This is a genomic window from Sediminicola sp. 1XM1-17, from assembly GCF_037203765.1.
Classification (GTDB): domain Bacteria; phylum Bacteroidota; class Bacteroidia; order Flavobacteriales; family Flavobacteriaceae; genus Sediminicola.
Genome location: NZ_JBBCAS010000013.1, coordinates 1 through 48,494, shown reverse-complemented (window position 1 = coordinate 48,494; position 48,494 = coordinate 1). Strand labels below are relative to the sequence as shown.

Annotated in this window: 46 protein-coding genes and 1 pseudogene; 14 read left to right on the top strand and 33 right to left on the bottom strand. The window is 40.2% G+C overall.

Annotated features, from left to right (window positions below; translation table 11 throughout):
• Positions 1–139: 139 nt before the first annotated feature.
• From WAA86_RS15040 to WAA86_RS15030, 3 genes are all read right to left on the bottom strand, one after another.
• On the bottom strand, positions 140–568 hold the full coding sequence (locus WAA86_RS15040; protein WP_337301846.1) for a hypothetical protein: 429 nt from the start codon (positions 566–568) through the stop codon (positions 140–142).
• 167 nt (positions 569–735) lie between these two features.
• Positions 736–1,299 carry a hypothetical protein gene (locus WAA86_RS15035; RefSeq protein ID WP_337301845.1) on the bottom strand — a complete coding sequence of 188 codons (564 nt, stop codon included), beginning with the start codon at positions 1,297–1,299 and terminating at the stop codon, positions 736–738.
• Between the two features lie 160 nt (positions 1,300–1,459).
• Positions 1,460–2,050: a TlpA family protein disulfide reductase gene (locus WAA86_RS15030; RefSeq protein WP_337301844.1), complete on the bottom strand. Its 591-nt coding sequence runs from the start codon at positions 2,048–2,050 to the stop codon at positions 1,460–1,462.
• A 662-nt stretch (positions 2,051–2,712) separates the two neighbouring features.
• Here WAA86_RS15030 and WAA86_RS15025 point away from each other — a divergent pair.
• Positions 2,713–2,922 carry a hypothetical protein gene (locus WAA86_RS15025; RefSeq protein WP_337301843.1) on the top strand — a complete coding sequence of 70 codons (210 nt, stop codon included), beginning with the start codon at positions 2,713–2,715 and terminating at the stop codon, positions 2,920–2,922.
• Between the two features lie 194 nt (positions 2,923–3,116).
• On the opposite strand, the gene WAA86_RS15020 is transcribed toward WAA86_RS15025, so the two are convergent.
• From WAA86_RS15020 to rpsO, 10 genes are all read right to left on the bottom strand, one after another.
• The gene (locus WAA86_RS15020) at positions 3,117–3,707 is read right to left on the bottom strand and encodes a TlpA family protein disulfide reductase (protein ID WP_337301842.1); all 591 of its coding nucleotides are present in this window, start codon (positions 3,705–3,707) and stop codon (positions 3,117–3,119) included.
• Between the two features lie 179 nt (positions 3,708–3,886).
• A complete protein-coding gene (locus WAA86_RS15015) occupies positions 3,887–4,648 on the bottom strand; it encodes a DUF6090 family protein (protein WP_337301841.1) in 762 nt (253 codons plus the stop codon).
• Positions 4,649–5,236: 588 nt separating this feature from the next.
• Entirely contained in the window at positions 5,237–5,749 is a 513-nt protein-coding gene (locus tag WAA86_RS15010; protein WP_337301840.1) for a hypothetical protein, read from the bottom strand.
• A 176-nt stretch (positions 5,750–5,925) separates the two neighbouring features.
• A complete protein-coding gene (locus tag WAA86_RS15005; RefSeq protein WP_337301839.1) occupies positions 5,926–6,498 on the bottom strand; it encodes an RDD family protein in 573 nt (190 codons plus the stop codon).
• 183 nt (positions 6,499–6,681) lie between these two features.
• Positions 6,682–7,266 carry a hypothetical protein gene (locus WAA86_RS15000; protein WP_337301838.1) on the bottom strand — a complete coding sequence of 195 codons (585 nt, stop codon included), beginning with the start codon at positions 7,264–7,266 and terminating at the stop codon, positions 6,682–6,684.
• A 210-nt stretch (positions 7,267–7,476) separates the two neighbouring features.
• Positions 7,477–8,040: a hypothetical protein gene (locus WAA86_RS14995; protein WP_337301837.1), complete on the bottom strand. Its 564-nt coding sequence runs from the start codon at positions 8,038–8,040 to the stop codon at positions 7,477–7,479.
• Between the two features lie 167 nt (positions 8,041–8,207).
• Positions 8,208–8,756: a hypothetical protein gene (locus WAA86_RS14990; RefSeq protein WP_337301836.1), complete on the bottom strand. Its 549-nt coding sequence runs from the start codon at positions 8,754–8,756 to the stop codon at positions 8,208–8,210.
• 744 nt (positions 8,757–9,500) lie between these two features.
• Positions 9,501–10,364 carry a sigma-70 family RNA polymerase sigma factor gene (locus WAA86_RS14985; RefSeq protein WP_337301835.1) on the bottom strand — a complete coding sequence of 288 codons (864 nt, stop codon included), beginning with the start codon at positions 10,362–10,364 and terminating at the stop codon, positions 9,501–9,503.
• A 185-nt stretch (positions 10,365–10,549) separates the two neighbouring features.
• Positions 10,550–12,772 (bottom strand): polyribonucleotide nucleotidyltransferase, encoded by a 2,223-nt coding sequence (locus WAA86_RS14980; protein WP_337301834.1) that lies wholly within the window; start codon positions 12,770–12,772, stop codon positions 10,550–10,552.
• Between the two features lie 227 nt (positions 12,773–12,999).
• On the bottom strand, positions 13,000–13,269 hold the full coding sequence (rpsO, locus tag WAA86_RS14975) for a 30S ribosomal protein S15 (protein ID WP_337301833.1): 270 nt from the start codon (positions 13,267–13,269) through the stop codon (positions 13,000–13,002).
• A 254-nt stretch (positions 13,270–13,523) separates the two neighbouring features.
• Between rpsO and WAA86_RS14970 the strand changes: the two genes are divergently transcribed.
• The gene (locus tag WAA86_RS14970) at positions 13,524–14,384 is read left to right on the top strand and encodes a hypothetical protein (RefSeq protein WP_337301832.1); all 861 of its coding nucleotides are present in this window, start codon (positions 13,524–13,526) and stop codon (positions 14,382–14,384) included.
• A 44-nt stretch (positions 14,385–14,428) separates the two neighbouring features.
• Here WAA86_RS14970 and accD read toward each other — a convergent pair whose 3' ends face one another.
• The 3 genes from accD to tamL are packed head-to-tail and all read right to left on the bottom strand — an operon-like array spanning position 14,429 to position 19,041.
• The gene (gene accD, locus WAA86_RS14965) at positions 14,429–15,289 is read right to left on the bottom strand and encodes an acetyl-CoA carboxylase, carboxyltransferase subunit beta (RefSeq protein ID WP_337301831.1); all 861 of its coding nucleotides are present in this window, start codon (positions 15,287–15,289) and stop codon (positions 14,429–14,431) included.
• A 34-nt stretch (positions 15,290–15,323) separates the two neighbouring features.
• Positions 15,324–16,391: a class II fructose-bisphosphate aldolase gene (gene fbaA / locus WAA86_RS14960; protein ID WP_337301830.1), complete on the bottom strand. Its 1,068-nt coding sequence runs from the start codon at positions 16,389–16,391 to the stop codon at positions 15,324–15,326.
• Positions 16,392–16,449: 58 nt separating this feature from the next.
• Positions 16,450–19,041 (bottom strand): translocation and assembly module lipoprotein TamL, encoded by a 2,592-nt coding sequence (gene tamL / locus WAA86_RS14955; RefSeq protein WP_337301829.1) that lies wholly within the window; start codon positions 19,039–19,041, stop codon positions 16,450–16,452.
• A 24-nt stretch (positions 19,042–19,065) separates the two neighbouring features.
• On the opposite strand from tamL, the gene WAA86_RS14950 reads away from it, so the two are divergent.
• Positions 19,066–19,785 carry a TrmH family RNA methyltransferase gene (locus WAA86_RS14950; protein ID WP_337301828.1) on the top strand — a complete coding sequence of 240 codons (720 nt, stop codon included), beginning with the start codon at positions 19,066–19,068 and terminating at the stop codon, positions 19,783–19,785.
• Between the two features lie 8 nt (positions 19,786–19,793).
• On the opposite strand, the gene porT is transcribed toward WAA86_RS14950, so the two are convergent.
• Together porT and ubiE are read right to left on the bottom strand one after the other, a co-directional pair.
• Positions 19,794–20,489, bottom strand: coding sequence for a type IX secretion/gliding motility protein PorT/SprT (gene porT, locus WAA86_RS14945; RefSeq protein WP_337301827.1), 696 nt, complete (start codon positions 20,487–20,489; stop codon positions 19,794–19,796).
• A 4-nt stretch (positions 20,490–20,493) separates the two neighbouring features.
• The gene (gene ubiE, locus WAA86_RS14940) at positions 20,494–21,222 is read right to left on the bottom strand and encodes a bifunctional demethylmenaquinone methyltransferase/2-methoxy-6-polyprenyl-1,4-benzoquinol methylase UbiE (protein WP_337301826.1); all 729 of its coding nucleotides are present in this window, start codon (positions 21,220–21,222) and stop codon (positions 20,494–20,496) included.
• 269 nt (positions 21,223–21,491) lie between these two features.
• Between ubiE and trkA the strand changes: the two genes are divergently transcribed.
• Together trkA and WAA86_RS14930 are read left to right on the top strand one after the other, a co-directional pair.
• The gene (trkA, locus tag WAA86_RS14935) at positions 21,492–22,841 is read left to right on the top strand and encodes a Trk system potassium transporter TrkA (RefSeq protein ID WP_337301825.1); all 1,350 of its coding nucleotides are present in this window, start codon (positions 21,492–21,494) and stop codon (positions 22,839–22,841) included.
• 1 nt (position 22,842) lies between these two features.
• A complete protein-coding gene (locus WAA86_RS14930) occupies positions 22,843–24,333 on the top strand; it encodes a TrkH family potassium uptake protein (protein ID WP_337301824.1) in 1,491 nt (496 codons plus the stop codon).
• Positions 24,334–24,391: 58 nt separating this feature from the next.
• On the opposite strand, the gene WAA86_RS14925 is transcribed toward WAA86_RS14930, so the two are convergent.
• On the bottom strand, positions 24,392–25,576 hold the full coding sequence (locus tag WAA86_RS14925; protein WP_337301823.1) for a pyridoxal phosphate-dependent aminotransferase: 1,185 nt from the start codon (positions 25,574–25,576) through the stop codon (positions 24,392–24,394).
• A 13-nt stretch (positions 25,577–25,589) separates the two neighbouring features.
• Entirely contained in the window at positions 25,590–26,693 is a 1,104-nt protein-coding gene (locus WAA86_RS14920; RefSeq protein ID WP_337301822.1) for a fatty acid desaturase family protein, read from the bottom strand.
• 108 nt (positions 26,694–26,801) lie between these two features.
• Between WAA86_RS14920 and rsmG the strand changes: the two genes are divergently transcribed.
• On the top strand, positions 26,802–27,437 hold the full coding sequence (gene rsmG, locus WAA86_RS14915; protein WP_337301821.1) for a 16S rRNA (guanine(527)-N(7))-methyltransferase RsmG: 636 nt from the start codon (positions 26,802–26,804) through the stop codon (positions 27,435–27,437).
• On the opposite strand, the gene WAA86_RS14910 is transcribed toward rsmG, so the two are convergent.
• The 5 genes from WAA86_RS14910 to WAA86_RS14890 all read right to left on the bottom strand — a co-directional run bounded on the left by WAA86_RS14910 (position 27,434) and on the right by WAA86_RS14890 (position 32,405).
• A complete protein-coding gene (locus WAA86_RS14910; protein ID WP_337301820.1) occupies positions 27,434–27,559 on the bottom strand; it encodes a hypothetical protein in 126 nt (41 codons plus the stop codon). The genes rsmG and WAA86_RS14910 overlap by 4 nt on opposite strands.
• A 361-nt stretch (positions 27,560–27,920) precedes the next feature.
• Positions 27,921–29,549: an L-glutamate gamma-semialdehyde dehydrogenase gene (gene pruA, locus WAA86_RS14905; RefSeq protein ID WP_337301819.1), complete on the bottom strand. Its 1,629-nt coding sequence runs from the start codon at positions 29,547–29,549 to the stop codon at positions 27,921–27,923.
• A gap of 83 nt (positions 29,550–29,632) precedes the next feature.
• A complete protein-coding gene (apaG, locus tag WAA86_RS14900) occupies positions 29,633–30,019 on the bottom strand; it encodes a Co2+/Mg2+ efflux protein ApaG (RefSeq protein WP_337301818.1) in 387 nt (128 codons plus the stop codon).
• A 6-nt stretch (positions 30,020–30,025) separates the two neighbouring features.
• Positions 30,026–31,132 carry a DUF3667 domain-containing protein gene (locus WAA86_RS14895; protein ID WP_337301817.1) on the bottom strand — a complete coding sequence of 369 codons (1,107 nt, stop codon included), beginning with the start codon at positions 31,130–31,132 and terminating at the stop codon, positions 30,026–30,028.
• Positions 31,133–31,160: 28 nt separating this feature from the next.
• Positions 31,161–32,405 carry a type IX secretion system plug protein gene (locus WAA86_RS14890; protein ID WP_337301816.1) on the bottom strand — a complete coding sequence of 415 codons (1,245 nt, stop codon included), beginning with the start codon at positions 32,403–32,405 and terminating at the stop codon, positions 31,161–31,163.
• Positions 32,406–32,557: 152 nt separating this feature from the next.
• On the opposite strand from WAA86_RS14890, the gene WAA86_RS14885 reads away from it, so the two are divergent.
• From WAA86_RS14885 to WAA86_RS14850, 8 genes are all read left to right on the top strand, one after another.
• The gene (locus WAA86_RS14885; RefSeq protein WP_337301815.1) at positions 32,558–33,910 is read left to right on the top strand and encodes a Na(+)-translocating NADH-quinone reductase subunit A; all 1,353 of its coding nucleotides are present in this window, start codon (positions 32,558–32,560) and stop codon (positions 33,908–33,910) included.
• A 3-nt stretch (positions 33,911–33,913) separates the two neighbouring features.
• On the top strand, positions 33,914–35,182 hold the full coding sequence (locus tag WAA86_RS14880) for an NADH:ubiquinone reductase (Na(+)-transporting) subunit B (RefSeq protein ID WP_337301814.1): 1,269 nt from the start codon (positions 33,914–33,916) through the stop codon (positions 35,180–35,182).
• A gap of 2 nt (positions 35,183–35,184) precedes the next feature.
• Positions 35,185–35,937 (top strand): Na(+)-translocating NADH-quinone reductase subunit C, encoded by a 753-nt coding sequence (locus WAA86_RS14875; RefSeq protein ID WP_337301813.1) that lies wholly within the window; start codon positions 35,185–35,187, stop codon positions 35,935–35,937.
• A gap of 3 nt (positions 35,938–35,940) precedes the next feature.
• Complete coding sequence (locus WAA86_RS14870) at positions 35,941–36,588, top strand: NADH:ubiquinone reductase (Na(+)-transporting) subunit D (protein WP_337301812.1); 648 nt, start codon at positions 35,941–35,943, stop codon at positions 36,586–36,588.
• Positions 36,589–36,612: 24 nt separating this feature from the next.
• Positions 36,613–37,347, top strand: coding sequence for an NADH:ubiquinone reductase (Na(+)-transporting) subunit E (gene nqrE, locus WAA86_RS14865; RefSeq protein ID WP_337301811.1), 735 nt, complete (start codon positions 36,613–36,615; stop codon positions 37,345–37,347).
• A gap of 2 nt (positions 37,348–37,349) precedes the next feature.
• On the top strand, positions 37,350–38,657 hold the full coding sequence (gene nqrF / locus WAA86_RS14860) for an NADH:ubiquinone reductase (Na(+)-transporting) subunit F (protein ID WP_337301810.1): 1,308 nt from the start codon (positions 37,350–37,352) through the stop codon (positions 38,655–38,657).
• 75 nt (positions 38,658–38,732) lie between these two features.
• Positions 38,733–39,092, top strand: a complete 360-nt coding sequence (locus WAA86_RS14855) for a Na(+)-translocating NADH-quinone reductase subunit F (RefSeq protein WP_337301809.1) — start codon at positions 38,733–38,735, stop codon at positions 39,090–39,092.
• Positions 39,092–40,093, top strand: coding sequence for an FAD:protein FMN transferase (locus tag WAA86_RS14850; protein WP_337301808.1), 1,002 nt, complete (start codon positions 39,092–39,094; stop codon positions 40,091–40,093). The genes WAA86_RS14855 and WAA86_RS14850 overlap by 1 nt, the downstream gene beginning before the upstream one ends.
• Here the strand turns inward: WAA86_RS14850 and WAA86_RS14845 are convergent.
• The 8 genes and pseudogenes from WAA86_RS14845 to WAA86_RS14810 form a co-directional block, all read right to left on the bottom strand.
• On the bottom strand, positions 40,071–40,856 hold the full coding sequence (locus tag WAA86_RS14845; protein ID WP_337301807.1) for a class I SAM-dependent methyltransferase: 786 nt from the start codon (positions 40,854–40,856) through the stop codon (positions 40,071–40,073). The two genes, WAA86_RS14850 and WAA86_RS14845, sit on opposite strands and share 23 nt — an antisense overlap.
• A 31-nt stretch (positions 40,857–40,887) precedes the next feature.
• Positions 40,888–41,706: a type I methionyl aminopeptidase gene (map, locus tag WAA86_RS14840; RefSeq protein ID WP_337301806.1), complete on the bottom strand. Its 819-nt coding sequence runs from the start codon at positions 41,704–41,706 to the stop codon at positions 40,888–40,890.
• A 144-nt stretch (positions 41,707–41,850) separates the two neighbouring features.
• A complete protein-coding gene (gpmI, locus tag WAA86_RS14835; protein WP_337301805.1) occupies positions 41,851–43,368 on the bottom strand; it encodes a 2,3-bisphosphoglycerate-independent phosphoglycerate mutase in 1,518 nt (505 codons plus the stop codon).
• 589 nt (positions 43,369–43,957) lie between these two features.
• Positions 43,958–44,125 (bottom strand): DUF6747 family protein, encoded by a 168-nt coding sequence (locus WAA86_RS14830; protein ID WP_337301804.1) that lies wholly within the window; start codon positions 44,123–44,125, stop codon positions 43,958–43,960.
• A gap of 127 nt (positions 44,126–44,252) precedes the next feature.
• Positions 44,253–45,020, bottom strand: a complete 768-nt coding sequence (locus tag WAA86_RS14825) for a M48 family metalloprotease (RefSeq protein WP_337301803.1) — start codon at positions 45,018–45,020, stop codon at positions 44,253–44,255.
• 39 nt (positions 45,021–45,059) lie between these two features.
• A complete protein-coding gene (locus WAA86_RS14820) occupies positions 45,060–45,794 on the bottom strand; it encodes a M15 family metallopeptidase (protein ID WP_337301802.1) in 735 nt (244 codons plus the stop codon).
• A gap of 247 nt (positions 45,795–46,041) precedes the next feature.
• Positions 46,042–47,166, bottom strand: a complete 1,125-nt coding sequence (locus tag WAA86_RS14815) for a gliding motility-associated C-terminal domain-containing protein (RefSeq protein ID WP_337301801.1) — start codon at positions 47,164–47,166, stop codon at positions 46,042–46,044.
• Between the two features lie 65 nt (positions 47,167–47,231).
• Positions 47,232–48,494 (bottom strand): annotated as a pseudogene (locus WAA86_RS14810) (hypothetical protein); the annotation flags it as partial.

The window sequence follows — 48,494 nt, the reverse complement described above, 5'->3', positions numbered from 1 at the left end:
TTAGGCTATGATTCCGTTGTTGAGATTTGATGTTAATCAAATCGAGCTTGGGATCATGCCGGTCTAAAGTACGAAAACTTTTGAATTGTAGTAAATATGCTAAACAATGGATTATAGCCAGTGTTGTACGCAGGCTTTTTTATTCAGTTGATAATCTTGCTTTATTCATTAGGTATATCACTCTTCCTAAATACATCATAAATGGAATTCCGCTACCAAGTGTTACAGCAAATAGAAAACTGTCATAGTACCAAGCACCATAACAAACAAAAAGAAACGAAATCAGCATTAAAGTCAGTCCGATGTAAATCCAGTTATTTTTTTGTAAAATATCTTTTGAAAACAATAATACAATTGAAATCAGTTTTCCAATTAAGGAAACAAGAGCTGTAAAAATCAGACTGCTCTCAAAAGGATACTCTTTCTGAAAGTCAAATCCTTTTTTGATTAAACTCGGAATACTTATAAATTCAAACATTATCATTATTCCATATCCGTGTCCAGCAGGAACTCCAATTAGAATTATCGAGTTCAGAATTAAGGTTATTATTATTCCTCTTTTTAACAAATTTTGGTTAGTTTTTTAGCTTGCGTACAACGCCTAGGCTATGATTCCGTTGTTGAGATTTGATGTTAATCAAATCGAGCTTGGGATCATGCCGGATTAAATGTACGAAAACTTTTGATTTGTAGTAAATACGCTAAACAATGGATTATAGCCCTTGTTGTAGCACGTTATTTTTCCTTGTTGTATAATTCAATTGCTTTCAAGTATTTCATTCCACCAGACTTTGTTTGGTCGAATATGAACCCGTTCAATTCAGGATGATGTTCATCAATCCAGCTTAGAAGTTGAGTTTTATTGCTATCCCAAGTCGGATAATCAAAATTCACGTAATCTGTTTCTATGCTGATTATTTTATCTTTTTGAAACCTAATAATTTGATTTGTTATAAATGGTTTTTCTTGAAGAAAAAAGATTCTTTTGTCCATTTTTGAAATTTTTGCTTTGACAATTCCGTCCTTTTGTTCAATTTCAAGTATTTCATAGTTAGGTTCAAAAACGGAATCCCATTTTAAAATCTCTAAATATTCGCTTTTAGAATATGTATTTTTATGTTCTCCTTCTATTGTTTTTAGGCTATCCGCAAACCAGTCCGATATTTTAGAGTAGTCCGAATTGTCAAGAACCTTAAAGTATTGTTTAGCAATTTCAACTCTGTTAATTTCCTTTTCAGAGTTTTTACAGGATATAAATCCGATTGTCAATAGTAGTAATAGTACTATAGTTTTGTTCATTCGTTTTTGGTTTGGTCTAATGTGCTACAACGCCTAGGCTATGATTTCGTTGTTGAGATTTGATGTTAATCAAATCGAGCTTGGGATCATGCCGGTCTAAAGTACGAAAACTTTTGAATTGTAGTAAATATGCTAAACAATGGATTATAGGCATTGTTAGCTAACGTTTTTTTAATTCGGTCAGTTGAGCTATTATTCGATTTTTAAATTCAGCTTTATTTCTCGCTTCATTCTCAATATCTTTTGGAATAAACTTTTCAATTTCAGTTAATACCAGATCTTTATCTAAAATTAGCGTTTTGGGGTATCCAAAAAAACCAAAGGATTTTAAGTATTCTTTTGCATCGATGATATGTGTGAAATTAAAATCTACTCGATTTAGAAACTCAGTTACCTCTTTATGGTCTTGAAAAGTAATTGAAATGAAATTTACATCTCTGTAAAATTGAGATTTAATATCATTTAATATGGGCATTTCATCTATGCAAGGTTGACAATTGCTAAACCAAAAATTGATTAAAGTCGGTTTACCTTTGAGGGATTCTGAATTCAGTTTTTTCCCATCAAGTAAAGTCAATTCAAATTCGGGGAGTTCCTTGCCTTTAAATCCACTTAATTCTTTGTTAAGTCCCTTCATTATGGATTTTATATTTTCCCCCATTGCGTTTTCTAGGGAATCGTTTACTTGGCTTAAACATAGGTTTGAAGTCAAGATTAATATAAGAATCAAAGTTGCCTTTATTTTGCGCATGTATTAAAATGTTAGCTAACGGTTAGGCTAAGAATCCGTTGTTGAGATTTGATGTTAATCAAATCGAGCTATGGATTCAGGCCGGATTAAATGTACGAAAACTTTTGAATTGTAGTAAATATGCTAAACAATGGATTTTAGGCCATGTTGGCGTGTGTGGTGAAGCTTAAGCCAAGTGGAAGGCCAACTGACTCCTAAATATCCCAAACGCTTTTTAAAATTGTCTATATAGGTAATCTAAGCGGAGCATTGCGTATTGCTTGCGTTCTGATTGGTAGGCAATTTTAGAAAGAGGAATTGGCGCAGACCTTGATCCATTTATTTATTTAAACAGCACCCCTCCGAACTGTTTTGCATTATTGCACCATACACGCCAACGGTCTCGTATAACCGTCAGTTACGGGTTAATATGCGTTAATTTTCGGTTTGGCACAGACTTTAGCAATTCCGAGTGGATTCGGATGCAGTCGAATCCGCCGTAATTGCGGTTATACATTGTTGTGCAACGTATTTTTTTTATTCCAACATTTTTTGAATTATTAGATTGTCGATAAAAAACGGTAAAACCATTGTTCCGGTCAATACGATTAATGTCGGAATAATGTCAATTTTCTTTTCTGGTACTCTCGATATTTCGGGTTCTCTTTTGTAAATCAGATAGTATGGAAGTCGGATTAATTTATACAGAATTAGAAAAATTAATGTCATTTGAGAACCAAAATACACAAGGGATTTATTGTCTTTTGCCAAATAATGGTCATATAATATTCCGAAAACTAATACTCCAATTGAAATCAGTAGATATTTCAGAAAAACAGTCCTATTCTTCAGTTTCTGCTGGTCAAAAATCAGAAGCCAAAGAAAAGGAATGAAGAGTAGAAAATAAATTATTTTGTCAATGTCCATTTATTATTAAAAGTCTGTTTTTACATATGAAGCACAACGCCTAGGCTATGATTTCGTTGTGGTGAACGTCGAAGACTTCTCCACTTATGAAATCAGGCCGTTTGCTGGTTTCTATTTTTGTTTTTTGCATACTGCCACAATGAATTATAGCCCTTGTTAGCTAACGTTTTTTTAATTCGGTCAGTTGATGTATTATTCGATTTTTAAATTCAGCTTTATTTTTCACTTCATTCTCAATATCTTTTGGAATAAATTTTTCAATTTCTGTTATAACCAGATCTTTATCTAAGATTAGCGTTTTGGGATATCCAAAAAAACCAAAGGATTTCAAGTATTCTTTTGCATCTATGATATGCGTAAAATTATAATCTACTCGATTTAAAAACTCAGTTACCGCTTTATGGTCCTGGAAAGTAATGGAAATGAAATTTACTTCTCCATAAAGTTGAGATTTAATATCATTTAATATGGGCATTTCGTCTATGCAAGGTTGACAATTGCTAAACCAAAGATTTATTAAAGTCGGTTTTCCTTTGAGAGATTCCGAACTCAGTTTTTTTCCATCAAGTAAAGTCAATTCAAATTCGGGAAGGTGCTTTCCTTTAAATTCACTTAATTCTTTATTAAGTCCGGTCATTACGGATTTAAAACGTTCCCCGATTGCATTTTCTAAGGAATCGGTTACTTGACTTAAACATGGGTTAGAAGTCAAGATTAATATAAGAATCAAAGTTACCTTTAGTTTGCGCATGTATTAAAATGTTAGCTAACGCTCTCGGCTATGAGTAGTTGTGTAGTGCCTCCGACGAGCAAAGCGAGAGGAAGGCAAAGTAACTCAACTTTACAATTACACACCAAGCTGAAAATCCTCGCAGATTTTTAGAAGTAGGCGAGAAAGAGCAATTACTTATAGCCATTGTTGTGCTTTCGTTATTTAAATAATTTTTTTTCAAGAATTGATAATATTTTATCTGACGATATTATTAATTCTCCATAAAAATTTTCTAAAGCAACACTCTGGTAATATCTCGAAACCAAAAGTGACTCCAAGGTTTTATCCTTTAAAAGTTTAACATCATCAATCGAAGATGTCGGTCTTGGGTCATCCTCATAAAATGACGCTATAAATTCCCATTCATTATCCTTCTGAAAAATATCAGGATATTCTGTATTTATATAAGGTTCATATTTGGTTTGGATTTGCGTATTTGCAATATGTTCTCTTTCTTCAGTCCTTTCTATTAAAGCGTAATAATTTAGAACAGCCGTTCTTAATTCGGTATTTAGTGAAGGTATTTCATTGGATTGGGTGATAGTTTCAATTCCATTAGTATTTGGGCTAAATTGAAATTCTCGAACTAACAATACCAAATATTTCTTCATCGAATTATTGACAGGTATTATAGTTTTTATCTGTGCCATTGAAGAGTCAGCACATTTTATGTTTTCAGTCATATTTTCTTTTAAATTTTGAAGTTGGGCTTGGTCTTCAATTAAATTCTGCTTGAGTATTTCAAGATGACTGTTTATTGATTTATCTATTTTATTTCGTTCATTCCAATTATTGATTTGAAGCGCTATTAAAATTCCGATTACGACGAGGACAATTTCTCCGAATGCATATTTAAAATACTTTCCAGTTTTTCCTTCTGAAAGCAAGTTTTGCCTAATTTTTCTAAAGAATTTTATCATTGGTCATTGATTGGTTATAATGAAGCACAACGGTTAGGCTAAGAATCCGTTGTTGAGATTTGATGTTAATCAAATCGAGCTGTGGATTCGGGCCGGATTAAATGTACGAAAAGTTTTGAAATGTAGTAAATATGCTAAACAATGGATTTTAGGCCATGTTGGCGTGTGTGGTGACGCCCAAGCCAAGCGGAAGGCCAAACTGGCTCCTGAATATCCCAAAAGCTTTTTAAAATTGGCTTTATAGGTAAGCTAAGCGGAGCATTGCGTATTGCTTACGAACAGATTGGTAGGCAATTTTAGAAAGTGAAATTGGCGCCGACCTGGATCCAATTATTTATTTAAACAGCAACCCTTCGTACTGTTTTGCATTATTGCACCATGCACGCCAACGCTTGAGCTATGCGTAGTGCGGAAATAAGGAAACCTTTTTGTTTCCGTCTTCGCACGTAGCAAAAGCTTTTTGTTTTGATTTATATTTTTTGTCCAAAGCAAAATCCAAAAGATTTTGCGGTCAGAGTAAATATACGCTTACTTAATATTAAACACCAAATTCCGCATTACTTATAGGTATTGTTGTGCGCAGGTATTTTAATTCTTTTTTATCAGATAACGATGTCGAGAATACAATCCAATTCCAAAAAAACCCACTCCCATGGCTATTAAAAATCCAAATTTTGAGTGAGCTTTAGCGTCAGGTATATCGTATAATACATCTCCATTTCCATCTGCTATTTTAAAAACATGAGGTTTGAAGTCCCTCTTTTGACTTTTTTTTACCCAAACAGTTAATTCTCCGTATTGATTTAATCTTTTTTTTATTTGTTCAAAGAGGTAATTATATCTTTTATTACCGATATTTTCCGTTAGAACGAAAACACTTTCATAATCTACAAGAGTAAATTTCAATTCCGATTTAACACTTTTACCACCCCGACTTGAATTTACTTGATTATAAAAAACTTTCACCATGTCTATATGCCCAGTAATTTCACTCAATGAACTTCTTGGTGTGAAGAGTGTCGAAGCAAAAAAAGTAAAAGCCATCAAAATGGATCCTATTCCTACAATCAGCCCTTTTTCCGCGTAATAGTCTTTATTCATTCAAGTACAAATTCAATTTGCAGGCTTGCGCACAACGCCTAGGCTATGATTTCGTTGTGGGGAACGTCGTAGACTTTCCCACTTATGAAATCAGGCCGTTTGGTGGTTTCTATTATTGTTTTTTGCATGAAGCCACAATGAATTATAGCCGATGTTAGCATTAGTATTTCAATTATTTAATCACGAATTACTTTTGTTTTTGATAGATAATCATGAATTCCATTTTTTACAAATAGAAAAGAAAGGCGATCAAAAGGAATCAGTCGGCAAAATGTTCTTGTAACTATGTCCGAAGAATCAGGTGTCGTTCCGTCTGATTTTACAACATGTGTTTTAGTGATAAATTTCCCTAAAGTTTTTTGATATTTTAATTCCATTATCGAATAGTATCCTATAAATGCAGCTAGAAATGTAAAATAAACGATAATCTGAATTGACTCCAAGCTACTTGGATTAAATACAAGTCCTATCATAAAACTCAAGATGAAGGATATTATAATCCAAGTAGTCCAGTCTATTATAAAATGAATAAACCTTATTCCAGAGCCTACAACATTCGAGTTTACGTTATGTTTTTGAGATTTTTCCAAATCTATTTTTTTCTTAAGCTCTTGAAAGGTTGTAGTATCAATTTGTCGTTTTTCAATTTCTCTTTCAGCAGCTTTTAAAGCAAGAGAATTATACTTATCCCGATCAATTGTGACTATTTTTATTAATTCTTTATCTGTCCTTTCAGACATTACTTTCATGAATTCGTTTTCCATTGGTCTTGCTTGGTCAATATTAATGCTAACGCTTAGGCTATGATTCCGTTGTTGAGATTTGATGTCAATCAAATCGAGCTTGGGATCATGCCGGTCTAAAGTACGAAAAGTTTTGAATTGTAGTAAATATGCTAAACAATGGATTATAGGCCATGTTAGGCAACGTATTTATTCTGGATATGGTCGACCAGCATAGATATACATAATACTGTCCGAATTTGGGTCCAGAAATCGAAGAATTTTCAACTTTATCAAGGGTAATTGAAAATCATCCTCGCCATATGTGTCCAGTATTAATTCAGAAAAAATAGAGCGATTTAATTCCTTTCCGTTTTGGAAGAGTTCCGATACCTTATTATTGAAAAGGGAGCCCTTCGAATTTTCAATATTCAAGTATTTTTGTGAAATCAAAGAAGTTTCGATAGAAGGGATGATTTTAGTAATCCCTTCGCCAAGTCCTTCAAGTGCTTGTTTTAGGTCATATTCTATTTCAAACTCCATTTTATCGTCCTTGCTAATTTGTTTTAATAAGCTAACATAGCTTTGATAAGTCCCGTCGACAATGATACCTTTTGAAATTAAACCTTTTTCAAACTCAGAAAGGACTCTTGCAAGTCCATCATAATAATTAGGATTTTTTTTCGCAAGTAGTTTGTCAATTTCTACTTCATATATATTGCTAGTCACTTGGCAATTGATTTTTGTAGTAAACAAGAAACAACATATTCCTATAATGATAAGTGTTCTTTTCATATGTTGCCTAACGCATAAGCTATGAGTAGTGCGGAGGCAAGGAAACTTTTTGTTTCCGTCTTCGCACGTAGCAAAAGCTTTTTGTTTTGATTTATATTTTTTCGCCAGAGCAAAATCCAAAAGATTTTGCGGACATAGTAAGTATACGCTTACTTTAAATTAAATACCAAACCCCGCATTACTTATAGGTATTGTTAGCCGTTCGGTTTTTTATTCTAATGTCAGATTAAATTTTCCATTCCTTATTTCAAAATCCAATGGTGGTTGTTCTTCCCCAATTGCTCCAGCACCAATAATTACCTTTCCATTAAATATTCCTTGCACTTCTGAGTCAATCCTAATGATTGTTGATTCGGATTGATATTCCTCAATCCCACTACCATTGGCTTGATAATTATATAAGTCATCTTGCCACGAACTATTATATTCCAAATACTGATAAATCTGTTTATTTAAATCAGGGTATGTTCCTTGGTCTATTTCTCTTACAGGAAATGCAAAGAACCATATCAGAATGTTCTCAGAGTTAGATGAATTTTCAAGTTTTCCAGAAATTGATAATTTAACTGCAGTACTCTGGTAAATCCAAGGTATTGTATCTAATTTTGCTTTTGAGTCAATATTAAACGTTCTTTCTATTCCGTCAATCTCAGCCACGATACTACCCAAAGGAATGTCAACATTAATCACTTGATTTGAATTATCGTCATCATTACTACAACTAATGGATAATACGTACAATAGAAGTAAATAAAAAATATTTTTCTTAATCAAAATTTCCTTTTTTTTTTTAAACTGACGGCTAACGCCTAGGCTATGATTTCGTTGTGGGGAACGTCGTAGACTTTCCCACTTATGAAATCAGGCCGTTTGTTGGTTCTTATTTTTGTTTTTTGCATGATGCCACAATGAATTATAGCCAATGTTGTATGCAGTTATTATTACCAGTCTTCTGATTTTAATTCATACTTATCAAAGTCAAATAAATTGGAAAATGTAATCTCAAATATTTGAGCGTCCGCTTTTAAAAATCCTTTTTTAAATTCTCCTTTTTTAATAGCAAAGTCAGAAAGAGGTTGAACTGAGTTAGCGGTCATTACTGAAATTCCATTTCCTGATAGGTCGTTTATTGTCTTTAAATTTATTCCATTTAGAGTAACTCGATAACGTCCATCTTTAAAATCTATATGGAAGGTTCCACTAATGGAAGAATTCTGAACATAAAATGAAGTGTTCCAACTACTTTTTCCAGCTCCTTGATAATCAGGAGAAATGTTTTCAATTTCTCCGTCAAGTAGTTCTTCTTCGAACGTTATATTCTTAAAAATCCCCTTTTCTTTTATGATTTTTTCGATATCACTTTTTAATAATTGTGATTCGAATATTTTTTGCCATTCTATATGATTGTTTTCTATTTTAAAACTATGGATCTCCTGTCCATTTAACCTAAGACTAGCAACTAAAAGTATAATTAATATTTTTTTGAGCATAATTTATCGCTTTAATTTTAATTGCATACAACGTTTAGGCTAAGAATCCGTTGTTGAGATTTGATGTTAATCAAATCGAGCTATGGATTCAGGCCGGATTAAATGTACGAAAACTTTTGAATTGTAGTAAATATGCTAAACAATGGATTTTAGGCCATGTTGGCGTGTGTGGTGAAGCTTAAGCCAAGTGGAAGGCCAACTGACTCCTAAATATCCCAAACGCTTTTTAAAATTGTCTATATAGGTAATCTAAGCGGAGCATTGCGTATTGCTTGCGTTCTGATTGGTAGGCAATTTTAGAAAGAGGAATTGGCGCAGACCTTGATCCATTTATTTATTTAAACAGCACCCCTCCGAACTGTTTTGCATTATTGCACCATACACGCCAACAATTGGATAAAGTGATGTAGTTCACTTTATAACTATTTTGTGTTGTCTAAATATAGAAAATAATAGTTAAATAGTGGGTAATTGCACTTATATTAAAAAAGACAGCAAACGAGTACAAATATTTACAAATGAATATCCTATTTGTACTTATACAGTAGGGTAGTAGTGGGGTGTAAAAAATGGGGAATGTAAAAAGCCTATAGGTCCCAAAATGAAAAAACTCCGGTAATCAGCCGGAGTTTATTCATCAATCAAAAAACGAACAGTCATGATAACTGTTGTTATTGTATACAAAATTACAACTTAATTACCGAGACTCCAATAGGGTCGGTGAAATTGTAACATTGCCTGGGTCTAGCCCAAATATGTTTTTAAGATTTTGCTTCTAGAGGTGTGCTTCAATCTTCTGATCGCCTTTTCCTTGATCTGGCGAACTCGTTCCCTGGTAAGGTCAAAAGTCTCCCCAATTTCTTCCAAGGTCATAGAGTGCTGTCCTGCCAGGCCAAAGTATAAACGGATCACGTCCGCTTCCCTTGGGGTCAGGGTTTCCAAAGCGCGCTCTATTTCGGTACGCAAAGATTCGTGCAACAATTCCCTGTCCGGATTTGGAGATTCCCCACTACGCAATACATCGTAAAGGTTGGAATCTTCCCCGTCTATCAATGGAGCATCCATGGATACGTGGCGTCCAGAGTTCTTCAATGATTGTTTTACGTTCTCAACGGTCATGTCCAATTCTTTGGCGATCTCCTCGGCAGAAGGCTGTCTTTCGTGTGCCTGCTCCAAGAAAGCAAAAGTCTTGTTGATCTTGTTGATAGAACCAATTTTGTTCAATGGCAAACGCACAATACGTGACTGTTCTGCCAATGCCTGTAATATGGACTGACGAATCCACCATACGGCATAGGAAATGAATTTAAAACCCCTGGTTTCATCAAAACGCTGTGCAGCCTTGATCAATCCCAAATTACCTTCATTGATCAAATCGGGTAGGGTAAGTCCTTGGTTTTGATATTGCTTGGCAACAGAAACGACGAAACGAAGGTTAGCTTTGGTCAATTTCTCAAGTGCGGCTTGGTCGCCGGCCTTGATACGTTGTGCCAACTCTACTTCTTCATCTGCTGTAATAAGGTCTACTTTGCCAATTTCTTGCAAGTATTTGTCCAAGGAGGCGGTTTCCCTGTTGGTAACCTGTTTTGTAATCTTAAGCTGTCTCATTTAGGTTTTCCTTTCTAAAAATTAGATGTGCAATACAAAGACTGCATTAGGTTATACGTTGAAAAACAAAAAAAGTTACAATTAATTGTCATTAATTTTATTTTTCAGTCAAAATACGCCTTTTTAACAGTAAAAAGCCCCAACGGGATCCGTTGGGGCTTTCAATGTATCATATAGATGGAGTCTTAGTCCCTTCTTGGTTTGCGATCTCTATCGCCACCTCTTCGGTCATTTCCTCTTCTATCGTTACCACGGTCCTCGCGTGGAGGTCTTTCTTTGAAACCTTCAGGTTTTGGCAATAAAGCCTTACGGGAAACCTTATCTTTTCTGGTCCTAGGATCCAATCCAAAATATTTCACGTCAAATACATCACCCATGTTCACCACATCGGTTACATTTTCTGTGCGTTCCCAAGCCAATTCGGATACATGCAACAATACTTCGTTTCCTGGGGCTTCCACATATTCTACTACGGCTCCAAAATCCAACATCTTGATAACCTTTACCTCGTAGACACTGCCCACTTCTGGCTTAAAGGTAATAGAGTCTATCTTGGCCAATACGGCATCGATACCTTCTTGGCTGGTACCCAAGATTTCTACGATCCCCTCTTCCGTTACCGGATCTTCGTTGATCACGATGGTAGTCTTGGTAGCTTTCTGCAATTCTTGGATCACTTTTCCACCAGGTCCTATCAAAGCACCAATAAATGCTCCCGGAATAGTTCTGGTCACCATTTTTGGAGAGTGAGGTTTCACATCTTCGTTTGGAGCAGAAATAGTTTCGGTTAATTTATCCAAGATATGCAAACGTCCGGCTCTTGCTTGTTTCAAAGCATTTACCAAAATTTCGTAGGACAATCCCTTTACTTTAATATCCATCTGGCAAGCGGTGATCCCGTCTGCTGTTCCGGTTACTTTAAAGTCCATATCCCCCAAGTGATCTTCGTCACCCAAGATATCGGATAAAACGGCATACTTTCCTGAATCTCCATCAGAAATCAATCCCATGGCAATACCGGAAACTGGTTTTTTCATTTTGATACCGGCATCCATAAGGGCCATTGTACCAGCACAAACTGTTGCCATGGAAGAAGAACCGTTAGATTCCAAAACCTCGGAAACAACACGTACCGTATAAGGACAATCTGTTGGGATCATTCCTTTTAGGGCGCGTTGTGCCAAGTTACCGTGTCCTACCTCTCTACGGGAAGTACCTCTAATAGGTCTTGCTTCACCAGTGGAGAAAGGAGGGAAGTTATAGTGAAGGTAGAATGTCTCTTCTCCTTCGTAAGATGGCATATCTATTTGGTTGGCCTCTCTAGAAGTTCCTAAAGTTACCGTAGCCAATGCTTGGGTTTCACCCCTTGTAAAGATAGCGGAACCATGGGTTGATGGTAGGTAATCTACCTCACACCAGATAGGTCTTATCTCGTCCGTTTTTCTTCCATCTAAACGAAGTCCTTCGTTCAGGGTAAGATCACGTACGGCATTCTTTTCTGCTTTGTAGTAGTATTTGGAAACCAAATCTCCATAATCTGCCATTTCCTCTTCTGAGAAAGTAGCTTTGATCTCTTCTTTGATGGCATCAAAGGAGGCACTTCTTTCGTGCTTGGATGATCCTGCTTTTGCAATGGCGTATACTTTGTCATAAGCCATATCATGAATCTTCTTGGCCAAAGCTTCGTCTTCTCTTTCTGGCTCGTATTCACGCACTTCTTTCCTTCCAAAGGCTTCAGCCAATCTTAATTGGGCAGCACATTGAACTTTAATGGCATCATGGGCGAATTTAATGGCTTCAGCCATTTCTTCTTCTGAAATTTCTTTCATTTCCCCTTCTACCATCATCACAGAATCTGCAGAAGCACCAATGACCATATCAAGATCCGATTCTTCCAATTGGGCTCTTGTTGGGTTGATGATAAATTTACCATCTACACGACCAACACGAACTTCTGAAATAGCACATTCAAATGGGAAATCTGATAATTGAATAGCGGCAGATGCAGCCAATCCGGCCATAGCATCTGGCATAACGTCATCATCATGTGACATCAATTGGATCATCACCTGGGTTTCAGCGTGGTAATCTTTTGGGAACAAAGGACGTAAAACGCGGTCAACCAATCTCATGGTCAATACCTCGCCGTCACTTGGTCTTGCTTCTCTTTTGAAGAAACCTCCTGGATAACGACCAGAAGCTGCGAATTTTTCGCGATAATCTACGGTTAACGGTAGAAAATCAACATCGCTTTGTTTGTAGTTGGAAACAACTGTACATAATAACATACATTTTCCTGATTGGACAACCACAGAACCATGGGCCTGTTTTGCCAATTTTCCGGTTTCGATAGAAATTTCCCTACCGTCCCCAAGGTCAATGACCTCTTTAAAAACTTTTGGAATCATAAATTTTAATTAGAACCTGCGTAAATACAGATTAGTTTAACAATGGTCTTTTCGTCTTCCTAGACGGACTGTGTTGTTGTGTTGTTGTTGTGTGTTGGACCAATGAAAAACTATGTGCAAGCTTTTTGTTTTGCCTCAACAAACTGGTATTGAGGGCTTTGTAATAAGTTTTCTCCGATTGTGAAGTCAACCTATAAAAAAGGGGAAGCTTAGCTTCCCCTTTGATATTATTTTCTGATGTTCAATTCTTTGATTATAGCACGATATCTTGTGATATCCTTTTTGATCAAATAATCCAATAGGCTTCTTCTTTTACCTACCAATTTCACTAGGGAACGCTCCGTGTTGAAATCCTTACGGTTTCTTTTTAAGTGCTCAGTCAAGTGGTTGATTCTGTGTGTGAACAAAGCAATCTGTCCTTCAGCTGAACCAGTGTTGGTTTCAGAATTACCGTGTTTTTTAAAGATTTCTGCCTTTACTTCTTTAGTTAAATACATTCCAATATTATTTAATGATTTTTATGTATATGATTGATTTTCAATCAGGGCGCAAAGATAGACTTTTTTTTAGAAACTGTTGTTATCCTATTTATTTTTTAGGACTGCGATTAAACTTTTTTAAAGAACCAGCGTCCTAATAGTAAACGTTAAAGAAATGTTATAGGGTGGTGAGCGATAAACGATCGTAATGTTAGCTAGCTAGAAAATCGTGTATCTCCCATGGCAAATGTTAAACAATTAAATCAAACAAAATGAAAAATAGTCTCAAAATCTCGAATTTAACAGGAATGGTACTTATGACCGTAATGGTAATGGTTTCCTGTGCCAAAGATGAATCGCCAGTCATTGCTGAGGAAGCAACTTTTGATGTGGCAGAGCTTACCGCCAGCGATGAAGCGGAATTGATTTCGGAAGAAATTGCCAATATCAGTGAGGATGTCTACGCTACAGAGGAAATTAAAGCGACCTCCAAGGCCAATTACGCTTCCAATTATCTGCCGGACTGTGTGACCATCACTACAGTGGTTACCAGTAGCACTAAAGAAACAACCATAGATTTTGGTGCCGGTTGTGAACTGCCCAATGGCAATCTGCTCAGTGGAATTATCTTTTTGAGCTATGCCAAGGATATGGAAATGGCCACGAAGACCATTGGTCTTTCTCTGGAGGATTTTACCTTTAATGGTGTGGCCGTGGAAGGTAGTGCCAGCTTGGTAAGAATGCGTTCCAATGACCATGGCAACCCACAGTCCGATGCCGTTGCCAATTATAGTGGGGAATGGCCCGATGGCACTACTGCCAGCTTTACAGGTAATAGGACCAGAGAGTGGATAGCCGGCTATGGCTCAGGTTTTTGGGGAGATAATGTGTTCCTGATTACGGGACAGGGTACCTATACCGGTAAAATGGGCAATATATTTTCCAAAGAAATAGTTACGCCCTTGCGCAGGGAACTGTCCTGTAGGTTTATAGTGAGCGGCGTTTTGGAAGTGTCCAAGAACGATGCTATCGCAAGCCTTGATTTTGGGGATGGTAGTTGTGATGCAAAAGGATGGCTTACCTATCCCGATGGGGATGTGGAAGAGATCTTCCTGAGAAGGTTCAATAAATAAGATGAAAAAAAAAGCCCTGATATTTTTATCAGGGCTTTTTTGATTTATCCTCTCAGAGGATTGTTTTGAATCAGATCTATATATAGATTGATCTTTCTTTTTAAATCTCTTCGGTGTACGATGAAATCCAAAAATCCGTGTTCCTTGACAAATTCGGCAGTTTGGAAATCTTCCGGCAATTCTTTTCCGGTTGCTTCTTTTACTACTCTAGGACCCGCAAATCCAATTAAGGCACCCGGCTCGGAAATATTGATATCTCCCAGCATGGCGTAGGATGCGGTTGTTCCTCCTGTTGTAGGATCGGTACATAGCGAAATGTAGGGTAATCCTGCATCTGCCAGTTGCGCCAATTTGGCCGAGGTTTTGGCCAATTGCATTAAGGACAGGGCGGCTTCCATCATACGGGCACCACCGGATTTTGAGATCATGACAAAGGGTAATTTATTCTTGATGGAATAATCTATTCCCCTGGCAATCTTTTCTCCTACCACACTCCCCATAGACCCACCGATAAAGGCAAAATCCATGCAGCAGATCACGACATCTTTACCCAAAGATTTTCCAACGGCCGTTCTAACGGCGTCGTTCAATCCTGTTTTGGTCTGTGCGGCCTTCAACCTTTCAGAGTATTTTTTGGTGTCCTCAAATTTAAGGGGATCCTTGGATGTCAATTTAGCGTCCAATTCCTTGAACTTGTTGTCATCAAATAGGATTTGAAAATATTCCTTACTGCCAATCCTAACGTGATAATCATCTTCAGGACTCACATAAAAGTTTTTGGCCAATTCATCTGCCTCTACAATTTTACCTGTGGGCGATTTGTACCATAATCCTTTTGGAGTGTCCTTTTTCTGATCGGTGGCAGTCTGTATTCCTTTTTCCTTTCTTTTAAACCAAGACGACATAGGCTATATGTTTAATTTAGACGGTTACCGGGTCTTATAATGTGTTAACGTTGTTCAGGTCTTCAAAAGCTTTCTTTAATCTCTCAACAAATGTTTTCTCTCCTTCGCGTAACCAAACTCTAGGATCGTAATGCTTTTTGTTGGGCTCATCAGCTCCGTTCGGATTTCCTATCTGAGATTGAAGATAATCTTTTTTATCCTGAATATAATCTCTTACTCCGGCTAGGAAAGCGTATTGTAAATCGGTATCGATATTCATTTTGATTACCCCGTAGCTGATCCCTTCACGGATTTCGGCTACAGAAGATCCAGATCCCCCGTGGAATACAAAATCGATGTGGTTGTGCTCCACATTGTATTTTTTGGAGATATACTCTTGAGAGTTCTTTAATATTTTTGGGGTCAATTTTACGTTTCCTGGCTTGTAAACCCCGTGAACGTTACCAAAAGCCGCTGCAATGGTAAATTTTGGGCTTACTTTTGAAAGCTCTTCATATGCATAAGCAACTTCTTCCGGTTGGGTGTACAATTTGGAATCGTCAACATCTGTATTGTCAACACCATCTTCCTCACCTCCGGTGATTCCCAATTCTATTTCCAAGGTCATTCCCATCTTGCTCATTCTGGCAAGATATTGTTTGCATATTTCGATGTTTTCTTCCAAAGGTTCTTCGGAAAGATCAATCATATGTGAACTGTACAATGGTTTTCCGGTTTCGGCGAAATGTTTTTCACTGGCATCCAAAAGACCATCTATCCAAGGCAATAATTTCTTGGCACAGTGGTCTGTATGTAAAATTACGGTAGCACCATAGGCTTCTGCCAATTCGTGTACGTGCTTGGCTCCGGCAACAGCTCCTAATATGGCTGCTTTTTGTCCGTCATTGGACAACCCTTTACCAGCGTTGAACTGGGCACCTCCGTTTGAAAATTGTATGATTACTGGGGCATTTAAACTTGCAGCAGTTTCCAATACACCGTTGATGGTATCCGAACCAATTACGTTTACTGCGGGCAATGCAAACCCTTTTTCTTTTGCGTAGTTAAAGATTGCTTGGACTTCATCACCTGTAGCAACTCCTGGTTTAATATTATGCGCCATAATTTATTTATGTGTTTGTTTCTATGAATGGAACACAAAAGTAATAAAATTATTAGGTCTAAAAAGGATAATTTATACCTATGTTGAATACGGCATCACCCTTTCTGTAGCCTCCGAACCATTTACTGGAGCCTTCCTCTGCAGGATTATACGTCTTAAAACCAGTATCCAAGCGAAAAACAAAGTAGGTGAAGTCGTAACGCAACCCGATCCCGGTTCCCAGGGCAATATCACCAAAGGAGCTTAAATTGTTAAATGTGGCATCTGGATTCTCAACATCGTCAAAGACGTTCCAGATATTTCCCGCATCGGCAAAAAGTGCCCCTTTTACATCGCCGGCAATAGGAAAACGGTATTCCAGGTTAAAGGCCAGTTTTAGGTTGGCCTCGTTAAAATCGTTCACGTTTTGTGTTTTTCCAGGACCAAGGGAGTAGGCGTTCCAAGCCCTGTTGTCATTGGATCCCCCAGCAAAATAACTGCGTACAAAAGGAACATTGCTAGAATTGCCATAGGGTACTGCCAATCCAAAGAAACTCCTAAAAGCAATAACGTTGGAGCGGGAGAGGTCCCAATGTTTGATATAATCGAACTCCGTTTTCAGGTATTGGGAGTAGGGGACCCCAAAAACCAAATGTTGTCCGCTATCATTTTGATTAAAGGGAATTACCCCTGTCAATGCGGACAATAATGCGCCGGCACTCTCGAACTTCGCCCTAAATTGATAAAAATCGTTATCCGTGATTCCCTGCTTGTTGTTTTTTGTAAAAGTATAGTTGCTGGCAAAGATCAGGTTGTTCTCCGTAAGCCTGACCCTTCGCTCTTCCAAACTGCGCACTTGGTTGAAATCATCCGAGGATTGGGGAATAAGCCCTTCGTTTAAAACGGCATTGGTAAAGCCTGTTGTTCCGGAAGGGATGATCAGTTCCAAATCGCCGTCATTGTTTTGGTCCTCAAAAAATTCAGTTAAAGTGGGGTCTGATTCATAATCGTCTGCCACATCATCCAGCAGATCGTAGCTATTGTTGTATACATTGTAGAACCTGTCCTGGTTCAGATTTCTCACAAATTGGATATTGAGCAGTTCAATAGTGTGTTTTTTAGCATCTGTCGGGGACCAATTGTACCCGTAAATCGAGTTCAAGGTCTGTTTGTCCAGGCCTATATTCTTTTGAAAGCTGGTTCCCATAGATATTTTGGTCTGTGGCAACATATAGTAGGGTATGATTTTTTTGGTACTGATAAAAGGTAACCAGAGTCTTGGAAAATTAAGGTTGATATCCCCACCAATTTCGGTAACGTACTTTTCATCGGACAGGGAAGCATCACTTAAAAGACCTACCGATCCCCTAGCGGAAATGCTTAAGGTTTCAGCCCCGCCAAACACATTTCGGGTGACCAGGGAGGAGCTGAATGCCAATCCCGCATACTGAATGTTGGAATGGGTCACATCGGTATCCAATTGCAGGGAATATTTGGGCCTGGCAGTGAGATAGATATTAGCATCTATCTTGCTCTGGGTGCTATCAACCACAAAATCAATATTCGGGTATTTGAAGGTATTCAGGTTGGCAATCTGTCTGTAGGTGCGTAATCTATCCAATTCCCTATAGATACTGTCTTTATTGATGAATATGGCGTCTGTCAGGGCTTTGGGCTTATAGCGCAGCCTGTCCTTATAATAAATGGTATAGTTGTTATAGTCAATAGATTGCAAGGAATCTTCATCGGTGTCGAACTGATAATCTGCATATATATTGACCTTTTCAAAGGTGTGCACATAGTATTTGGAGGTGGTCACCGTATTTTCATCCCTTTTTCTTAGATCTTCAATGCTCAGTTCCACGTCTAGCTTTTGATCGTCACTGGCTTTGGTGGTATCCCTCAATATTTCATAGGATATGGAGCTTTCCTGGAAGCCGTAAATCCCGGAATTTCTAAAAATATTGGTAAGTCGTTCCCGCTCATTGTTGAAATCTGCAATATTGAACTGCCTGCCTTCTTTTACCAAGGAGTTTTTGGCGTTCAATTGGTAAATGGAATCTACGGCCGGGGACGATATTTTTTTAGAAAAGGTGTCTATGACAAAAGGATCTCCCAAGGTCAATTGATAGTCTATGGCTGCCCGTTGTTTTCTTTTGGTGCTGTCTATGACATAGGTAGCATTGGTATTGAAATAGCCTTTGCCGCCATAATAGGCTTTTAGGCGTTCCAAGGATTTTCTGGTTTTGGAGGTGTCTATGATGACCGGTGCTTCCCCAATTTCCTTGAGCCACTCGCTATACCCTTTTACCAAAAAAGACTCCCCTAGCCTGGCAACCTGTTTTTTGGACAGCAGGTTGTTCAGCCTTTCTTCCCTTTTTTCATTTTTTTGGAGCCAGGCCTGATAGGAAGAATCTGGATTTTTCTTGGCCATGTTGTACAAGTGCAGTCGCAATGGATAGCCTAATAGTCCACTGTTCGGTTTTTGTACAATAAGGCTCTGGGCTTCTTCACTGGTGACTTTCTCGCCATCCGTGTGGATACTGTTTTTGGTCAATAACAGTTCATCCTCCTCCACCCTTTTCAGTGCATTACAGGAGGCAATTGCAATACCTAGCAATAATAAACCTATTTTTGCTCTGTGATTTTTTAAACTAAAAAGGGTCTTCATAGAGATCAAAAATACATTATTTGTATGGTTGTTAAAAGCCAAATAAAATTTATAAAAAACCTTCAGCAAAAAAAGCACCGAATTCAACATAAGATGTTTGTTGCTGAGGGTGTTAAGTTGGTTCGGGAGTTATTGGATTCTGATTTTGAGGTGGAGGAAATTTACACTACAGATCTGGGATTGGTAAAGAATGCGGATAAAAAGCAGAAGATTTCGGAAGCGGATCTTCAAAAAATGAGCGGACTAAAATCACCCAATAAAATTTTGGCCGTTTTTCATTTTCCGATCGAGAAGGAGATCAGGGCAACAGACTGGATAGTAGTGTTGGATGATGTTCGCGACCCGGGCAATTTGGGAACCATAATCCGCCTTTGCGATTGGTTTGGTATTGATCAACTGGTATGCTCCAAGAATACCGTAGATTGTTTCAATCCCAAGACATTACAGGCCACGATGGGTTCTGTGAGCAGGGTGAATATGGTGTATGCAGATCTGTTCGACTTTCTTAAAAAAACTTCCTTACCCATTTATGGAGCTTTTATGGATGGGTCCACCGTTTACAGGGAGCAGTTTCCGGACAAAGGTATTTTGGTCATGGGCAATGAAGCCAATGGGGTAAGTGCCGAGGTAGAAGCGCTGATCACCAAAAAAATCGCCATTCCACAATTTGGAAAAAGCAATACCGAGAGTTTAAATGTTGCCACGGCAACGGCTATCCTTTTGAACGAAATAAGAAGAGGGTAGGGAAGTGCCTATTCAAAAGTGAAATTTACAAAGAGCCCCCTTGTTTTCATTGATGCTATATTGCCTGTCCATGGGCTATTGGGGTCATTGTCCCGGATAAGCTCATCGGTAAGGCCAAAGACGCCTCTGATGGATGGGGTGAACTTAAAGTATTCGGTATAGAAATCTATTCCAAAGCCCATTTCATAGGCATAGGTGTTCTTCTTCATTCTAAAGGTGCCACTGCTATTGTCATCCAGACTGGCCTCGTTACTGCCCAAATTTAATGAGGTTGAGGCGCCACCAATTAAAAACGGTTTCCAGTTCCCCAATCTACGGGTGCTCACTTTCAGCAAGAGCGGGAAATTCACATAGGTAGATTTAACTTCCCTTAGTGCTTCATTTTCACTGGTAAAGCCGGGAAATCCCAGGGTTCGGGAGGTGTAGGTAAGTCCAGGCTCAAATCTTAGATCCAAGAACTCGTTGATGCGGAGCTCTCCGATAAGCCCTACATTGAATCCAATGGATTTTTGGACCAGGACATCATCGAGGTCGTTTTTGTATTCGAACTTAAAATCATATTGGTTGAAACCAAGGTAGTATCCCCAGTTAAGGGGGTGCATATCCTCATTCTGTAAATTCAATACCGGTTTATCATTGAATTGTGCCCTGGATGTAAAACCGATCAGAATTACTCCGATCAGGAGAAAAGATTTGATTTTCATACGCCTATTTTGTTGCAACATAGATAGATGCGACCCCAAAGGTTTGGGGCTTGTTCTCTACTCCTATAAACCCAATTTTTTTCAAAATATTGTTGAACTCCCTTCCATGGGGAAAAACAGCCGCCGATTCTGATAAATAGGCATAGGCAGAATCGTCCTTGGAGAACAATCTTCCAATTTTTGGGAGGATGTTTTTTGTGTAAAAGTGATATCCTTGTTTAAAAGGTGTTTTGGTGGGGACGGAAGTTTCCAAAACCACAAAAGTGCCTCCGGGCTGCAAGACCCTATATATTTCTGCAAGGCCTTTTTCAAGGTTGTCAAAGTTTCTAACACCGAACGCCACGGTAACCGCATCAAAAGTGTTTTCTTCAAAGGGCAGATCTTCACTGTCGCCCACAACCATTTCTATGGTGCTGGCCAGCTTTTTCTCATTAATCTTCTTTTTGCCCACTTCCAGCATGCCGGCAGAAATGTCAAGGCCCACTATTTTTTTTGCTCCGGTCTCTACCAAGTTAATGGCGAGATCTCCGGTGCCGGTGGCGATATCCAAGATGCTTTGTGGTTGTTTTTTCTTTAAAATGGCAACGACCCGTTTTCTCCATTTTATATCGATCCCAAAGGAAATGACCCTATTGAGGCCATCGTAATTCGTAGAGATCGTATCAAACATTTTTGTAACCTGTTCTTTTTTGCCAAGTGAAGAATCCTTGTACGGGGTTACCTTTTTGCTCATAACAACAATTTTTTGCAAAGATACTATAAAGACGCAATCTAGGTGGTAGATCGTTTAGTTTATCTGATAAAGAGGTCTATTGAAGGCATTTCCTTGACTATTTAAATAGGATGAGTATAAATTTGCGTAATTTTGCACAGTAGGATTTGCGGAATTTTTCATCCATTAAAACCGATTGAAAGTGATGGTGGGGCTTTAGGCGATCACCATAGTTGTTTTTAAATTTTCGGCAATTACTCAGATCTATGAAAAAACAAGTTAGTTAACGAATGAAAATTATAATTGCAGGAGCAGGTGAAGTAGGTTTTCATTTGGCAAAATTACTCTCATACGAATCCCAAGATATTACCTTAATAGATACCAATAAGGACAGTCTGTCCTATGCGGACAGCCATTTGGATATTCGTGTTCTCAAAGGCGATGCCACCTCCATTTCAGTTTTAAAGGATGCACAGGTAGAACGCTCTGATCTGGTCATAGGAGTTACCGCCTCGGAAACTACCAACCTTACCTTATGCCTTTTGGCCAAGCAGTTGGGTTGTAAAAGGACTATTGCCAGGATTTCCAATGCCGAATTTATCCATAATAAGGAGGCCATCAAATTTTCAGAATTGGGGATAGATGAGCTTATTTCCCCAGAGGCGCTGGCGGCAACGGAAATACAGTTGCTGCTCAATCAATCTGCATTTAACAATACTTATGAGTTTGAGGCCGGGGCCCTGATCATGGTAGGGGTTTCTTTGCCAAAACAGGCGCCATTTGTAGGGAAGATGGTCAAGGATGCCGCCCAGATATTTCCGGAGTTACATTTTATGCCCATTGCCATTCAGCGTACGGGTACCCAATATACATTGATTCCCAGAGGGGATACCGAATTTAAATCGGAAGACCAGGTGTACTTCATTACCTCCAAAGAGGGTGTGGATGAGCTGTACAAATTGACCGGGAAAGAAAAGACCGAAATAAAGAATGTCATGATCCTTGGCGGGAGCAAAGTGGGCTATAAAACGGCCCGGGACCTTTGCATCAATAAGTTCAATGTGAAATTGATAGAAAAGGATAAGGAAAAAGCCTTTGATCTTGCTGATGAACTTCCCAATGCCTTGATTATCAATGGAGACGGAAGGAATGTGGAATTGTTGGACGAAGAAAATCTGGAGGCCATGGATGCCTTTGTGGCGGTAACCGGAAACTCGGAAACCAATATCATGTCCTGTTTGGTAGCCAAATCCAAACATGTCAAAAAAACCATCGCCCTGGTGGAAAATATGGATTATTTTCAATTGTCGCATTCCATTGGTATTGATACACTGTTAAATAAAAAGCTGCTGGCAGCAAATAATATATTCAGGCATATTCGAAAGGGGGAGGTCGTGGCCTTGACCCGGCTCAATAACCTCAATGCCGAGATCTTGGAATTTATTGTAAAGCCAACCTCCCAGGTAAACGGCAAGGTTATAAGGGAACTCGATTTTCCGAGGGAAGCCACCATAGGTGGGGTCATCAGGGATGGTAAAGGGATTACCGCTCTGGGGGATTTCAAGATAGTGCACGGGGATAGGGTAGTGGTGTGTTGCCTGCCCAGTGCTATTCCAAAAATAGAAAAGCTGTTTTTGTAGGATGGCTTTAAACTCCAAAATAATCGTTCACTTAATGGGACTGCTATTGCTCTGCAATGGCTTCTTTATGCTCATCGCCGCTTTTGTAAGCGGGATTTATGAGGATGGGGTAACCTTGGATATTACTTTGGCCGCCATTGTAACGATGTTGTTGGGTGTGGTTTCCATGTTTTATACCAGATCCCATAAGAAAGAGGTAAAGCGCAAGGAGGGGTATATAATTGTCACCTTTGGCTGGCTGGTCATGTCTGCCTCAGGAATGCTGCCCTATTTGTTCTCCGGAGCAATCCCCGGTGTGACAAATGCTTTTTTTGAAACCATGTCCGGCTATACCACTACCGGTGCATCCATTCTGGATGATATAGAGGTAATGCCCGAAGGTATTCTGATCTGGCGAAGTCTTACCCATTGGATTGGGGGGATGGGGATCATTGTACTGGCCATAGCCATATTGCCATTGCTGGGCATTGGGGGCATGCAGCTGTTTGCGGCAGAAGCTCCTGGGCCCAGTGCCGATAAGTTGCATCCAAGGATTACCGATACGGCCAAAAGATTATGGCTCATTTATTTTGGATATACCGTGGCCGAAACGATGTTGTTGAAGTTGGCAGGTATGTCCTTTTTTGATGCCATCAACCATTCTTTGGCTACCTTGTCCACGGGTGGCTTCTCTACCAAGAATGCCAGTTTGGCCTATTGGAACGATCAGCCCCTGATACAATATATTGTGATCTTGTTTATGTTTTTGGCCGGAAGCAATTTTGTACTGAGTTATTATGCCTTCAAGGGCAAGGTACAGAAGATCCTGATGGATGAGGAGTTTAGGTTCTACAGTATATTCACAATCGGCTTTACGATAATTTCTGCATTGGTCATTTATTATCAGGCCAATGTGCCCGTATCGGATTACCACCCCATGGTCTTGGGACCGGCGGAGTCTGCTTTTAGGCATGCCCTGTTCTCGGTGGTCACTGTTATTACCACTACGGGATTTGTATCTGCTGATTTTACCAGTTGGACACCCTTTTTGACCATCTTCTTCTTTGGACTTTTCTTCTTGGGGGGGTCAGCGGGTTCTACGGCCGGTGGCATAAAAGTGATGCGGCATTTGCTGATCATTAAAAATGGACTCTTGGAATTTAAAAGGACCTTGCATATCAATGCTATTATTCCTGTGAGATACAATAACAAAACGGTAAAGGAGCATATTGTTTATAACGTGATCGCATTTTTTGTGCTCTATATGCTTTCTTTTATCATCGGAGCCCTGGGATTGGGCTTTATGGGTCTCGATTTTGATTCGGCCATAGGCGGAGCTGCCTCTTCTTTGGGCAACGTGGGTCCGGCTTTGGGGAGCTTAAACCCATTGAGCAATTTTAATTCCCTGCCAGATGTTGGAAAATGGTGGTGCTCCTTTCTGATGTTATTGGGGAGGTTGGAGCTTTTTACCGTGCTCATCTTGTTTACCCCTTACTTTTGGAAGAAGATATAACATAAAAAAAGCCTGCATCAGCAGGCTTTTTTATTGATAATACTATTATGGATTTCTCTTAAACCGCTGCTTTTATTCTTGCCATGGCTTCTTTCAATTCCTTTTCTGAGGCTGCATAGGAAATACGGATACAGTCTGGGTTACCAAAGGCTTCGCCGGTTACGGTTGCAACGTTGGCATGTTCCAATAGAAACAATGAAAAGTCGGATGCATTGTTTATGGTAGTGCCCTTTAAGGTCTTTCCGAAGAAGCTCGAAATGTCCGGGAATACATAAAATGCACCTTCAGGAACATTCAATTTAAATCCTTCTATTTCTCCCAATAGGTCAAGGACCAAATCGCGCCTTTTGTGGAACTCATCAATCATGAACTGTATTTTGCTGACCGGGGCTTCAAGAGCAGCTATGGTAGCACGTTGGGCAATGGCATTGGCGCCACTGGTAATCTGTCCTTGGAATTTGGTACATGCCTTGGCAATCCAATCTGCAGCACCAATATATCCAATACGCCATCCTGTCATTGCAAATGCTTTGGATACACCGTTGACAGTTATGGTCCTTTCGTACATACCATCAATGGAGGCAATACTTGCGTGGCCCCCTCTAAAATTGATATGCTCGTATATTTCGTCTGAAACGATAAAAATATTCGGGTGTTTTCTTAAAACTACGGCCAGGCCTTCCAATTCCTCTTTGCTGTATACGGACCCACTTGGGTTGCAAGGAGAACTGAACCAGATCATCTTGGTCTTTGGGGTAATGGCTTTTTCCAGCTGTGCCGGAGTCATTTTAAAATCGGTATCAATGCTTGTAGGTACTTCAACAGGCACCCCTTCTGCGATCTTTACAATGTCACTGTAGCTTACCCAGTACGGGGCGGGCAATATAACCTCGTCACCGTTATTCAACATAACCATGGCAACATTGGCCAAAGACTGTTTTGCACCGGTGGAGACAACAATCTGATTGATGTTGTAGCTTAGGCCATTGTCCCTTTTGAACTTATTGGCAATAGCTTGTTTAAGATCCGCATAACCATCTACGGGAGAGTAGCTGCTGTAATTGTCATCTATCGCCTGTTTTGCGGCTTCCTTAATGAAATCTGGAATATTGAAATCCGGTTCTCCCAAACTCAGTCCAATGATATCCTTGCCTTCATTTTTGAGCTCCCTTGTCTTTGCTGCCATCGCCAAGGTGGCAGATGTAGCCATGTTTGTAATCCTTTCGGATAAATGGTTCGTCATTCTTAGTTTAAATTTATTGGTACTGTAGATTAGGTTTTTTACCCAATTCCTTTAAATGTTTGAAGTGCGAAATTATAGCTTTTCTGGTAGTTTTATATTCGTTGTAAGGTAAATTAAACTCTTTTGCCGTCTGTTTAACAATTTTGGAGATTTTTGTGTAATGTATATGGCTGATGTTGGGGAAAATATGGTGTTCCACCTGGTGGTTCAGGCCACCGGTAAACCAGTTTACGATACGGTTTTTGGTTCCAAAATTAACTGTGGTGAACAATTGATGGATGGCCCATGTGTTTTTCATGTTACCGCTATTGTCCGGTAATGGTGTCTGGGCATCGTTGACAATATGTGCCAATTGGAAGACAACGCTCAATACAACCCCTGCCACATAGTGCATGATAAAGAAGCCCAATAAAATTTTCCACCAAGCGATGTCCAAAACCAACATGGGCAATATGATCCAAATGGTGGCATAGATTATTTTGGTGATTACCAAAGTGCTCCAGTTGGTGGCCGGACTCGGAAGTTTGCCATAGGACAATTTACGCTTCATATAGCGGTACATCTGTTGGAAATCTGTAGTAATGGCCCAATTGAAAGTAAGGAGGCCATAAAGGAACACCGAATAGAAGTGTTGAAACCTGTGGTATTTGCGCCATTCGGCGTGCTTGGAGAACCTTAGAATGCGTCCCGCTTCCAAATCCTCATCATGTTCATGGATATTGGTGTAGGTGTGGTGAAGCACATTGTGCTGTACCTGCCAGTTATAAACATTCCCTGCCAAGATGTATATGCTACTTCCCATGATCTTATTGACCCACTTTTTGGTGGAATATGATCCATGGTTCCCATCATGCATCACATTCATCCCAACTCCTGCCATGCCAATACCCATGGTAATGGTCAGCAAAAGATTCGCCCAATTGGGCAATCCCAAGGTGAGAATGAGAAAGTAGGGTGCCAGAAAAAGGGTAAACATGACCGCAGTCTTAAGGTGTAACCGCCAATTTCCGGTTTTCTTGATATTGTTTTCTTTGAAATAATCGTTTACGCGCTTATTCAAGGTTCTGAAAAATTGGGTAGAATCCTTCCTTGAAAAACGAATGGTTTCTTTATCCATGAAGTGTATTTTTTTGTAAAGATAATATAATTAAGAACTAAAATTGTCAAAATGGTATTTTCCAACGAATGCAATGTGTTATTTTTGCCAAAAATTTAATTGGATATTATGGCCGTTGACCTCATTTATAAATATTTCCCTAACCTAACCCAAGAACAAAAGGAGCAATTCGCAAAATTGCAGGACTTATATCAGGATTGGAACCAAAAAATAAATGTAGTGTCCAGAAAGGATATCGATGAGCTGTACCTGCGTCATGTCCTCCATTCATTGGCCATAGCCAAGGTGCAACAGTTTAATCCGGGTTCCACGGTGCTTGATGTTGGAACTGGGGGTGGTTTTCCGGGTATTCCTTTGGCCATACTTTTTCCGGAAACCCATTTTACCTTGGTGGATGCCATTGGTAAAAAAATCAAGGTAGTGGAAGAAGTGGTAGCCGGATTGGGAATAACCAATGTAACCGCAAAAAATATGCGGGTAGAGGATTTGAAGGAGCAATTCGATTTTATTGTTAGTAGAGCCGTGGCCGCTATGCCCACCTTTGTACATTGGGTGAAAGGCAAAATTAAAAAAACGTCCGAACACGATAGGCGTAACGGTATACTTTATCTAAAAGGAGGAGATCTGTCTGAGGAATTGAAGGACTATAAAACGATTGAAATAACAGATCTTCCCAGCTTTTACGAAGAGGAATTTTTTGATACCAAAAAAGTGGTATACCTGCCAATGAAGTTCAAGGGCTAAATGCTGAGCATACTGTTATAGGAGTCTTTGCAGTTTTTTGCATAGGCCTTGATGAATTCTCCCATTTGGCCAAAAAAATGAATCAGCCTGTGCACGATGCTTTTTTTGTGTATGTCTTTCATAATTTCAAGGTTTTTGGTGGTCTTTGGATACTTTAACAACGTAGAATTAAACAAAAAATTACTAATAATGCAATTTTTCTACGACGTATTGTTTTGAAATTGAGGTGTTTCTGATTAATTGAAGCTTATTGTCTGTAAGGTATCCACTGCGCTAATGCAACCTGATCTTTAGTAATTTTATTAGAAACTTTAGCCCCGTATAGGTGATGGAGCAGTGCTTGTTATTGTTTCTCAAAATGGATGTAGTAGGATCAAAGTAAAGGTGGAAAGCTATGTGCTTCTATGAGGTGGACGTGGCAATAAACAAAAAAGCCCGCCAAGAATTAAAGTGCTTGGCGGACCTATAAACATGTGAGCTATTTTATCCTAAAAATGGATACCTATAGTCTTCAGGAGTTACAAAAGTTTCCTTGATCAATCGTGGAGAAACCCATCGTAGAAGGTTCTGTGGAGAACCAGCCTTGTCGTTTGTTCCCGATGCTCTTGCTCCACCAAAAGGCTGTTGGCCTACAACCGCACCTGTTGGTTTGTCATTGATATAGAAGTTCCCAGCACAATTTTGTAGGGCTTTGGTAGCCTCATCAATGGCGTAGCGATCTCTGGACAGTACGGCTCCCGTAAGGGCGTATTCTGAAGTTGAATCTACCAATTTCAAGGTCTTGGACCAGTCCTTATCCTCGTAAACGTAAATGGTGACCACAGGGCCGAACAATTCCGTTTCCATGGTGGTGTATTTTGGGTCCGTGGTCAAGATAACTGTAGGCTCTATAAAATACCCCTTGGATTTGTCGTAACCACCACCGGCAATAATTTCGGCATTTGAATCTGCCTTCGCCTGGTCTATATATTTCGCCAACTTGTCAAAAGATCCTTCGTGGATCACGGCAGTGATAAAATTGCTCATGTCCTCTGGTGATCCAGGCTTGTTCATCGTGGCCAAATCTTTCTTTACCAATTCCAGAATTTCTTTGGAAGTAGATTTAGGTAGGTAGACCCTGGAAGCAGCACTACATTTTTGTCCCTGGAATTCAAAGGCACCTCTTACGATGGCCGTTGCTACCTGTTGTGGTTTGGCTGTAGGGTGAGCAAGAATAAAATCTTTTCCTCCTGTTTCCCCAACAATCCTTGGGTAGGTCTTATAGGTGTGTATGTTGTTTCCTATCTGTTTCCAAAGTTCTTTGAATACATGGGTAGAACCTGTAAAGTGCAAACCAGAAAAATCTGGACTGGCCAAAACAGTTTCGGTGATCATCACAGGGTCTCCATAAACTACATTGATAACTCCGTCTGGAAGTCCGGCTTCCTTGAAGATATCTACAATCACCTTCGCTGAGAAAATCTGGCTGTCGCTTGGTTTCCAAATCACCACATTCCCCATCATGGCAGCACTTGCTGGCAGGTTACCAGCGATGGCGGTAAAGTTAAAAGGAGTAATGGCGTATACAAAACCTTCCAATGGTCTGTATTCTACGCGGTTCCATATACCTTCAGATGAGGCTGGTTGCTCTTCGTATATCTCGGACATGTATTCCACGTTGAAACGTAGAAAATCTATCAGTTCGCAAGCAGAATCTATTTCCGCTTGGTGGATATTCTTGGATTGCGCTATCATGGTAGCGGCGTTAATTTTTGCACGGTAAGGTCCTGCAATCAATTCAGCGGCCTTCAAAAAGATGGCAGAACGCTGCTCCCAAGTAAGGTTGGCCCAAGCTTCTCTGGATTCCAAAGCATTTTCAATGGCCTTGGAAACATGTTTCTTTTCGGCTAAATGGTAATGACCTACAATATGTTTGTGGTCGTGTGGAGGGGACATTGGTCTGGTGTTTCCAGTCTTGATTTCCTCGCTACCAATATATAGTGGCACTTCAACATTTCCATTGTAATACGCTTTGTACTGTGTAAGAACAGCTTCCCTCTCTGGGGATCCTGGAGCATAGCTCTTTATTGGCTCGTTAATTGCTGTGGGGACATGAAAAAATCCTTTACCCATGATGCTTTTATTTTAAGTTAAAATCGCATCAAATATACTAAATGAAAAACCTACTAAAAACTAAAATGGAGTAAATCAGGAAATTAATTCAAAGCAAAAGGAGCGCTGAATTTAAAGGTAGGAACATACACCCTAAATTTCTCCGTAGAGGTGAAATTTACCATGTTGTAATGCCCTTTCATGGCACCGATGGGAGAGGCCAATAGGCATCCGGAACTGTAGGTGTGGGATTCCCCTGGTTTAATGACCGGCTTTTTGCCAATAACCCCTTCGCCGTCCAAAATCTCCAATTCGTTCAGGGCATCGTAAATCTGCCAATGACGGGAGGTCAACTGTACGGAATCCTTGCTTTGATTTTCTATGGTAATGGTGTAACCAAAGGCAAAATGCATCTTATAGTTTTTGAAAAAAGTCCCTTCAAAACTAGTGGATACTGAAATTTTTATGCCTTTTGTAACCTGGGTGATCATGATTTTTTAATAAGTAATAATGGTTCCTGTAAACAGGATTAAGATTGAAAACGCAGCTAAAATAAAAAAAACAGTGTTAAGAATCAGATATTTAACAAAAGTTTTAAATCTTCCCTGCCCGTAAAAATTTCTCATGGACTTGTATAGGTAGATCGAAAAAACAAGTAGGAACATCCAGCCGGTCTCGGTCTTAAAAATAAAGTCAATGATTAAGCTAATAAGCAGCAAGATAAACAACAATGACTGAATGTGAAAGCTAAAGATGAGATGTTCGATGTAATTATATTTTTTTCTGATATACATCAGCCTAATGAACAGTGCAAAGACGGGTAGAAAGAAAAATATGAACAACGGCATTTTTGAAATGATAAAGCTCAAGAACGTTCCTGGTTCGTCTTCTATTTTCAATAGGCTCTTGGCAAGGTCAAAAGATTTCCTGTTCATATAGGTCTCTGGCACTCCGTAGTCTTTTTGGGCGCTATCGAATTTTTTTACCCTGTTGTGCTTTATCAAGGTCATAAAGAAATCGGTCTTCAGATAAAATCTTTCAAAGTAATCACGGCTATCCAGAGAATCGAAATAAAGTTTGGGATTGGCCAGTAAAGCAGAGTCTTTGGATTTGGAAAGCAAGTTGCCCTCCATCGCTTTTTTGAGGGAGTCAACTTCTTTTATTGCCGCTGCCTGTTCCGGTGATGTGATTATATTTTTATTTTCCAATGGTATGGGTGCGGCATCGTCTCCCATATCATTTATGGAGGAGAAATCCTGGGTGAAGCTGAACAGTAAAAAGTAGATAATGGCCAGACTCAATAAAAAACGAAAGGGGCTGGTGTAGGAGACCCTTTTTCCTTTTATATAGTCTTTAGTGATCCTGCCCGGGTGCAGCAACATAGCTGTCAAGGTCTTGACCAATCTGGAGTCGTACGAAATGATGCTTCCGAAAAATTCACTCACATAATCCTTGAGGGTAGGTTTTTTGATGCTGTTGATCTGTGAGCAATTGGGGCAGTATTTGTCGCTTATGTCCAAGCGGTGCCCGCAATTAAGACATTCCGTACCCCTAAATCTCAATTGGTTGGTGCCTTTGGAAGGTTTGGTTGGTAATGAGCCCATTGTGGTTCAAGGTTGGTGGCGGACTTTATTAGTTGCTTATTTCCCTGGAATTGGTAGAACCAATACCGATAATGCTATCGTATAAATCTCCGAAATTTCTATAATATACCAATATTAAATAGTTGTTCTCGGTAAAATGAAAATTGCCCGAAACGGTGTTGAGGTCCACATTGCCGTCTGCTCTTTTGATGACGTATTTGTAGTTATGGAAACCTTGTTTCATTTCAATGCTGGCTTCCATGTAGCCGCTCTGGTCATTGTATGTCATTTTGTTCTCATCGGTCAAGGCATAATTGTTGAATTTGCCGAATACATATACTTCATCCAATCCAATCTCTGGAGTGTATGGCAGGGAGAAGTGTATGTTGGTGTATTCTGCTTCCCTGGACTGGTCATCGCCTTGGAGTGTTCGGATGGCAAAGTCCCCGTTGATGTCCGGAAAATAGGTATACGGACGTTGATCCCTAAAGATATCCGGAAAAAGATAGTGGTTGTAGAGGCCGTCCATTTCAATGTGGGAGATCACTGCACTTGGTGCCCGTAGGTCCTTGGTGTCGAAATTCAGAAATTCGTTCCCCCCAAAAAAGCTGGTCTCCTGATCGTATTTGTAGACCAGTTCATTGCCTATGGTAAATTGAGGAGGGATGTTGTAGATGGCCGTTGGCCAGTAATTGTTCTGTAGGATGGCCACTTTCACCTCTCTTTTGGGGTTGACCAGCTGAATCCCGGTGGCTCTGATGTTGAACTGGACTACTTGTTTTTCATTGATATAATTAAAATCCCTGGATCGTTTGACCGTTGCTCCTACCGCGACCAGGTCTTGGTAGATGACGAATCTCCTTGAAAAGACAAGTTCGTAAGCGTCGTTGTAGATCTCCAGCATATAGTTGCCGCTGACGGTTGGTCTTACATTTTGGTTGGGGATACTGAGACGGTAGTTGGAATAGGCCTGTAGGGTATTATAACTGTTCTCGTAATCTATGATCCTTTGGTTGTCCACACCGCTTAAATACTGTGATTTCAATAGGGTGGAGGGCGTCCAATCGTAATCGCAGAGTGTTATTTTGTAGTAGTAATCCGCTTCGCGAGCGGAAAGATCATCAAATTCCAGGTAAATGGTCTCACCCAATTTTACAATCGGGAACTGATCATCCGTACTTCCCTTGAAAATAATGGTTTTGATATGCTCCGGTGGGTTCACCTCTTCAAGGACCTGTCCGAAAAGCATGGGAGAAACAAAAAGTAAAATGATCTGTTTAAGATTAAGGCGCATTTGTATTCTATTTTTAGGGTAAAAGTAAACAAAAAGGATGCCTAAAAAATTAACATTGGGGCAATCCCTAAATTTATGGGCAATAATTATGAAAACTTTCTTTTAAATACTAAATTTGCAACCAAATTTTGTTAACCTAAGGTCTACAATATATGTCTAAAGACATTCGAATTAAAAAAGGCTTAAACATTAATCTTGTCGGTGCAGCGGAACACGCAACTTCTAAAGCCGTTTTAAGTAATGTTTATGCAATCAATCTTCAAGATTTTCACGGGGTTACTCCTAAATTATTGGTCAAACAGGGCGCTGAGGTAAAAGCTGGCGAACCGCTTTTTTTTGATAAGAATCAAGAAGCGGTAAAATTTGTTTCCCCCGTAAGCGGAGAATTGGTGGAAGTAATCAGAGGAGAGCGCAGGAGAATCCTGACGCTAAAGATTCTTGCCGATAAAACGCAAGAACATGTGGCTCACAAACCTTTAAATTTGGAAGGGGCATCTCCACAGGATATCAAAAAATATTTGTTGGAAGGTGGTGTTTGGCCATTTGTAAAGCAAAGGCCTTATGATATCATCGCGAATGCAGAATCCACACCTAAGGGCATATTTATTTCAGGATATGTTACGGCGCCATTGGCTGCGGATCTGGACTATGTGTTGCAGGGTAAAGAAAAAGAAATGCAGGCGGCCATTACCGCACTGGGTAAATTGACCCCTGGTAAGGTGCATGTGTCCGTTGGAAAATCTTCCAACTCTCCATTGGCCGGCTTAAAGGGTGTTGAATTGCACAAAATGTCCGGACCACATCCTGCAGGGTTGGTAGGCACATTGATCAATAGAGTGGATCCAATCAATAAAGGAGAAGTGGTTTGGACCGTTACTCCCCAAGATTTGGTGATCATGGGAGAATTGTTGTTGACCGGAAAATTCAATGCCGAACGAGTGGTGGCTTTGGCAGGGTCATCTGTAAAAGCTCCTAAGTACTATGCGACTAAGATTGGTGCTGAAATTTCTACCGTATTGTACGCCAGTGGTGTGAACGGTGAAAATTTTAGGGTCATCAATGGAGATGTACTGACTGGTTCACAGAGCAGGCCTGATGGTTATTTGGGTTACTACAACAATACTGTTTGTGTAATACCAGAGGGTGATGACTACGAATTCTTTGGTTGGAACAAGCCGGTTTTCGATAAGATTTCCTCTACTAGGGCGCTGACATTCTCTTGGATGTTCCCAGATAAAAAATACGATCTTACAACAAATACCAATGGCGAGCACCGTGCTTTTGTTGTAACCGGTAGATATGAAGAGGTTTTTCCTTTGGACATTTATCCATTGCAATTGCTTAAGGCATGTATGATTGGAGATTTGGACGAAATGGAACAATTGGGATTATATGAAGTGGCTCCGGAAGATTTTTCATTGACAGAGTTTATTTGTATATCCAAACAGCCCCATCAGCAGATCATTAGAGAGGGATTGGACTTATTGTATAAAGAAATAGGATAAGAGATGAGTTTAAAAAATAATTTGCACAACTTAAAGGAGAAGTACAAAGGCAAGAAAATGGCTCCTGCGTTCAACGCATTGCATACCTTTTTGTACACTCCAAATGAAACAACACATTCTGGTTCACACGTTCGCGCTGCGGATGATTTGAAAAGAACCATGAATACGGTGATCATGGCTTTGATCCCAGTGTTGATATTCGGGATTTTCAATGCGGGGTACCAACACTATGCGGCTGTTGAAGCTGCCAATGGTGTCATAAGACAGGCTTCCCTTTTCGGAAACTTCTTGACTTGGGAAAACTTTTTAATGGGTGCCTGGACGGTATTGCCATTGGTGATCGTATCCTATGTTGTTGGTCTTGCTGTAGAATTTGTTTTTGCCGTGATCAAAGGCCACGAGGTAGAGGAGGGATACTTGGTAACAGGTATGCTGGTTCCCTTGATCGTACCTATTGATACCCCACTTTGGATGTTGGCCGTTGCCGTTGTCTTTGGTGTGGTGATCGGTAAAGAAGTATTTGGTGGTACCGGGATGAATATCTTGAACCCTGCTTTGACCATTAGGGCATTCTTGTTCTTTGCATACCCAACTTGGATGAGTGGAGATAAGGTTTGGGTTCATCAGGCTGTTGAAAGAGCAGGAACGGCAGATGCCATTTCTGGAGAAACCGTATTGGGTTATTTGGCACAGGGAAGATCGGATGAGGTTACGTATAGTCTCTCTGATATGTTCTTTGGTTTTATTCCTGGATCCGTTGGGGAAACATCAACCTTTTTGATCTTGTTGGGCGGTCTGTTCTTGATATTTACCAAGATAGCGAGCTGGAGGATTATGGTCAGTGCTGTATTGGGGGCATTGGCAATGGGACTTATTTTCAATGGAGTCGTTAGTACTGGATGGATCACCGAAAGCAGCAAATTTTATGATTTGATGAGTTTTGATTTCTGGCAGCATCTTATAGTTGGAGGTTTGGCATTCGGTATCGTTTACATGGCCACAGATCCAGTAACGGGATCACAGACAGAAGCTGGAAAATGGTACTATGGATTTTTCATTGGATTTATATCTGTAATGATCAGGGTGTTCAACCCTGCATATCCGGAAGGAGTGTTCTTGGCAATTTTGTTGATGAACGTATTTGCTCCTACCATTGACCATTATGTGGTTCGCGGTAACGTGAACAAACGTCTTAAGAGATTAAAAAATGCCAACATTCTTCCAAAGGATGCACATGGTGAAGAAAAGAAACTAAAAGTTGAAACAGTATAATTATGGCAATTAATACAGATAAAAACGTTTATACCGTTGTCTTTGCCGCTGTAATGGTAATTGTTGTTGGGGCAGTATTGGCTTTTTTGGCCTCTTCCCTGAGTGGAAAGATCAGTCAGAATGAGAAGTTGGAAAAACAACAGAACATTTTGTACGCCATGGGCATCAATGAAAATGAAGATGAAGGTAGTGTGAATTTTGTGCCGACCGATAGGGTGGCAGATGCATTCAACAAATACATCAAAGAGCAGATAGTTATTGAAGGTGATAAAATTACCGAAAATGACGAAGCATATTTGATCAATTTAAAGCAGCAAGAGACTGCCGCCAAAAGCGGTAAGACCAGAAAACTTCCGTTGTTTATTGGGGAGAAGGATGGGAAGAAGTTTTATATCATCCCCATGTACGGAAAAGGACTCTGGGATGCCATTTGGGGATTCGTGTCCTTGGATGAGAACTTGGTGGTACAAGGTGTTTATTTTGACCATAAGGCAGAAACTCCTGGATTGGGAGCCAATATCAAGCAACGGTATTTCATGGATGACTTCGAAGGGGAGTCTATTCTTGACGGTACGGAATATGCCGGTATCGCTGTGGCCAAAGGAAACAATGACCCTTTGAACAATACAAAAGATGATAATGAAGTTGATGCCCTTGCAGGCGCCACTATTACTGGAAACGGTGTAAGTGCCATGATCAAGGAGAGCGTTAATCTTTACAAAAGTTATTTGGAAACCATAAGAGCTAAAAATTAAACTATGGCACTACTTTCTAAAAAAGATACGGGTCTTATTATGGACCCATTAGCGGACAACAACCCGATTACCATTCAGGTATTGGGAATTTGTTCGGCACTGGCAATTACGGCAGAATTAAAGGCGTCCATAGTAATGGCTGTTTCTGTATTGTTTGTACTGGGACTGGGGAACGTTGTAATCTCCTTGATGAGGAATATTATCCCTTCCAAAATTAGGATCATCGTTCAATTGGTAGTGGTAGCTGCCCTGGTGATCATAGTGGATCAAGTGCTAAAGGCTTTTGCATATGAATTGAGCAAAACCCTTTCGGTATTCGTAGGGTTGATCATTACCAACTGTATCATTATGGGGCGTTTTGAGGCATTTGCCTTAGGGAATGGACCATGGAAATCCTTTTTGGATGGTATTGGTAATGCTGCTGGCTACGGTCTGATACTGATTATTGTTGGATTCTTCAGGGAATTGTTGGGATCTGGGACACTTCTTGGATTCAAGGTTCTGGGAGATCCTATTGCAAAAACAGGATTGTATGCCATCGGTTATGAAAACAATGGGTTCATGCTATTGTCACCCATGGCCTTGATCGTGGTAGGATTGATCATATGGGTACAACGTTCAAGGAACAAAGCCCTAATAGAAGAAAACTAGTAGTTACTTAAAAAGAACAATGTTATGTTAGAACATGTAGAATTATTCTTTAAATCCATATTTATCGATAATATGGTATTTGCCACGTTCCTTGGAATGTGTTCCTATCTAGCGGTGTCCAAAAAAGTGACCACTGCTGTAGGTCTTGGAGCTGCTGTTATCTTCGTATTGGCTGTTACCGTTCCCATGAACTGGCTATTGGACCAATATTTGTTGAGAGACGGTGCCTTGGTCTGGTTAGGACCAGAATATGCAGACTACAACTTGAGCTTTTTGTCATTTATCCTATTTATTGCAACTATTGCAACAATGGTACAGTTGGTGGAAATAGTGGTAGAAAAGTTTTCACCAGCACTTTACAACTCTTTGGGAATCTTTTTGCCATTGATCGCTGTGAACTGTGCAATCTTAGGTGGATCTTTGTTCATGCAGTCCAGGGATATCCAAACTGTTGGTTTGGCCCTTAATTACGGACTAGCCTCTGGAATAGGTTGGTTCTTGGCCATCTTGGCAATTGCTGCTATCCGTGAAAAAATAAGATACTCCAAAGTTCCTGCCCCATTGAGAGGTCTGGGTATAACTTTTATCATTACAGGACTTATGGCCATTGGGTTTATGAGTTTTGGAGGGATGCTTACTGGAGGTGATGAAGCTCCAAAAGAAGCAACGGAGACCACTGCCCAAAAAGTGGACGAAAATATAATAGAAAAAGAAGCCAAGGAAAACACGGTTTCTTACAACAATGCTATAAACAAATAAGAATGATTTTAGCTACAAGTACAGTTGGAACAATTATTATAACCGTAGTGGCCTTTATGGCACTGTTGTTATTATTGGTGGCTCTTTTGTTGTTCACAAAAGAAAAGTTATCACCTTCCGGTCCTGTGACCATCACCATCAACGGTGAGAAAAAGATTGAAGTGGGGTCTGGAAACTCCCTTCTTTCCACCTTGGGTAACCAGAAGATATTTTTGCCTTCTGCCTGTGGAGGTGGGGGAACCTGTATTCAATGTGAGTGCCATGTCCTTTCTGGAGGTGGAGATGCGTTGCCAACGGAAACACCACACTTTTCTAAAAAGGAATTGAATGCGGGTGCTCGTTTGGCCTGTCAGGTGAAGGTAAAGCAGGATATGGAAATTACCATTCCTGAGGAAGTATTTGGTATTAAAAAATGGGATGCAACAGTTGTTAGAAATTACAACGTAGCCTCTTTTATCAAGGAATTCGTTGTAGAAATTCCTGAAGATATGCCTTATAAAGCGGGAGGATATATTCAAATTGAAATCCCAGAATGTGAAATCAAATATTCGGATATTGATATTACGGCTCACCCGGAAGAGCATGAAACTCCAGATAAGTTTCAAGCAGAATGGGACAAATTCAACCTTTGGCCATTGACCATGAAAAATACCGAAACAGTGGAAAGAGCCTATTCTATGGCCTCCTATCCTGCTGAAGGTAGAGAAATCATGTTGAACGTCCGTATTGCTACACCGCCTTGGGATAGATCCAAGAATGGATGGATGGATGTAAATCCCGGAATTGCATCATCGTATATTTTTGCCCAGAAGCCAGGTGATAAGGTTGTTATCTCGGGTCCTTACGGTGAATTCTTCATCAATGAGTCAGACTCTGAGATGTTGTACGTAGGTGGAGGTGCCGGAATGGCGCCAATGCGTTCGCATTTGTACCATCTGTTCAAAACTTTAAAAACAAACCGTAAGGTTACATATTGGTACGGAGGTCGTTCCAAGAGGGAGTTGTTCTACTTGGATCATTTCTACAGATTGGAAAAAGAGTTCCCGAACTTTAAATTCTATCTGGCCCTTTCTGAGCCATTGCCAGAAGATAACTGGAAGGTTAAGGAGAATATAGATGCTCCTGGAGACGGTTTCGTTGGATTTATACACAATTGTGTTATTGACAATTACTTGAGCCATCACGAAAGCCCTGAGGATATAGAATTGTATTTCTGTGGACCTCCATTGATGAACAAGGCTGTTCAGAAAATGGGTGAGGATTTCGGAATCCCAGATGAACATATCAGGTTTGATGATTTTGGTGGATAATCTCCCCAACATGAGCATGATCAACATAATTAAAACCGATATTTCTGATATCGGTTTTTTTATACCCCATGAATTATGAAAGAACTGACAAGGCAAGAATTGCATAATTTGGCCATGAACATCGTTGGAAAGCATTTGGAAGCTGCCGGATATGAATTTGTTGCCATTAACAGTACCTTGGGGAAAAATCCCCAGTTTGTCTGTACCAAGGAAAAACAACTTTCTTTTGTTGTGGTGCGGAATATTCCATACCCCGAAGATCCCAGGGAATACGATGAAGGATTGATGCGCAAGATAAAGGCCCATGCCAAAAAATCAAATGCCCAGGTGTATTATGCCGGGGTCGGTTTGGTAAATGCAAAGGAATACAAGCTACCCGTTTATTTGAATGAAGAATATATCGTGGATTACGATGGATTAATAGCCATAGAATAATGAAAAGATTACTTTTAATACTGGCAACTGGAATGTTGCTCGGCAGTTGTACCTCCAAACCGGAATGGATAAAAAATTTCAACAGTGGCTCGGCCTTGGGCACAACGTATCATATCACCTACATCAGCAAGGACAAACTGGATTATCAGAAGGAGATCGATTCTGTTTTTGAGGTTATCAATAGGTCCATGTCTACCTACATGCCCACTTCCGATATCTCCAAGATCAATATGGGCGATACTACGGTGGTGGTTGATCATATGTTCAGGGATGTCTTTGAGCTTTCCAAAGAGATTTATGATAGGTCCAATGGTTATTTTGATCCCACGGTGGGTTCATTGGTGAACGCATGGGGCTTTGGTCCTGGGAAACAAATAGCGTTGGATTCGCTGAAGGTGGATAGTATATTGCAGTATGTGGGCTTTGATAAAGTTGGTATTTCTGCCAACAATCTGGTCACTAAGGCTGATGCAAATATTTATTTCGATTTCAACGCCATAGCCAAGGGATATGCCATAGATCGGTTGGCACTGATGTTGGAAAATCATGGAATCACAGATTATTTGGTGGAAGTAGGTGGGGAGATTGTCGCCAAGGGCGAGAATAAGGTAAAGGAGAAACAATGGGTTGTAGGTATAGACAATCCTGAGGGGGACGACAAACCTAAAATTCTGATCAATTTAAAAAATACGGCTCTGGCCTCCTCCGGAAATTATAGGAAATTTAGGGTAGATTCCATTACAGGGAACAAATTTGTACATACCATAGATCCCAAAACGGGATATACCAAAAATTCCAATATTTTGGGTGCCAGTGTCATTGCCAACAATTGTGCCAAGGCAGATGGTTATGCTACGGCCCTAATGGCGATGGATCTCGAGGATTCTAAAAAGTTGCTGGAAAATGATCCTACGATAGAGGCTTATATCATTTATTCGGACCAGCAGGGGAAAACACAAAGTTTTGTGACCAAAGGGTTTACTGCCCTGCTTTTGGAATAGTTTTGCGAACCAACGGGATAATTTCTCCATGTGCCAGACGGTAGGTTTCAATGGCCTCAGGTTCCATGGTTGCTGTATAATCAACCTCATCTACCTGAAATCCTATCTGACGTAGTTTGGCAAAGTAATCCTGTCCATAAATACGTACATGGTCGTACTGCCCAAATATCCTGGCCCGTTCCTTTTTGTCCGTAATGGAATTATCCTCGTAGGTGGTTTCCCGTTTCAAATCTTGCGGAATTTGAAAAATTCCCCATCCACCCGGTTTAAGGATCCTAAAAAGTTCCTGCATGGCCTTGGTATCATCGGGGATATGTTCCAACACGTGATTGCAAAGGATTATATCAAAGGAATTGTCCGTAAAGGGCAGATTGCAGATATCGGCTTTAATATCCGCCAAGGGCGAATTGAGATCCGTAGTTACATAGTCCAGATTTTCCAATTGCTTAAATCGCTTATAAAAAGCCTGCTCCGGTGCAAAATGGAGGACCTTATGCCTTCCGGTAAAAAAGTTGGTCTCATTCTTTAAATACAGCCATAACAAGCGGTGCCGTTCCAAAGATAGGGTAGAAGGAGACAGGACATTTTCCCTGGGATTCTCATATCCATAGGGCAGAAATTTCCTGAATCGCTTTCCATCTATGGGGTCTATATGTGTCTCACCTTTTAAAGTAAGTGCCAAAATGGGCCTGGCCAAATAGCTCAATTGGATCAAAAGAGGTCTGGGAATGGTATTCAGGATATATTTAAAGATATTTTTCATGTGCAGTAATCCCAAGTTGGATAACCAAGAATTACAATTGCAGCTTTTTCTGCCTGAATTCGTCCTCTTCATTGGTTTTGATACCAAGTGCCTCATTAATGTACTTAAAGGTGGACAATAATTCTGGTTTCCCATCAATTAGGGCAACATCGTGCTCAAAGTGTGCACTGGGCAATCCATCTGCAGTAAGAATGGTCCAGCCATCCTTCAGTTGTTTTATTCTATGGGTCCCCATATTGGTCATAGGTTCTATGGCAACCACCATCCCGTTCACAAATTTTTTGCCTCGCCCTCTTTTGCCATAATTGGGCATTTCAGGGTCTTCGTGCATTTTTCGACCCAAGCCATGGCCTACGAGCTCTCTGACCACACCATATCCATGATCTTCGGTAAATTTTTGAATGGCATAGCCAACATCCCCAACACGGTTGCCATATTTGAATTCTCTGATACCTACATAAAGGGATTCCTTGGTGACTTCCAATAATTTTTTGATCTCTGGGGATACCTCTCCAACTTCAAAAGTATAGGCATGATCTCCATAGAAATCATTTTTAAGTGCGCCACAATCTATGGATATAATGTCGCCTTCCTGTAACGGGGTATCGTTTGGGATACCATGCACCACTTGGGCATTGGGGCTCATGCAAAGGGTATTTGGGAAATCGTACAATCCAAGGAAACCAGGAATAGCTCCGTGGTCCCTGATGCATTCTTCGGCAATCTTGTCTAAATGTAACGTGGTAACGCCAGGTTTTACTTCACCTGCCAGTACCCCTAAAGTTTTGGAAACTATCAAGGCACTTTCGCGCATCAATTCTATTTCTTCTGCTGTCTTTATCTTGATCATAGAATGCAAAGGTAAAACTTTACTTTATAATTTGTGTTTTTGTACCATAAAAGTGGGCAATGGATACTATGGTGGCTGTTTTGGTACTGGACAAAAAAAAGACCCTCATTGTTGAAGGCCTTTCAGTTTTATGGATGCACTAGTCTACACCAGTGATTCTTGTGTCATCAGTTCGGGTTGTGAAACGCCCATTAATTTAAGAATGGTAGGAGCAATATCCCCTAAAACTCCATCCTTGATCATTTTGATGTCATTGTCCACAAGGATCAATGGAACAGGGTTTGTGGTGTGTGCCGTATTTGGACTGCCATCTGGGTTGACCATGGTATCACAATTTCCATGATCTGCAATCAAGATGGTCGTATAGCCATTCTCGAGTCCGGCCGTAATTACAGAATTGGCACAGGAATCCACAACCTCACATGCTTTTATGGCCGCCTTCATATCACCGGTATGCCCTACCATATCAGGATTGGCAAAATTTAGGCATACAAAATCGACCTCACCTTTTTGCAGTTCGGGTATGATGGCATCCCTAATGTCAAAAGCACTCATTTCTGGTTGTAGATCGTAGGTCGCCACTTTTGGTGACGGACAAAGGATACGTTGTTCCCCATCAAAAGGAACCTCCCTACCTCCATTGAAAAAGAAGGTAACGTGGGGGTATTTTTCTGTTTCCGCAATCCGGATTTGTTTTTTGTTCGCTTTGGCCAAGGTTTCTCCCAAGGTCTGCTCTATATTGTCCTTGTCATAGACTACTTTGATTCCTTTGAAGGAATCATCGTAATTGGTCATGGTAACATAGTAGAGGTTTAACTTATGGGTGTTCTGCTCGTGAAAATCCTCTTGGGACAACATTTGTGTGAGTTCCCTTCCTCGGTCTGTCCTAAAATTGAAGAATATCACAACATCGCCATCTTTGATCTTGGCTACGGGGGTTCCGTCAGGATTGGTCGCTACTATGGGTTTTATAAATTCATCGGTTACCTTGTCATAATAACTATCTTGTATGTCGCTGAGCAGGTTATCTGAAGCTTGACCCGTATTGTGAACCAATAGATCATAGGCCATTTTTACGCGCTCCCATCTTTTGTCGCGGTCCATGGCATAATATCTACCTATAACGGTGGCTATTTTGGCATGCTTGTCATCACAGAATCTAGAAAGATCTTCCAGGAATCCCTTACCGCTTTTAGGGTCCACATCCCTACCATCGGTAAAGGCATGTACGAACATATTGTTTACACCAAGATCTTCACCGGCCTGTATAAGTCCTTTTAAATGCGTGATGTGGGAATGTACCCCTCCATCGCTCAATAGACCTAGAAAATGTACAGGTTTATTGTGTTCCTTGGCATACATAAAGGCGTCCTTAAGAACCTGTTCATCCTTCAATGTATTCTGTTTGATGGCGAGATTAATCTTGGCCAGATCCTGGTATACGATCCTCCCTGCACCCAAATTCATATGTCCTACCTCGCTATTCCCCATTTGACCTTCCGGAAGGCCAACATTCATTCCATCGGTAAGTAGATTGGCATTGGGATATTTTTTATAAAGGGAATCAACAAAAGGGGTGTTGGCGTTGTCTATGGCTGAGATTTTAGGGTCGGGAGACTTACCCCAACCATCCAAAATCATCAAAATTACTTTTTTGTTCATTGGTTCATCATTTTGCTTATTTCAAAAATAGGCCGATTTCGCATGGATTACTAGCAATAGGGGAGCTTTTTCAAAAATTTCACATTCAAGGCGATCCTTGTTGTAGCTGCAACCTATTTAGGGTTTTATTGTTAAAATTGTGTTAAACATACTGTATCCGTGAAACAAATTGGCGTTTTCGGGGTCTATATAAGTATCCCAGTTGATCTTCATTCCTAGCGAGATGGATTAATAAAATGTAATCCGACTTCCAATTTACTACCTACAAATAGAAAGATACATGTCGATTCTTAGTGAATCACAGAAAATTATTAAGAAGGTGTCATTTTAATTATACGAGGCCATTTATCGGGGGAACGTGGTTTTGTACGGAGATTTAAATTGATGATTTTCATCAATTTTATTGAACTGACACCTTCTAATAATATAATTCTTAGCAGTAATATGTTGCCGCCGTACAGCTGATCTGGTAAGTAGATGTTATCGTTAACGAAACAACCCCATGGAAATTAACTCCATGGGGTTGTTTTTTTTAGTTTATCCGCTCTATATAGTGTTCAGGTAAAAGGGCAACTAAACTATAGATCACTTAAAATTTAAATCCTGTGACAGCTCTGTAAGTAAAAGCATAAAGCGCCATAAATAGCATTATGACACAGAAGACTGAATAAACCTTTAAGAGAATTACTACAAACTCTGGTTTACAATTCTCGAAGGCTTCTAAGTAAATACTTTTAAAATGTAATAGTGTTCCCATATAGTCTTGTTTAAATGATTATTAATCAAAGCTATAAGGGTTAAATCTGAGGCGTTAGAATGATTTGGTGTGGATTCAAATATAATAAAATGGAATTATAATGAGCTATAATTAGAACTAATTAACACTAATTCTGGTCTTTGTACTTTTTGATAGCTTCTTTGATCTTACCAATTCTATTTTCCGGATCGGGATGGGTACTCTGGAATTCAGGGGTTCTATTTGGCCCGGCTGCTGCTTTCAATATTTCCATCACCCTTATCATTTCATTGGGCTCATAACCGGATTTCATCATAAACAAAACCCCAAGGTCATCACTTTCCAATTCATCACCACGACCATTTTTCAATAGGGTATTTTGTCCAATACTGCTAACAATGCCACCGGCATCGGCCCCTACAGAAGCACCCATGGAAACTGTTTGCCAAAATTTCCCGTCGGCTATTCTTTCGGCAGAGTGCCTTCCTATCACATGGCCAATTTCGTGTCCCAGTACACCGGCCAATTGGGCTTCATTGAGTTGGGAGAAAAGGGCATAGGTGATGAACACCTGACCTCCGGGGAGGGCAAAGGCATTAATAGTGTTTTCATCGGCCAGCAAATGGAATTCGTATCGGTATGGTGTTTCCCTGGCAATACTATTGTTCACCAATTTGTTCCCTATATTATCCACCAAAGCCTGCATATGCTCATCGGGATGGAGTCCGCCGTACTGCTGGGCAATTTCAGGGGCGCTCTGCAGGCCAATGGCAATTTCCTGTTCAGAAGTCATGTTGATATTCTGTTCCCTGCCGGTATAGGGGTTTTCTTCCTTGTTGCTACATCGTTGAACAAAGGCGAAGGCTACTATGGCCAAACCAATCAATATCCTGATTTTCCAGTTCCCGCTTCTCATATTGGAAAGATTAGCAACATACGTTGGTGTTGTAACGCTTTATAAAAGTTCTGGATTAATATCCAGTATGTTGTCCAAAATGTATGTTCTTACAAAGCCCGAAGTGAAATGTTCTGTTCCCAAAAAGTCTTCTTTTTGTAGTATTTGCATGATGTTTTTACTTCTAAAAGCCTTTAACATAGGAACGGAAATAGGGGCATAGCTAAAATGCCAAGGTTCATATTTAAATCCTTTTCTTTTTGGGGTGTCCGTATACACCAGATAAAAGCCAAATTTGTTGGCATTGGCATCCATCCAAGCTTTAAAATTTTCGTAAGGCCCACCAACTTCAAATTTCTCGGGAACAAGTACGTCTCCCTCAACTTTGGGTTGACCGTCCACTATATCTATATCCGTTCCCCAATGATGCCTGCTGGTTCCAGGGATGGTAGAGTATTCAATGATCTTGTCTATGGCGTTCAGGGGTTTAAGGCCCTCTTCTTCCGTAAACTGGAGATATTTACGTTCCCAAATGGCAGTTTGCCTGTCAAAACTTCTATAACTGGAAACCATTTTTATATCAATACCTTCAGTATAAGCGGCCTTTTTCATTTCCAAAAAAGCATCGTGCGCTTCTTTTCTTAGGTTGATGCCCTTACCGTAAAGAGGAATATCCACTTTGCCCATAAGTTCTAGGATAGAGTATTCCTCTTCCTGGGAAATCATAAGGTTGGGCAGTAAGGCTATTGCCAATCCGGATGCACTACTTTTTTTAATGAAGGATCTTCTTTGCATATCGTGGTCTATTTTGTTGCACAGTACAATGTTGTTTCTGTACATCGTATATCAAAAAGGCTGCCAATTGCTGATCACAACTTTAAAAAAGAATAATCAAACTACTGAAAGCTCCATGTTCGTTTCAAAGTTAAGAAGTATTTTGAAACTTTTGATATATCAAATTTAGTGGTTGATAATATTGATATTGGAACTATCAACTATAGTTTTGAAGCAATTGCAATGATCTACAGGAGTGTAAAAAAGGTTATGGGTTGATATAAAGATATCCTTGATGTTTTTTTTGAGTGTCTTTAAGGGTAGCCAAATAGAAATAAATACCACTAGGTAATCCATCACCTCTTTTAACCACCCGTTTTGTATTGGCCATCCCATTGAACTCATTGGTGTAATTGGCTTTGTAATAAACTAAAAGGCCATTTCTGTCGAAAATCTCCAAGGTATTGTTGGGGGAAGTTTCCATCCCATCAATCACCAAGAAATCATTTTTGCCATCTCCATTGGGTGTCAGGTAATAATTGTCCAATTCCTTGACGCTGTAGGTTTCATAAATATCCTCATTTCCTCCAATGGTCAGGATCTCGTAGTCGTTCGGGATAAATAGGTCAGATGTGATTTCTCCACGAATCATTTCTCCCCTGACATTGGTATTTCCCAAATTGACCCATTGCTGTTCTTCCTTGCTCCAGCCAACTACTTTTAGGTCGCGTAATACTTCTCCCAAGACTCCAACATTGCTGCGTTCATCCCATGTAAGTGTAACTTTGGAAGGAACGGAACCTTCCAGCCGCCAAAATTCTTCATAGCTGACACTGAAAATACCATTGCCCATAATGTCGGTATTAAAACTGTTTTGGAAGGTTGATGGTGCATTTGGGTCTTCATAAAAATAGGCCCCTTTGGCCAAGGTGTTGATGCCTGTAGAGGTAATGGTCAATGGCCGCAATCTATTGTCGTCCCCTATGGGAAAGGTAAAGGATTGTTCCTTTTCAATTAAACTATACCCATTAACCTTAGAAGTGCTGCTTTCTCCCGTGTAAAAGGCATCTTCCATGTATTTTATATGGATATCTGTTTTGTCCCTTGGGGTAAATATATTTCCTGAAATAAAATTGCTATTGTTGATCACGGCAATCGGGGTTTCAATAAAAAGCCCGTTGTCTACGGCAATTTCGGTATCGTAAAAAATAGGGGGGAAGGCACCAGAAAGGGTTATCGCCGCATTTTCATTGTAAAAACCTACCAAGCCCATATTTTGGTCGAAAGTCCCATCATTGATCACATCCATATGGAAGCCCACCATGGCATCGCCATGGACTTGGATATTCCCATAATTATGCACTGCATTTTGGGCATTTAGTCCCCCATACATGCAAATGATGATTAGGAGTAATATGTTCGATTTAAGTCCCATTAATATTCTGACTATAAATTTCTTTATGGGTTATTGATAAGGTGCCAGTCGGTACCATCACTTTGAATCCAAAAAACGGAGCCCTTGTTGATCTTGTTTTGTTGTTTGCCATCCACATCAAGAAAATTTCGGGATGTGTAATTATCCTTATTGCCAATATTTTTAAGGATATATATTCTTCCTGCACAGCTTGAAGCTGCCGGAAGTGTAATGGTCAATTCAGCCGTGCTATTGAAAATTATGGTGTAATCATCCGCAGTCAGGGTAGTATTCGTGGAGGTACTTCTAATTCCCGTGGCAAAAGATCCAGAGGTATGTAGGGTAGAGGTAGGGTTGGTGGTGCCAACGCCCATCATCCCATTGGTCATTCCCAACTTACGTCCGTTCATATTATAAGTTCTGTTCTCCGCGCTCTGTACTAGATTGGCAGTAGCCAGATTGTCTTGTAGACCTGTTCCTGCCGGACCCTGTGGCCCTTGCGGACCAGTTGCCCCTGTAGCTCCAGTATCACCCTTGTCGCCTTTGTCCCCTTTGGGTCCTTGGGGCCCGGTTGCACCAATTGGTCCTTGAGCTCCAGTTGTTCCCACTGGTCCTGTAGCACCTGTAGCTCCAGTATCACCTTTTGCTCCTTGAGCTCCAGTTGCTCCTGCCGGTCCTTGTGGACCTGCAGCTCCGGTATCTCCTTTGGCTCCTTGGGGTCCAGTTGCACCAGTAACACCGGTATCCCCCTTATCTCCTTTGGGACCTTGGGGCCCGGTTGCACCAGTTGCTCCAGCCGGTCCTTGTGGACCTGTAGCTCCGATATCACCTTTGGCTCCTTGAGCTCCAGTTGCTCCCACTGGTCCTGTAGCACCTGTACCTCCGGTATCACCTTTGTCTCCTTTGGTGCCCTTACAATCCAAGGCATCATACTTACCATCATTATTTACATCTTCACTTGGATCATTGATACGATTGCCATTGGTATCCCAACAATGAATTCCTGCACTACCAGGATCGCCATTAGGACCCTTGTCTCCAGTTGCTCCCTTATTTCCTTCGGGTCCTTGGATGCCCTGTTCTCCCTGCGGGCCTTTATCTCCAGTTAGACCTTTGTCACCCTGAACGCCTTGATCTCCCTGAGGTCCCTTGTCTCCAGTTTCACCTTTGTCTCCGGTCAAACCTTTGTCTCCGGTAGCTCCTTTATCGCCCTGAACACCCTGAATACCTTGGTCTCCTTGAGGACCTTGGATGCCCTGGTCTCCCTGTGGACCTTTATCCCCAACTTCTCCTTTGTCTCCGGTTAA

Coding starts and splice junctions, on each gene's coding strand:
- WAA86_RS14990 (WP_337301836.1), bottom strand. CDS start 8,756: ATGCTCAAAAAAATATTAATTATACTTTTAGTTGCTAGTCTTAGGTTA.
- trkA (WP_337301825.1), top strand. CDS start 21,492: ATGAAAATTATAATTGCAGGAGCAGGTGAAGTAGGTTTTCATTTGGCA.
- WAA86_RS14910 (WP_337301820.1), bottom strand. CDS start 27,559: ATGAAAGACATACACAAAAAAAGCATCGTGCACAGGCTGATTCATTTT.
- WAA86_RS14885 (WP_337301815.1), top strand. CDS start 32,558: ATGTCTAAAGACATTCGAATTAAAAAAGGCTTAAACATTAATCTTGTC.
- WAA86_RS14815 (WP_337301801.1), bottom strand. CDS start 47,166: ATGTATGGGGGACTAAATGCCCAAAATGCAGTGCATAATTATGGGAAT.
- WAA86_RS14880 (WP_337301814.1), top strand. CDS start 33,914: ATGAGTTTAAAAAATAATTTGCACAACTTAAAGGAGAAGTACAAAGGC.
- nqrF (WP_337301810.1), top strand. CDS start 37,350: ATGATTTTAGCTACAAGTACAGTTGGAACAATTATTATAACCGTAGTG.
- WAA86_RS15030 (WP_337301844.1), bottom strand. CDS start 2,050: ATGCGCAAAATAAAGGCAACTTTGATTCTTATATTAATCTTGACTTCA.
- WAA86_RS15015 (WP_337301841.1), bottom strand. CDS start 4,648: ATGATAAAATTCTTTAGAAAAATTAGGCAAAACTTGCTTTCAGAAGGA.
- WAA86_RS15035 (WP_337301845.1), bottom strand. CDS start 1,299: ATGAACAAAACTATAGTACTATTACTACTATTGACAATCGGATTTATA.
- WAA86_RS14985 (WP_337301835.1), bottom strand. CDS start 10,364: ATGAGACAGCTTAAGATTACAAAACAGGTTACCAACAGGGAAACCGCC.
- gpmI (WP_337301805.1), bottom strand. CDS start 43,368: ATGAACAAAAAAGTAATTTTGATGATTTTGGATGGTTGGGGTAAGTCT.
- WAA86_RS14830 (WP_337301804.1), bottom strand. CDS start 44,125: ATGGGAACACTATTACATTTTAAAAGTATTTACTTAGAAGCCTTCGAG.
- fbaA (WP_337301830.1), bottom strand. CDS start 16,391: ATGGCGCATAATATTAAACCAGGAGTTGCTACAGGTGATGAAGTCCAA.
- ubiE (WP_337301826.1), bottom strand. CDS start 21,222: ATGAGCAAAAAGGTAACCCCGTACAAGGATTCTTCACTTGGCAAAAAA.
- WAA86_RS15020 (WP_337301842.1), bottom strand. CDS start 3,707: ATGCGCAAACTAAAGGTAACTTTGATTCTTATATTAATCTTGACTTCT.
- WAA86_RS14970 (WP_337301832.1), top strand. CDS start 13,524: ATGAAAAATAGTCTCAAAATCTCGAATTTAACAGGAATGGTACTTATG.
- porT (WP_337301827.1), bottom strand. CDS start 20,489: ATGAAAATCAAATCTTTTCTCCTGATCGGAGTAATTCTGATCGGTTTT.
- tamL (WP_337301829.1), bottom strand. CDS start 19,041: ATGAAGACCCTTTTTAGTTTAAAAAATCACAGAGCAAAAATAGGTTTA.
- rpsO (WP_337301833.1), bottom strand. CDS start 13,269: ATGTATTTAACTAAAGAAGTAAAGGCAGAAATCTTTAAAAAACACGGT.
- WAA86_RS14850 (WP_337301808.1), top strand. CDS start 39,092: ATGAAAAGATTACTTTTAATACTGGCAACTGGAATGTTGCTCGGCAGT.
- accD (WP_337301831.1), bottom strand. CDS start 15,289: ATGTCGTCTTGGTTTAAAAGAAAGGAAAAAGGAATACAGACTGCCACC.
- WAA86_RS14950 (WP_337301828.1), top strand. CDS start 19,066: ATGGTTGTTAAAAGCCAAATAAAATTTATAAAAAACCTTCAGCAAAAA.
- WAA86_RS15005 (WP_337301839.1), bottom strand. CDS start 6,498: ATGAAAGTAATGTCTGAAAGGACAGATAAAGAATTAATAAAAATAGTC.
- WAA86_RS14930 (WP_337301824.1), top strand. CDS start 22,843: ATGGCTTTAAACTCCAAAATAATCGTTCACTTAATGGGACTGCTATTG.
- WAA86_RS15025 (WP_337301843.1), top strand. CDS start 2,713: ATGGAAGTCGGATTAATTTATACAGAATTAGAAAAATTAATGTCATTT.
- WAA86_RS15010 (WP_337301840.1), bottom strand. CDS start 5,749: ATGAATAAAGACTATTACGCGGAAAAAGGGCTGATTGTAGGAATAGGA.
- apaG (WP_337301818.1), bottom strand. CDS start 30,019: ATGATCACCCAGGTTACAAAAGGCATAAAAATTTCAGTATCCACTAGT.
- WAA86_RS14855 (WP_337301809.1), top strand. CDS start 38,733: ATGAAAGAACTGACAAGGCAAGAATTGCATAATTTGGCCATGAACATC.
- WAA86_RS14980 (WP_337301834.1), bottom strand. CDS start 12,772: ATGATTCCAAAAGTTTTTAAAGAGGTCATTGACCTTGGGGACGGTAGG.
- WAA86_RS15000 (WP_337301838.1), bottom strand. CDS start 7,266: ATGAAAAGAACACTTATCATTATAGGAATATGTTGTTTCTTGTTTACT.
- map (WP_337301806.1), bottom strand. CDS start 41,706: ATGATCAAGATAAAGACAGCAGAAGAAATAGAATTGATGCGCGAAAGT.
- WAA86_RS14845 (WP_337301807.1), bottom strand. CDS start 40,856: ATGAAAAATATCTTTAAATATATCCTGAATACCATTCCCAGACCTCTT.
- WAA86_RS14820 (WP_337301802.1), bottom strand. CDS start 45,794: ATGCAAAGAAGATCCTTCATTAAAAAAAGTAGTGCATCCGGATTGGCA.
- WAA86_RS14925 (WP_337301823.1), bottom strand. CDS start 25,576: ATGACGAACCATTTATCCGAAAGGATTACAAACATGGCTACATCTGCC.
- pruA (WP_337301819.1), bottom strand. CDS start 29,549: ATGGGTAAAGGATTTTTTCATGTCCCCACAGCAATTAACGAGCCAATA.
- WAA86_RS14870 (WP_337301812.1), top strand. CDS start 35,941: ATGGCACTACTTTCTAAAAAAGATACGGGTCTTATTATGGACCCATTA.
- rsmG (WP_337301821.1), top strand. CDS start 26,802: ATGGCCGTTGACCTCATTTATAAATATTTCCCTAACCTAACCCAAGAA.
- WAA86_RS14875 (WP_337301813.1), top strand. CDS start 35,185: ATGGCAATTAATACAGATAAAAACGTTTATACCGTTGTCTTTGCCGCT.
- WAA86_RS14920 (WP_337301822.1), bottom strand. CDS start 26,693: ATGGATAAAGAAACCATTCGTTTTTCAAGGAAGGATTCTACCCAATTT.
- WAA86_RS14890 (WP_337301816.1), bottom strand. CDS start 32,405: ATGCGCCTTAATCTTAAACAGATCATTTTACTTTTTGTTTCTCCCATG.
- WAA86_RS14825 (WP_337301803.1), bottom strand. CDS start 45,020: ATGAGAAGCGGGAACTGGAAAATCAGGATATTGATTGGTTTGGCCATA.
- nqrE (WP_337301811.1), top strand. CDS start 36,613: ATGTTAGAACATGTAGAATTATTCTTTAAATCCATATTTATCGATAAT.
- WAA86_RS14895 (WP_337301817.1), bottom strand. CDS start 31,132: ATGGGCTCATTACCAACCAAACCTTCCAAAGGCACCAACCAATTGAGA.